General features: G+C 35.2%; 51 protein-coding genes and 2 pseudogenes (2 of these 53 running past the window's edge). 35 read left to right on the top strand and 18 right to left on the bottom strand.

Annotation, left to right across the window (positions count from 1 at the left end; translation table 11 throughout):
- Nucleotides 1-116 carry the 5' portion of a YfhD family protein gene (locus F8162_RS05600; RefSeq protein ID WP_151634269.1) on the bottom strand. 34 nt of this gene lie to the left of the window's left edge, so the window shows 116 of its 150 coding nt (coding positions 1-116); it begins with the start codon at nt 114-116; its stop codon lies beyond the left edge, outside the window.
- Between the two features lie 132 nt (nt 117-248).
- Between F8162_RS05600 and fabG the strand changes: the two genes are divergently transcribed.
- On the top strand, nt 249-989 hold the full coding sequence (gene fabG / locus F8162_RS05595; RefSeq protein WP_151634271.1) for a 3-oxoacyl-ACP reductase FabG: 741 nt from the start codon (nt 249-251) through the stop codon (nt 987-989).
- Nucleotides 990-1,039: 50 nt separating this feature from the next.
- Here the strand turns inward: fabG and dhaS are convergent, their stop codons facing one another.
- Entirely contained in the window at nt 1,040-2,524 is a 1,485-nt protein-coding gene (dhaS, locus tag F8162_RS05590) for an aldehyde dehydrogenase DhaS (protein WP_000080284.1), read from the bottom strand.
- Nucleotides 2,525-2,796: 272 nt separating this feature from the next.
- Here dhaS and F8162_RS05585 point away from each other — a divergent pair, with 272 nt between their 5' ends.
- The 5 genes from F8162_RS05585 to argH all read left to right on the top strand — a co-directional run bounded on the left by F8162_RS05585 (nt 2,797) and on the right by argH (nt 8,399).
- The gene (locus F8162_RS05585) at nt 2,797-3,075 is read left to right on the top strand and encodes a YhdT family protein (protein WP_151634273.1); all 279 of its coding nucleotides are present in this window, start codon (nt 2,797-2,799) and stop codon (nt 3,073-3,075) included.
- 3 nt (nt 3,076-3,078) lie between these two features.
- Nucleotides 3,079-4,518, top strand: a complete 1,440-nt coding sequence (gene panF / locus F8162_RS05580) for a sodium/pantothenate symporter (protein ID WP_151634275.1) — start codon at nt 3,079-3,081, stop codon at nt 4,516-4,518.
- A 117-nt stretch (nt 4,519-4,635) separates the two neighbouring features.
- Entirely contained in the window at nt 4,636-5,568 is a 933-nt protein-coding gene (locus tag F8162_RS05575; protein WP_151634277.1) for a nucleoside hydrolase, read from the top strand.
- Between the two features lie 117 nt (nt 5,569-5,685).
- Entirely contained in the window at nt 5,686-6,789 is a 1,104-nt protein-coding gene (locus F8162_RS05570) for a serine hydrolase (protein ID WP_151634279.1), read from the top strand.
- 101 nt (nt 6,790-6,890) lie between these two features.
- Nucleotides 6,891-8,399: an argininosuccinate lyase gene (argH, locus tag F8162_RS05565; protein ID WP_151634281.1), complete on the top strand. Its 1,509-nt coding sequence runs from the start codon at nt 6,891-6,893 to the stop codon at nt 8,397-8,399.
- 67 nt (nt 8,400-8,466) lie between these two features.
- Here the strand turns inward: argH and F8162_RS05560 are convergent, their stop codons facing one another.
- Nucleotides 8,467-9,216, bottom strand: a complete 750-nt coding sequence (locus F8162_RS05560; protein ID WP_151634283.1) for a (S)-benzoin forming benzil reductase — start codon at nt 9,214-9,216, stop codon at nt 8,467-8,469.
- A 116-nt stretch (nt 9,217-9,332) separates the two neighbouring features.
- Here F8162_RS05560 and F8162_RS05555 point away from each other — a divergent pair, with 116 nt between their 5' ends.
- A complete protein-coding gene (locus tag F8162_RS05555; protein ID WP_151634285.1) occupies nt 9,333-16,805 on the top strand; it encodes a DUF11 domain-containing protein in 7,473 nt (2,490 codons plus the stop codon).
- A gap of 48 nt (nt 16,806-16,853) precedes the next feature.
- Here F8162_RS05555 and F8162_RS05550 read toward each other — a convergent pair whose 3' ends face one another.
- A complete protein-coding gene (locus F8162_RS05550; protein WP_151634287.1) occupies nt 16,854-17,411 on the bottom strand; it encodes a CatB-related O-acetyltransferase in 558 nt (185 codons plus the stop codon).
- Nucleotides 17,412-17,550: 139 nt separating this feature from the next.
- Between F8162_RS05550 and F8162_RS05545 the strand changes: the two genes are divergently transcribed.
- The 13 genes from F8162_RS05545 (at nt 17,551) to F8162_RS05485 (ending at nt 28,471) form a co-directional block, all read left to right on the top strand.
- Nucleotides 17,551-17,892 carry an ASCH domain-containing protein gene (locus F8162_RS05545; protein WP_151634289.1) on the top strand — a complete coding sequence of 114 codons (342 nt, stop codon included), beginning with the start codon at nt 17,551-17,553 and terminating at the stop codon, nt 17,890-17,892.
- Complete coding sequence (locus F8162_RS05540; protein WP_151634291.1) at nt 17,889-18,284, top strand: NUDIX hydrolase; 396 nt, start codon at nt 17,889-17,891, stop codon at nt 18,282-18,284. Before F8162_RS05545 ends, F8162_RS05540 begins: the two co-directional genes overlap by 4 nt.
- Nucleotides 18,285-18,370: 86 nt before the next feature.
- Nucleotides 18,371-18,991 carry an acetate uptake transporter gene (locus F8162_RS05535; protein ID WP_000070936.1) on the top strand — a complete coding sequence of 207 codons (621 nt, stop codon included), beginning with the start codon at nt 18,371-18,373 and terminating at the stop codon, nt 18,989-18,991.
- A 141-nt stretch (nt 18,992-19,132) separates the two neighbouring features.
- Complete coding sequence (locus tag F8162_RS05530) at nt 19,133-19,576, top strand: flavodoxin (RefSeq protein ID WP_001062763.1); 444 nt, start codon at nt 19,133-19,135, stop codon at nt 19,574-19,576.
- Nucleotides 19,577-19,592: 16 nt separating this feature from the next.
- Nucleotides 19,593-20,492 carry a WD40/YVTN/BNR-like repeat-containing protein gene (locus F8162_RS05525; RefSeq protein WP_151634293.1) on the top strand — a complete coding sequence of 300 codons (900 nt, stop codon included), beginning with the start codon at nt 19,593-19,595 and terminating at the stop codon, nt 20,490-20,492.
- Nucleotides 20,493-20,707: 215 nt separating this feature from the next.
- Nucleotides 20,708-20,908, top strand: coding sequence for a cold shock-like protein CspB (gene cspB / locus F8162_RS05520; RefSeq protein ID WP_001179147.1), 201 nt, complete (start codon nt 20,708-20,710; stop codon nt 20,906-20,908).
- 188 nt (nt 20,909-21,096) lie between these two features.
- Nucleotides 21,097-21,939 (top strand): exonuclease, encoded by an 843-nt coding sequence (locus F8162_RS05515; protein ID WP_151634295.1) that lies wholly within the window; start codon nt 21,097-21,099, stop codon nt 21,937-21,939.
- 300 nt (nt 21,940-22,239) lie between these two features.
- Complete coding sequence (locus F8162_RS05510) at nt 22,240-22,788, top strand: AarF/UbiB family protein (RefSeq protein WP_151634297.1); 549 nt, start codon at nt 22,240-22,242, stop codon at nt 22,786-22,788.
- Between the two features lie 130 nt (nt 22,789-22,918).
- On the top strand, nt 22,919-23,575 hold the full coding sequence (locus F8162_RS05505; RefSeq protein ID WP_151634299.1) for a PIG-L deacetylase family protein: 657 nt from the start codon (nt 22,919-22,921) through the stop codon (nt 23,573-23,575).
- Nucleotides 23,572-24,903 carry a glycosyltransferase family 4 protein gene (locus F8162_RS05500; protein ID WP_151634301.1) on the top strand — a complete coding sequence of 444 codons (1,332 nt, stop codon included), beginning with the start codon at nt 23,572-23,574 and terminating at the stop codon, nt 24,901-24,903. The genes F8162_RS05505 and F8162_RS05500 overlap by 4 nt, the downstream gene beginning before the upstream one ends.
- Nucleotides 24,900-26,075, top strand: a complete 1,176-nt coding sequence (locus F8162_RS05495) for a carbamoyl-phosphate synthase (RefSeq protein ID WP_151634303.1) — start codon at nt 24,900-24,902, stop codon at nt 26,073-26,075. Before F8162_RS05500 ends, F8162_RS05495 begins: the two co-directional genes overlap by 4 nt.
- A 6-nt stretch (nt 26,076-26,081) precedes the next feature.
- Nucleotides 26,082-27,137: an oxidoreductase family protein gene (locus F8162_RS05490; RefSeq protein WP_151634305.1), complete on the top strand. Its 1,056-nt coding sequence runs from the start codon at nt 26,082-26,084 to the stop codon at nt 27,135-27,137.
- 86 nt (nt 27,138-27,223) lie between these two features.
- A complete protein-coding gene (locus tag F8162_RS05485; RefSeq protein ID WP_225990148.1) occupies nt 27,224-28,471 on the top strand; it encodes a glycosyltransferase family 4 protein in 1,248 nt (415 codons plus the stop codon).
- A gap of 231 nt (nt 28,472-28,702) precedes the next feature.
- On the opposite strand, the gene F8162_RS05480 is transcribed toward F8162_RS05485, so the two are convergent.
- Together F8162_RS05480 and F8162_RS05475 are read right to left on the bottom strand one after the other, a co-directional pair.
- Nucleotides 28,703-29,782, bottom strand: coding sequence for a DUF3900 domain-containing protein (locus F8162_RS05480; RefSeq protein WP_151634309.1), 1,080 nt, complete (start codon nt 29,780-29,782; stop codon nt 28,703-28,705).
- Nucleotides 29,783-29,897: 115 nt separating this feature from the next.
- On the bottom strand, nt 29,898-30,239 hold the full coding sequence (locus F8162_RS05475; protein WP_151634311.1) for a hypothetical protein: 342 nt from the start codon (nt 30,237-30,239) through the stop codon (nt 29,898-29,900).
- Nucleotides 30,240-30,601: 362 nt separating this feature from the next.
- Here F8162_RS05475 and F8162_RS05470 point away from each other — a divergent pair, with 362 nt between their 5' ends.
- Both F8162_RS05470 and F8162_RS05465 read left to right on the top strand, forming a co-directional pair.
- The gene (locus F8162_RS05470; protein ID WP_151634313.1) at nt 30,602-31,513 is read left to right on the top strand and encodes a VanW family protein; all 912 of its coding nucleotides are present in this window, start codon (nt 30,602-30,604) and stop codon (nt 31,511-31,513) included.
- Between the two features lie 174 nt (nt 31,514-31,687).
- A complete protein-coding gene (locus F8162_RS05465; RefSeq protein ID WP_151634315.1) occupies nt 31,688-32,596 on the top strand; it encodes a VOC family protein in 909 nt (302 codons plus the stop codon).
- A gap of 49 nt (nt 32,597-32,645) precedes the next feature.
- Here F8162_RS05465 and F8162_RS05460 read toward each other — a convergent pair whose 3' ends face one another.
- The gene (locus tag F8162_RS05460) at nt 32,646-33,164 is read right to left on the bottom strand and encodes a GNAT family N-acetyltransferase (protein WP_151634317.1); all 519 of its coding nucleotides are present in this window, start codon (nt 33,162-33,164) and stop codon (nt 32,646-32,648) included.
- A 572-nt stretch (nt 33,165-33,736) separates the two neighbouring features.
- On the opposite strand from F8162_RS05460, the gene colA reads away from it, so the two are divergent.
- On the top strand, nt 33,737-36,652 hold the full coding sequence (gene colA, locus F8162_RS05455) for a collagenase ColA (protein WP_151634319.1): 2,916 nt from the start codon (nt 33,737-33,739) through the stop codon (nt 36,650-36,652).
- Nucleotides 36,653-36,702: 50 nt separating this feature from the next.
- On the opposite strand, the gene F8162_RS05450 is transcribed toward colA, so the two are convergent.
- A complete protein-coding gene (locus tag F8162_RS05450; protein ID WP_151634321.1) occupies nt 36,703-36,909 on the bottom strand; it encodes a hypothetical protein in 207 nt (68 codons plus the stop codon).
- Between the two features lie 191 nt (nt 36,910-37,100).
- The gene (locus F8162_RS05445; protein ID WP_151634323.1) at nt 37,101-37,604 is read right to left on the bottom strand and encodes a GNAT family N-acetyltransferase; all 504 of its coding nucleotides are present in this window, start codon (nt 37,602-37,604) and stop codon (nt 37,101-37,103) included.
- Nucleotides 37,605-37,859: 255 nt separating this feature from the next.
- Between F8162_RS05445 and F8162_RS05440 the strand changes: the two genes are divergently transcribed.
- The 6 genes from F8162_RS05440 (at nt 37,860) to F8162_RS05415 (ending at nt 42,435) form a co-directional block, all read left to right on the top strand.
- Nucleotides 37,860-38,258 carry a DUF2871 family protein gene (locus tag F8162_RS05440; protein WP_151634325.1) on the top strand — a complete coding sequence of 133 codons (399 nt, stop codon included), beginning with the start codon at nt 37,860-37,862 and terminating at the stop codon, nt 38,256-38,258.
- Nucleotides 38,259-38,429: 171 nt separating this feature from the next.
- Nucleotides 38,430-39,821, top strand: coding sequence for an FAD-binding oxidoreductase (locus F8162_RS05435; protein WP_151634327.1), 1,392 nt, complete (start codon nt 38,430-38,432; stop codon nt 39,819-39,821).
- 4 nt (nt 39,822-39,825) lie between these two features.
- Nucleotides 39,826-40,794: a bile acid:sodium symporter family protein gene (locus F8162_RS05430; protein ID WP_151634330.1), complete on the top strand. Its 969-nt coding sequence runs from the start codon at nt 39,826-39,828 to the stop codon at nt 40,792-40,794.
- 12 nt (nt 40,795-40,806) lie between these two features.
- Nucleotides 40,807-41,154: a DUF4260 domain-containing protein gene (locus F8162_RS05425; protein WP_151634332.1), complete on the top strand. Its 348-nt coding sequence runs from the start codon at nt 40,807-40,809 to the stop codon at nt 41,152-41,154.
- 23 nt (nt 41,155-41,177) lie between these two features.
- Nucleotides 41,178-41,705: a GrpB family protein gene (locus tag F8162_RS05420; RefSeq protein ID WP_151634334.1), complete on the top strand. Its 528-nt coding sequence runs from the start codon at nt 41,178-41,180 to the stop codon at nt 41,703-41,705.
- Between the two features lie 130 nt (nt 41,706-41,835).
- The gene (locus tag F8162_RS05415; RefSeq protein ID WP_151634337.1) at nt 41,836-42,435 is read left to right on the top strand and encodes an FMN-binding negative transcriptional regulator; all 600 of its coding nucleotides are present in this window, start codon (nt 41,836-41,838) and stop codon (nt 42,433-42,435) included.
- 73 nt (nt 42,436-42,508) lie between these two features.
- Here F8162_RS05415 and F8162_RS05410 read toward each other — a convergent pair whose 3' ends face one another.
- The 5 genes and pseudogenes from F8162_RS05410 to F8162_RS05390 form a co-directional block, all read right to left on the bottom strand.
- Nucleotides 42,509-42,712 (bottom strand): Phr family secreted Rap phosphatase inhibitor, encoded by a 204-nt coding sequence (locus F8162_RS05410; protein ID WP_151634339.1) that lies wholly within the window; start codon nt 42,710-42,712, stop codon nt 42,509-42,511.
- Nucleotides 42,709-43,803, bottom strand: a complete 1,095-nt coding sequence (locus tag F8162_RS05405; protein WP_151634341.1) for a hypothetical protein — start codon at nt 43,801-43,803, stop codon at nt 42,709-42,711. The genes F8162_RS05410 and F8162_RS05405 overlap by 4 nt, the downstream gene beginning before the upstream one ends.
- Before the next feature lie 266 nt (nt 43,804-44,069).
- Nucleotides 44,070-45,536 (bottom strand): protein adenylyltransferase SelO, encoded by a 1,467-nt coding sequence (locus F8162_RS05400; protein WP_151634343.1) that lies wholly within the window; start codon nt 45,534-45,536, stop codon nt 44,070-44,072.
- Nucleotides 45,537-45,714: 178 nt separating this feature from the next.
- Nucleotides 45,715-46,713, bottom strand: a complete 999-nt coding sequence (locus tag F8162_RS05395; RefSeq protein WP_151634345.1) for an NADP-dependent oxidoreductase — start codon at nt 46,711-46,713, stop codon at nt 45,715-45,717.
- 172 nt (nt 46,714-46,885) lie between these two features.
- Nucleotides 46,886-47,227: pseudogene (locus F8162_RS05390) on the bottom strand (ArsR/SmtB family transcription factor); the annotation flags it as partial.
- Between the two features lie 389 nt (nt 47,228-47,616).
- On the opposite strand from F8162_RS05390, the gene F8162_RS05385 reads away from it, so the two are divergent.
- The 4 genes from F8162_RS05385 (at nt 47,617) to F8162_RS05370 (ending at nt 52,452) form a co-directional block, all read left to right on the top strand.
- Nucleotides 47,617-48,201 (top strand): TetR/AcrR family transcriptional regulator, encoded by a 585-nt coding sequence (locus F8162_RS05385; protein ID WP_151634347.1) that lies wholly within the window; start codon nt 47,617-47,619, stop codon nt 48,199-48,201.
- Between the two features lie 51 nt (nt 48,202-48,252).
- Nucleotides 48,253-50,559: an RNA polymerase recycling motor HelD gene (gene helD / locus F8162_RS05380; protein WP_151634349.1), complete on the top strand. Its 2,307-nt coding sequence runs from the start codon at nt 48,253-48,255 to the stop codon at nt 50,557-50,559.
- Nucleotides 50,560-51,156 (top strand): hypothetical protein, encoded by a 597-nt coding sequence (locus F8162_RS05375; protein WP_151634351.1) that lies wholly within the window; start codon nt 50,560-50,562, stop codon nt 51,154-51,156. It begins immediately after the preceding gene.
- 351 nt (nt 51,157-51,507) lie between these two features.
- Nucleotides 51,508-52,452 carry a glycerophosphodiester phosphodiesterase gene (locus tag F8162_RS05370; protein WP_151634353.1) on the top strand — a complete coding sequence of 315 codons (945 nt, stop codon included), beginning with the start codon at nt 51,508-51,510 and terminating at the stop codon, nt 52,450-52,452.
- 194 nt (nt 52,453-52,646) lie between these two features.
- Here the strand turns inward: F8162_RS05370 and F8162_RS05365 are convergent, their stop codons facing one another.
- From F8162_RS05365 to F8162_RS05355, 3 genes are all read right to left on the bottom strand, one after another.
- On the bottom strand, nt 52,647-53,324 hold the full coding sequence (locus tag F8162_RS05365; protein WP_151634355.1) for a YdcF family protein: 678 nt from the start codon (nt 53,322-53,324) through the stop codon (nt 52,647-52,649).
- 93 nt (nt 53,325-53,417) lie between these two features.
- Nucleotides 53,418-53,927, bottom strand: a complete 510-nt coding sequence (locus F8162_RS05360) for a DUF3916 domain-containing protein (protein ID WP_151634357.1) — start codon at nt 53,925-53,927, stop codon at nt 53,418-53,420.
- 2 nt (nt 53,928-53,929) lie between these two features.
- Nucleotides 53,930-54,772 carry a LysR family transcriptional regulator gene (locus F8162_RS05355; RefSeq protein ID WP_151634359.1) on the bottom strand — a complete coding sequence of 281 codons (843 nt, stop codon included), beginning with the start codon at nt 54,770-54,772 and terminating at the stop codon, nt 53,930-53,932.
- Nucleotides 54,773-54,857: 85 nt separating this feature from the next.
- Between F8162_RS05355 and F8162_RS05350 the strand changes: the two genes are divergently transcribed.
- Nucleotides 54,858-56,090 carry an MFS transporter gene (locus tag F8162_RS05350; protein ID WP_151634361.1) on the top strand — a complete coding sequence of 411 codons (1,233 nt, stop codon included), beginning with the start codon at nt 54,858-54,860 and terminating at the stop codon, nt 56,088-56,090.
- Nucleotides 56,091-56,200: 110 nt separating this feature from the next.
- Here F8162_RS05350 and F8162_RS05345 read toward each other — a convergent pair.
- Nucleotides 56,201-56,431 (bottom strand): annotated as a pseudogene (locus tag F8162_RS05345) (hypothetical protein).
- A gap of 263 nt (nt 56,432-56,694) precedes the next feature.
- Here F8162_RS05345 and F8162_RS05340 point away from each other — a divergent pair.
- On the top strand, nt 56,695-57,671 hold the 5' portion of the coding sequence (locus F8162_RS05340; RefSeq protein WP_151634363.1) for a serine hydrolase domain-containing protein. Its footprint extends 151 nt past the window's final position; 977 of the gene's 1,128 nt are visible here — the first part of the coding sequence; the start codon lies at nt 56,695-56,697; its stop codon lies off the right edge, out of view.

Below are 57,671 nucleotides of genomic sequence, written 5' to 3'. Positions count from 1 at the left end.
TCAGCGGCATTTGCACGTGCATTTGCTTCTAAGTCATTGTGGTCAGCGAGTTCACGAGAGAACTCAACATCAATGCCATCAGCAGCTTTGTTTTGCTTGGAATTTTCTTTGTTCATTCGACACAGTCTCCTTGTGTTTATGCGACGTTGCAAAGTTAGTTTGACACAAATAGACTTTTTTATACAAAGAGGAATTGGGAAGCAAAGAGCCGAAATATACAGTATAAGTAATAGAAATGGGGGATAGGGATGGAGTTTTTAAATGGGAAAACAGCTGTTGTAACAGGGGCTGCACAGGGAATTGGAAGAGAGATTGCAAGGGTTTATGCAAAACTAGGGGCGAAAGTATTAATTAGCGATGTGAATGAAGAGAAGCTACAAAAAACGACACGTGAATTATCAGATGAAGGATATGAAGTGAAGCAGTATCGTTGTGATGTGAGTAATCAAAATGATGCGAAGTCCTTAATTGAATACGCTGTCCAAACATTTGGTACACTGCACATTTTAGTAAATAATGCAGGAATTACGCGAGATGCTATGTTACATAAAATGGAGAAACCAGAATGGGAACAAGTACTGCAAGTAAATTTAACAGGTGTTTTTTATTGTATGCAACCAGCGCTTCTTTATATGAGACAACAAGGGTATGGACGTATTATTAATATATCTTCAATTAGTAGAGAAGGAAACATAGGTCAAGCAAATTATGCGGCTACAAAGGCAGGAGTTATAGGTTTAACGAAAACAGCAGCGAAAGAAGTTGGAAGTTTTGGTATTACGTGTAATGCGATTTGTCCAGGGTTTATGGATACAGATATGACAAAAACGATACCAGATAAAGTGAAAGAAAAGATGGTTAGTGCGATTCCAGTTGGTAGAATTGGAACGCCAGAAGATATTGCGAACGCAGCAGCCTTTTTAGCATCAGAATACGCTTCCTATATTACAGGAGAAGTATTAAATGTGAGCGGGGGACTGCAAGTTTAAGGGAATACATAATGAAAAGAACCTGACCGGATAGGCCAGGTTCTTTTTCGTTAGTTTAAGTTGAGCCAAACGCTCTTTACTTCTGTATAGTTATTTAATGCGTAAGATCCCATTTCACGACCAAGACCGGATTGTTTAAATCCACCGAATGGAGATGCTGCATCAAAGACGTTATAACAGTTTACCCATACTGTACCAGCGCGCACTTTACTTGCAACATAGTGTGCTGTTTTAACATTTTCTGTCCACACACCAGCCGCTAAGCCGAATTGTGATTTATTTGCACGTTCAATTACTTCATCAATATCATTAAAAGGTATTGCAGAAATAACTGGACCGAAAATTTCTTCTTTTGCGATCGTCATTTCGTCATTTACGTCAGCGAATACTGTAGGAGAAACGAAGTAGCCTTGATCGAACGGATTACTTCCTCCGCAAAGCACTTCAGCACCTTCTTCAATCCCTTTTTCGATGTAGCCCATTACACGTTTTTGTTGTTCTTCAGAAACGAGAGGACCGATTGTAGTTTCTGGACTTAGACCAGCGCCTTGATTTAATTTTTTAGAATAAAGGACGAGATCAGCCATGACATTATCATACATTTTCTTTGGAACAAATAAGCGTGATCCAGCAGAGCATACTTGTCCTTGGTTAAACATAACACCAGAAAGTGCACCAGGAATCGCGCGAGATAAGTCGGCGTCTGGTAAAATAATGTTCGGTGATTTACCGCCAAGCTCTAAAGTAACACGTTTCAATGATTCAGATGCTTGTCGCATAATTTGTTTACCGACTGGAGTAGAACCAGTAAATGCAATTTTATCAACGAGTGGATGATTAACAAGAGCTTGTCCAGCTGATTCACCGAATCCAGGAACGATATTAATAACACCTTTCGGGAATCCAGCTTCTTCAATTAATTCAGCTAAGTATAGAGCGGATAGTGGGGTTTGTTCTGCAGGTTTTAAAACGATTGTACATCCTGTAGCAAGCGCTGCCCCCATTTTCCACATTGCCATAAGAAGTGGGAAGTTCCAAGGAATAATTTGACCGACGACACCAACAGCTTCATGGCGTGTATAGTTAAAGTAATTACCAGAAACAGGGATTGTTTGACCAACGATTTTCGTCGCCCAGCCAGCATAATAGCGCATATGCTCAATTGCAAGTGGTATGTCTGCTGCCATTGTTTCACGGATTGGCTTTCCGTTATCTAACGTTTCAAGTTGTGCAAGCTCTTCTTTATGTTCTTCCATTAAATCAGCTAATTTGTACATAAGACGGCTTCGCTCAGCAGTGCTCATGCGAGACCAAGGACCTTCATCAAAGGCCATGCGAGCTGCAACGACAGCTTTATGAATATCTTCGCGACCAGCTTCAGAAACGACGGCAAGTGTTTCGCCGGTTGCTGGGTTAGGTGTTTTAAATGTTTTACCGGAAGCGCTTTCAATGAAAGATCCATTCACATATAACTTTTTTGTACCTTGAAGAAACTTTTCTACCTTTTCATGAAGATTTACAGCTAGTTGACTCATTGTATAACCCCCTTGAAAGTATAATGTAAACGCAGTACGAGACGGCGTTTATTCCGAAGTCAAGGATGTGGAAACTAGATGGAAAGCCTCTAATATAAATCATAATTAACAAATGCTGAAAATTCAAATTTCATTTGTGTTACAATTGTAAAAAATATGTAATGTAAGAGAATCTTCTATATGATTATAAAAAATCCTGCTTGTATTTGCTTTCTAGTAGGAAAAACTAGAAGAACAATGGTACAATAATACATCGTGAGAGGAGGGAGAAAATGAAGGATTATCATGATGATCGACGCTTTCGAATCGCCCATAGAGAAGCGTTAATTGGTCTTGGACTTGCTATTATCAATTTTATAATATGGTACGGATTTGCTTATGGGCTTGGTAGTAAAAATCCAAGTGAATATACATATGTATTCGGTTTTCCAGCATGGTTTTTTTATAGCTGTATCGTTGGATTTATCGTTATGGTTATTTTACTTAGTTTAGTTGTTCGTTTTGTATTTCAAGATATTTCACTCGATGAGGAAGAAAAAAGTGAGGAATAATAGATGAATTGGTATGTAATCATTCCAATGATAATTTCGTTTATCGTTGTATTTTTAATTGGTGTATATGCTTCAAGACGCGTGCAAGCAACTGCTAATAATGAATTTTTGCAAGAATATTTTCTTGGTGGGCGTGAGCTTGGCGGTTTATTATTAGCAATGACAATGATCGCTACGTACGGTAGTGCAAGTAGTTTTATTGGTGGTCCTGGTATTGCATACAATATGGGGCTTGGATGGGTATTACTATCTGCGATTCAAGTTGTAACAGGGTACATAGTTTTAACGGTTATCGGTAAAAAGTTTGCAATTATCGCTAGGAAGATGGAAGCCATTACTCTTATCGATTATTTAAAGGGAAGATACAATAATAAAGCAGTTGTTATACTTTCTGCGTTATGTATAATTATCTTCTTATTTTCAGCAACAGTAGCTCAGTGGGTTGGCGGTGGACGATTAATTGAATCGCTAACGGGTTTATCTTATACAACAGCACTATTTTTATTTACTTTTTCTGTACTTGTGTACGTATTAATTGGTGGATTTCGTGCAGTTGCTTTATCAGATACGTTATTAGGAATTATTATGTTAGTAGGAACGACAATCATTTTAATTGCTACTGTCATTGCTGGTGGTGGAATTGAAAAGATTATGCAGGAACTTATTCAAATCAATCCGAATTTAATTACACCATTCGGAGCGGATGGTAGTTTAACGAAATCATATGTGACATCATTTTGGATTTTAATTGGAATTGGTGTTGTTGGTTTACCGCAAATTAGCGTGCGTGCCATGTCTTATAAAAATTCAAAAGCAATGCATCAAGCGTTAATAATTGGAACGATTGTTGTAGGTACAATTATGATTGGTATGCATTTAACGGGTGTGTTTGCACGAGTTGTACTTCCAGGTATAACGGTACCGGATAAAGTAATGCCGCTACTCGCGATGGAAGTGTTGCCACCTTGGTTAGCTGGAGTTTTCTTAGCTGCACCAATGGCAGCAATTATGTCTACAGTAAACTCGTTATTGTTACTTGTAAGTTCATCAATTATTAAAGATATATACGTAAATTACATAAATAAAGATGCAGCGGATAGTACGATCAGAAAAGGAAGTTTGTGGATTACTGGTATCGTAGGACTGCTCGTTTATGCAGCAGCAATTAAACCACCAGATTTTTTAATATGGTTAAATTTATTTTCTTTCGGTGGATTAGAAGCAGCATTCATTTGGCCAATCGTATTAGGGCTATATTGGAGAAAAGGAAATGCAACAGGAGCGCTTGCTTCTATTTTAGTTGGGGTAGGTTCATATATGTGCATTCATCTTTTCTATCCAAATCCGTTCGGTATACATACAGTTGTCTTCCCGATTTGTTTAGCGTTTATCGCTTACATCATAGGAAGTATGAGTGCTGTGAAGAAAAATAGTATAGGTTAGATGAAGAACGTAGTCCTTTTAGGGCTACGTTTTTTCGTATAAATTTGTTCTTTTTTATTCTGTATACCTATTGCTATTCATAAATTAATAACAATTGAGGGGATGGAGTTGAGGTCGATGAAAAAAGTGTTATTTTTGGGAGACCCAGGAATTGATGACTCTTTAGCAATTATGTATGGATTGTTGCATCCTGATATTGATATTGTCGGTGTTGTAACTGGGTACGGGAATGTCACGCAAGAAAAGGCAACGAGTAATGCGGCGTATTTATTGCAAATGGCGGGACGGGAAGATATACCTGTTATAAATGGTGCGAAAATTCCTTTATCCGGTGATTTTGTGACGTTTTATCCGGAGATTCATGGTGCAGATGGCTTAGGACCTATTAAGCCCCCAAAAGCTTTTTCACCGAATATAAAACCTTTTTGTGCATTTTTTGATATTCTTGAAAAGTATAAAGGAGAATTAATTATTGTTGATGCTGGTAGGTCAACGACACTAGCGACAGCATTTATTTTAGAAAAGCCGATGATGAAGTATGTGAAAGAATATTATATAATGGGTGGTGCTTTTTTAATGCCTGGCAATGTGACACCAGTCGCAGAGGCGAATTTTCATGGTGATCCGATTGCATCACAATTAGTTATGCAAAATGCCAGGAATGTGACATTAGTGCCACTTAACGTAACATCTGAAGCAATTATTACGCCAGAAATGGTGAAACATATTACGAAACACTCTAAAACGAATTTTAATAAATTAATTGAACCGATATTTACGTATTATTATAAAGCGTATAAAAAGTTAAACCCAAAAATAACAGGTAGCCCAGTACACGACGTTGTTACAATGATGGTTGCGGCGAATCCGTCTATTTTGGATTATGTATACCGTCGTGTCGATGTAGATACAGTAGGGATTGCAAAGGGAGAAAGTATTGCTGATTTCCGTCCACAACCTGATGCGAAATCCTTAAAGAATTGGGTGCGAATCGGTTGGTCATTACATTATAAAAAATTTCTCGAAGACTTCGTGAAAATTATGACGTAGACATAATAGGAGAATACAAGTTAAAATAATGGAGATGATTACTAAAATAATCATCTCCATTATTTTGTTTGTAAGAGGTAGATAGAGAAGAGTTATACAATAGGAGAGGAATTTTACTTGAAAAAAACTATAGTATGCGCAGTGATTGTGGGTATTTTCGTTTTGCTAATATCGGGTAATTTTTTAGTGAAAAAAGTGTGGAGTTCAAATAATGAGGATGCACAGTATATCGCATCCTTTATTGAAGAACATAAAGATGAAAAAAATAGTGCGCTTCTAGTAAAGAGAAATGATAAAGTTGTTTATTCTGTAAATCCAAATGTTGTATTGCCGGTTGCTAGTACGATGAAGTTAATTGTGGCGCTTGAATATACGAAACAAGTTACGGAAGGGAAAATTGATCCGTCTAGTTTCGTTTCCATTAATGATATAAATCGTTATTATGTGCCGAATACAGATGGCGGTGCACAAGATAGATGGCAAAGGTACTTACAAAAGACAGACAAGACAACAGAAGGTGCAGTTTCTTTAGAAGAAGTGGCAAAAGGAATGGTTAAGTTTAGTTCGAATGCGAATGCTGAATATTTGATGGAAGTATTAGGATTAGATAATATTAATCGTAACTTACAAAGTTTATCGCTTCCAGCACATCAGCCGCTATTTCCGATTGTTTCATCTTTATACATCCCTGGATATTTGCATAAAGAACTACATGTTCCGAAATATAAAATAGAGAAAAAGTTAAAAGAAATGTCTCAAGAGCAATATCGTGAATATGCGATGATTATTCATGAACGCTTAAAAAAGAAGGGGCCATTATTACAGAAGGAAATACCTCTTTATTTAGAGGAACGTTACGATAAAATTTGGTCAGATCGATTACCAGCAGCTTCTGCAAACGATTATATGGTACTGCTTCAAAAGGCAAATCATAACCTAACAGAAGCTGAAGAAAAAGTGTGGGCGAATATCGTTGAAACAGATATGAGTGCTAAGAAATATCGTAAAACATTTAGACATGCAGGGCAAAAGAATGGTTATACGCCATGGACAGTTACAAAAGCAGTTTATGCGATGGATAAACGTGGGAACTGTACAGAAATAGTGTTCTTAGCAAATAATTTAAATGAGGACGATAGTGCAGAAATACGAAAACATTTAGCAAACTTACATTTCCAAGTGTTGCAAAGTGATAAGTATGATGCGACTTTTATTAAGTAAACTCGGTGCAGAGAGCACCGAGTTTATTTTTATGTACAAGCACTTTTTCACCATCACTGGGTATGATGGGTAGTAATAATTAGGTGAGAGGGGAAAAGGTGATGAAACAGAGTAAAGAAGAGTTTATAAAGACTGAAGGTGCTAATTTCCCTGGGAAAACATACGTAGATTGCGTATTACAACATGTATTTCATTTTCAGCGAAATTACTTATTGAAAGATATGTTTCAAGTGCATAAAGCGCATATTGTGATGCTGACTGAAGAAAATTTAATGAAAAGGGAAGAAACTAAAGTTATATTGCATGCGCTAAAAAAGATAGAGGGAATTCCAAAAGATCAATTACTATATACAGAGCAGCATGAAGATCTCTTTTTTTTAGTGGAACATTTAATTTCTCAAGAAGCGAAATGCGATTTTGTAAGTAATATGCATATTGGTAGAAGTAGAAATGATATGGGTGTAACGATGTATCGCATGAGTTTAAGGCGGTATGTACTCCGATTAATGGAACATCATTTGTTGTTGCAAGAAAGTATACTACAACTTGCTGCCGATCATAAGGAAACGATTATGCCAGCTTATACACATACACAACCAGCACAGCCAACAACATTTGGTCATTATACGTTAGCGATTTATGATACGATGCAGAGAGATTTAGAGCGAATGAAACGAACGTACAACCTGTTAAATCAGTCTCCAATGGGAGCCGCTGCTCTTTCCACAACAAGTTTCCCAATTAAACGAGAAAGAGTTGCCAATTTACTTGGGTTTACAAATGTAATTGAGAACTCATATGATGCTGTTGCTGGAGCGGATTATTTATTAGAAGTTAGCTCGTTACTTATGGTAATTATGACGAATACGAGTAGATGGATTCATGACTTTTTATTATTAGCGACGAAAGAATATGATGGTATTACTGTTGCAAAGCCATATGTACAAATAAGTAGCATTATGCCGCAAAAGCGAAATCCAGTTTCCATTGAACATGCCCGTGCGATTACGAGTAGCGCTTTAGGAGAAGCATTTACAGTATTTCAAATGATTCATAATACACCATTTGGTGATATTGTCGATACAGAAGATGATTTGCAGCCGTATTTATATAAAGGAATTGAAAAGACCATTCGTGTTTTTTGTATTATGAATGCAGTCATTCGAACGATGAAAGTAGAAGAAGAAACGTTGAAAAGTCGTTCTTATAAACATGCAATTACGATAACTGATTTCGCAGATATTTTAACAAAAAATTATGACATTCCATTTCGGCATGCGCATCATGCAGCAAGTGTTATTGCAAATATGTCATTGGAGCAACAAAAGGAGCTACATGAATTACATTTAAAAGATGTAAATATATACTTACAAGAAAAATTTGAAATACATTTATTAGAAAAAGAGTGGGAAGAAATAATATCGCCAGAAGCATTTATTCAAAAAAGAAATGTATACGGTGGACCGAGTAAAAAAGAAATGGAGCGCATGATTAAAAATCGAACAGAGTCATTTCAGAAAGAAGAAGAGGTATTTGAAAAGGAAAAACAGAGAATTTTACAAGCGGAAAATGATTTGAATACGTTAGCTTCGAATATTATTGAATCGTAAAAGAGGGATTTAATGAATTAATCGCCAATACTTAATAAAAAGGCACGCTATTAGAGCGTGCCTTTTATTATTCATCAATTCGAATGACTTCACCTTGCGGGAAATTCTCAGTTTCTAGTAAGTTACGAATTGCTTTTGCAACGTATTCGGGTGACAGTAGTTTTCCTTCTTCTTTTAGTGCGATGAAGCGGTCTAAATTTATGAAGTCTTCTTTATTTGTTTCACGAATTTGTACTTGCATACTTGTGTCAACAACACCAGGTGCAAAAGAGACGATTTTTACTGGATATTCTTTTTCTGCTTCTTCGGTTGCTACGCACTGTGTAAACATATTTACACCAGCTTTCGTTGTACAATAAGCGCCCCAGCCGAAATAAGGATTTTTCCCTGCACCAGATGAAATGTTTATAACACGTTTATCTACTTTCCAGTCTTTCGTATGTTTCATGAAAGTGGAGGTAAGAATCATCGGTGCAAGTAAGTTAATTTGAACGTTCGTAATGAATTGTTCGCTTTCGGCTTTTTCAATTGGTTTCATCGGTGCAAGTGTACCTGCATTATTAATTAAATGAATAGATGATACAGTATCTTCTTGAATAGATGAAAGGATTTTGTTAAAGTTCGTTTCTAAATTATGTACATCTTGAAGATCTAAGGAGTGGAAAACACAATTGCTGTTATATTGTTCTGCGAGTTTCGTAAGCTCTTTATTTTCTCTTCTAGAAATAGAGATGATACTCGTGTTTTCTTCTAACAATTGCGCGGCGATTGCCTCACCTAAACCTTGTGAAGTTCCTGTTACGATAACATAGCGCATAGTGTAGTAAGCTCCTCTCGTATGTGCGGAATTTTGTTGGACAAAGTACATTGCATAGTTTGTCTACATTTTATAGTATAGAGCACTTTTTACTATAATTGAAATGAGATGATTGTGTGCCTTTTATAAATCGTTTTACGACAACAGTACCTGGTGCCGTCACGTTCACTGGGAATACGCTGGGACTTAGCCCTACATCACCTGCACCAGGTAATATTTTTGGTACACTTGCAGTGTTTACGACAGTAAATACAACGTTGCAAGTACCAGGATTCCCAGCAGGGACAACAGATGAGTGGCAATTGAATTCTTCAAGTGCAATTTTAAATCTTCCAGCGGGAAGCAGTGTGTTATATGCAGAATTAGTTTGGGCTGGTACTTTCCGGACTGATACGGAAGATGTGTTACCATTTTTAAATGATAACATTACATTTACAACGCCAGCAGGGACGTTTTCTGTTACGCCAGATCCTGCTACCGCGCAACAAGGTTCAGTAGGAAATCAGTTTTATTATGCTCGCTCTGCCAATGTAACGAATCTTGTTAGTGCAGGTGGGGCAGGCGCATATACAACGGGTGCTGTGCCAGCTGCAAGAACTTCATCTGATCCAACTATCAGTCGTTCGGCTGGTTGGACGCTTGAGGTTGTTTATCAAAATGCCAGTTTGCCACTTCGGAATTTATCAGTTTATGCAGGTCAAGAAATTATCGATGCTTCATCACCACCAGTTGATGCTACTATTTCAGGATTTGCTACTCCAGCTACAGGAGCTGTAACAGGACGAGTGCTCGTAACTGCTCAAGAAGGTGATTCTAACATCGTTGGAGACCAACTTCGCTTCGGACCGAATGCAAATGCTACAGTTGCATTATCAGGCCCGAGAAACCCTGCAAATAATTTCTTTCAATCACAAATTTGTAACGATATTGGAGAGTTAGATACAACTGGAACGTTTGGAGATTTGAATCAGCCGTTAGGGATAGCTTTGGCTGTCCGAAGACAAGGGTGGGATATTACAAATGTAAATGCCTCTGCATCATTAGTAAATAATCAAACGTCAGCAACGGTTCGATTCGTTACTAATGGAGATGGATATGCTGCAGCTGGTTTTGGGGTCCAAATTGATGCAACGGGTCCAATTATTAATCCTGTTAAATCGGTCAATAGAACAGTTGCAGGAGTTGGAGATATTCTTACCTACACAATTACAGTTCCTAATACAGGTACAGGAAGTGCAGAAAATGTTATATTACAAGACAGTATTCCGAACGGAACGACGTTTGTTACAGGTAGTGTAACAGTGGGTGGAGTAACACAGCCGAATGCGAACCCTGCTAATGGAATTAATTTAGGCACAATCCCAAATAACACGCAAAGAATTGTTACATTTCAAGTGCGAATAACATCGTTTCCGAACCCAAATCCTATTCCAAATCGCGCAATGGTGTCATATCAATTCCGTCCTTTCGTCGGTAGTCCACCAATTGCAAGTATGTCTTCTTCAAATACAGTACAAACGACAGTGAATCAAGCAACTATAAGTATGCAAAAATCTGTAGATTTACAGACGGCAACACTTAATGATGTATTAACGTACACGGTTAATGTGACGAATAATGGAAATGTCACTGCAAACAATGTGATTTTTGTTGATAGTATACCTGCTGGAACAACATTTGTTCCAAATAGTGTTACGGTAAATGGGGTAGCACGTCCAGGAGCAAATCCAGCAAGTAGTATTAATCTAGGAAGTATTAATGCTTCGCAAACGACTGTAGTGCGTTTTCAAGTTCGAGTAACATCTAATCCTCTTGTCAATCCAATTCCGAACCGTGCGAGTGCAACATTTAACTTTACTCCAGTACCTGGTCAACAACCGGTTTCAGGGCAAACGACAAGTAATACTGTAGTTACTACTATTAATATAGCTGATATAAGAACGAGAAAAACAGTGGATAGAGCTTTTGCTACAGTGAATGACGTTCTTACGTACACTGTTACAATTGAAAATACAGGAAATGTACTTGCGACGAATGTTATTTTTCAAGATCCAATCCCAATTGGAACGACTTTTATAGCGAATAGTGTAACTGTAGATGGGGTTTCACAACCAGGAGCAAATCCTTCGACTGGGTTTACGGTAGCAAATATTTCTTCAGGTGGAAGTAGGACAGTGCGTTTTCAAGTCCGAGTGACATCTACGCCATCAGGAGGTACGATTGCGAATCGCGGAAATGTATCTGCTAATTTCGTCGTTATTCCGAATCAACCACCAGTGACGATTAATAGACAAACGAATACAGTTGTGACACAAGTGAATACAGGTGGTTTAAATGTAATAAAAGAAGTGAATACAACACAAGCGGCAGTAGGGGACACTTTAACATATACCATTGCCGTTCAAAATACAGGAAACGTGCCGTTAACAAACGTGTTTTTCCAAGACACCATTTCTTCAGCGGTTTCTTTCGTTGCAAATTCTGTAACAATTAATGGCATATCGCAAAATGGACTAAATCCGAACTCAGGATTTTCTCTTCCGAATATTCCTGCGGCTCAAACAGTTGTAGTCACATTTGACGTATTAATTGTACAGGATCCAGAAAATGAAGATATTTTAAATCAAGCAAATGTAACAGCAAATTTTCAAGTGAATCCGAGTGAACCACCAGTAACAATCAATGTTCCGAGTAACATTGTGAATACAACTGTACAATCAGGGAACTTTGAAGTTGTGAAATCAGTGAATACGGATGTTGCAACTGTAGGGGATGTTTTAGTATATACAATTGAAATCATAAATGCAGGTAGTGTACCAGCTACAAATGTATTTTTCCAAGATTCAATTCCACAAGGGACATTATTTATTGAAAACAGTGTATTTGTTAATGGTGTTTTACAAGAAGGTGCAAATCCAGAACTTGGATTCCCATTAAATAATTTGCCTACTGGCGCGAGTGCAATTGTTACGTTTGAAGTGTTAATTGATGAAATTCCTCAAGGAAATAATGTTATAAATAACGCGAATGTTACTGGTGATTTTCTTGTAAATCCAACAGAGCCACCAATTACTGTAACGGTGCCAAGTAATACTGTTATGACAGTGGTGAATTCTTCAGGGTTAAATGTAAGGAAGAGTGTAAGCGCTACTGAAGCAGGAGTAGGAGATACGTTAACGTATACAGTTCGTATACAAAATAGTGGAACAGTAGCAGCAACAAATGTATCATTCCTTGATCCAATTCCATCGGGAACGACGTTTGTAGCAAATAGTGTAACAATAAATGGAACGCCACAACCAGGTTTAAACCCAACAACTGGATTTCCGCTTGCTAATATTCCAGTAGGAGGGATGGTAACAGTTATTTTTCAAGTAACAATTACAAGTGTACCATCAAATAGAGTTCTTCCGAATAATGCGAATGTAACTGCTGATTTCCAAGTAAGTCCTCTCCAGCCGCCAATTACAATTGTAACGATTAGTAATATTGTTGTGACGCGAGTGAATGTAGGATCACTTAATGTAATGAAGAGTGTAAATACAACGCAAGCAGGAGTAGGAGATACGTTAACGTATACGATTCTTATTCAAAATACAGGAACTGTTCCTGCAACGAATATTATTTTTCAAGATCCAATTCCGTCTGGTACTGCGTTTGTAGCAAATAGTGTGACAATAAACGGAGTCGTACAGCAAGGCGCGGATCCTATGGCAGGTTTCCCAGTACCAAATATTCCGGTCGGGCAAACGGCTACGATTACGTTTCAAGTTACAGTGACGAGTGTTCCGAGCGGTGGAAATGTTAGAAACCAATCGAACGTTACTGCAAGTTTTCTTATAAATCCAGCAAACCCTCCAATAACGACTGTAACAAATAGTAATTTTGTAGTGACGCAAGTAAACACAGCACAGCTAAATATACAAAAAACTTCATCTGTACAACAAGCAGCACTTGGAGAAACTTACACGTATTCTGTTGTCATTCGAAATAACGGCACAGTAACAGCAACGAATGTTTCTTTCATTGACCCAATTGCTCCAGAAACAACATTTGTCGCAAATAGTGTAACGATAAATGGAGCGTCTCAACCTGGATTTGATCCAAATATAGGTTTTACGCTTCCTAATATCGCTGCTGGAACATCATTGACTGTAACGTTCCAAGTAACAGTAGTTGCACCATCCACGCGCGGAGCCGTACTAAACACGGCATCTGCTACAGCCACTTTTTTATTAAATCCTTTACAGCCCCCTGTAACAACGACCAATTCAAGTAATACGACAGTAGTGACGATACCGTTACCTCCTCCTGGTGAAGTAACAGCAATCAAAACAGTAGATGTTGCTACTGGAGCGGTTGGGGATGTATTAACGTATACTGTGCTAATTTCAAACGTAGGAATTATACCTGTTACAGATGTATTTTTCCAAGATGTCATACCAGAAGGAACAACATTTGAAGAAGATAGTGTAACGATAGGGGGGGTACAGCAACTCGGTTTAAATCCAGAAATAGGATTTACAGTTACTCCATTATTAATGGATGGTGGAAGTATTGAGGTAACGTTCCGAGTGATGATTACAGAAATTCCAGATAATGAAGTCATATTAAATGATGCAGACGTTACATTTACTTCACAACCAAATCCGCAGGAACCACCAATTACGGAAACGATATTAACGAATTTAGTCGTTACGACAATTAATATAGCTTCGATTTTTCCATTAAAACTAGTAGATAAAGAAGTAGCGACTGTAGGAGAAATATTAACGTATGATGTATTAATCTTTAATTTCGGTACAGTGCCAGCAACGAATGTTGAATTTATAGATACAACTTCCGTCGGTGTAGCATTTGTACCGGGAAGTGTGAGCATAAACGGGGTACCGGCACCAGGATTAGATCCTTTCATTGGTTTTACAGTTCCAGACATACCTGTAGATGATTTTGTACTTGTCACATATCAGGAAGTGGTTACAAGCATACCAGAAGGTGGTACAGTTGTTAACTTTGTAGACGTTACAGCTACATTTCCTGTAAGTGAAACAGAGCCGCCTATTACAGAAACAACGACAAGTAATACGACATTAACAAAAATCAATGAACCTGGTTTGAATGTTTTAAAATCAGTAAGTCAGCCGGTTGTTGCAGTAGGCGATACAATCACATATACAACAGTAGTTCAAAATACAGGGACAGTGGTAGCGACGAATGTTCAATATAGTGATGTATTACCATCCTCAATAACATTTGTACCGGACAGTGTAACGATAGATAGTGTGCTACAACCTGGATTCAATCCTAATAATGGATTCCCGCTTCCAGATATAAACCCAGGTGAAAGTGTAGAAGTTACATTCCAAGTAACAGTTGTTAGTGTTCCGTCAAATGGAACAATTGCCAATACGGCAAATGTAACAGGAAGCTTTGTATTAATACCGGGAGAACCACCAGTTATAGTAAACCAGCCGAGCAATACAACCCTTACAACTGTAAATAGAGGACAATTTAATGTAATTAAACAAGTAAATAGGGTTGCTACTCTCGTTGGAGATGTATTAACGTATACGGTTCAAATAACGAATACAGGAACAGTAACAGCAAATGATGTTCAGTTTATTGATACCATTTCAGCAGGAGCGTCATTTATATCGAATAGTGTAACGATAAATGGAGCCCTGCAACCAAACTTAAATCCGATTACTGGCTTTGGAGTTGGAGATATACCAGTTGGCGAAACAGTTATAGTGACGTTTCAAGCGACAGTTATAAACATCCCGTCATCAGGAACCATTACGAACGTTGCAAATATAACAGGAAGCTTTGTATTAGTACCAGGAGAGCCACCGGTTGTGGTAACAGAGCCGAGTAATACGACGATAACAAGGATAAATAGAGGACGGTTCAGTGTTATAAAATCTGTAAATAAAGCAGCGACACGTTTAGGAGATACGTTAACGTATAGTGTGCAAGTTACAAATACGGGAACGGTAACAGCGACGAATGTTCAGTTTATCGATGTTCCGTCACCTAGTTTAGAATTCGTTCCTGGAAGTGTACAAATAAATGGGATTCCGCAAGTAGGTTTAGATCCTTTTGTAGGATTTTCATTACCGGATCTTGCAGTAGGGGATAGTATATTAATTACATTTGAAGTAAATGTAATCGCAATTCCGCCTTCTAGTAGCATTATGAATACAGCGAGAGTAACTGGTGATTTCGAATTGATTCCAGGAGAACCACCGTTTACAATTACGAACTCAAGTAATACGACAGTCACACCAGTAAATCGAGGTAGTTTAGATATGCTGAAAGAAGTAGATCATCCAATTGTTGGAGTGGGAGAAACGGTAACGTATACTGTTCGTATATTAAATACTGGTACGGCTGATGCGATGAATGTTCAGTTTATAGATGTGTTATCTCAGGAAGCTGAATTTGTTCCAAATAGTGTAACGATAAATGGAGTTCCGCAGCCAGGGTTAAATCCGCAGGCTGGATTTACGATACCAAACATCCCAGTCGGTGAGACGGCACTTGTAACATATGAATCTACGATTACAAGTTTTCCAGATGGTGGTACAGTAATGAATGTTGCTGGGGCGCTAGCAGAGTATATTTTAGTACCAGGAGAGCCACCGGTTACAGTAATGGACACGAGCAATACAGTTATAGTGACGGTAAATACAGCAATCTTATTTGTTGCAAAAGGAGCAAACTTTGAAGTAGCAATGGTAGGAGATGTTATCACTTACGGAATTGCTGTTATAAATGATAGTACAGTTCCTGTGACCAACATTGTGTTAACAGATATCATTGATCCAAATACGCTATTTATAAATGGAACGGTAACGGTAAATGATGTACCTTTTCCGTTTGCTAATCCGAATACCGGTATTTCGTTAGGTGATTTTCAGCCAAATGATGCAGCAATTATTAATTTCCAAGTTGTAATAACAGGAGGGCAAATAAATAATTTAGTTACAAATACAGCGACAGCGAGTGGGTTTGCAACTGTGAATCCAAATGAACCGCCTGTAGTAGTTGAAGGCGATAGCAATACAGTTGTTATCCCGTTTATTCCTCAAAATGTCTCAACGACAGTCGTAAAAACAGCGGATCATCAAACAGCAACAATTGGAGATGTCATTACGTTTACGACAGTTATTACGAATACGGGGGATACTGTCCTACAAAATATTCGTTTTCAAGATATGTTAGATAGTAGTGTTCAATTTGTCCTTGGAAGTGTAACGGTTGATAATACGCTAGTGTCAAATGTAAATCCAGTATCAGGATTTCTTATAGAAAGTTTAAATCCAGGTGAAGCACGCACAGTCTCGTTCCAAGTAGTAGTTCAGAGCGCGCCAAGTGGTTCAGGAAATTATATAAATCAAGCGAGTATTCGCTTCGAACATCAAGTAGGTACAGTGTTGCCACCTGTTACACAAATAATAGAAAGTAATATTGTGGTCATACCGTTCGTCCCAACTATCGAACAAATTTGTGAAACAAACTTTAATTGCTTAGATAAAATTCCATTTCCATGTTCTCCGTGTAATCATTTGCACGAACATAAAAAATAATACAAAAAAGAGCATCCTGAAAGAATAGGATGCTCTTTTTTGTATTAATCACATAGATTCATTTTCGGGCGAGGTAAAAAACTCGTTGATTTTGTTGGAAAGTAGAAATGGAATGGCTCCTTTTATAACAGAAATATCCCAATCCCACCATGCGAGACTTTCTAGTTTTTCAATCGTTTCTTGCGGGAAACGATATCGAACAAATTTTGCAGGATTACCAGCTACAATCGCATATGGAGGTACGTCTTTCGTAACAACACTCTTTGCCCCGATAATGGCTCCGTTACCAATTTTAACACCAGATAAAATGCAGGATTGATAACCAATCCATACATCGTTGCCGACTACGATATCACCTTTTGAAGAAGGATGACCAGTAATATGTGCTCCTTCATTAAAAAATGCATTAAATGGGTAAGTCGTTATCCAGTCTGCACGATGTTCACCGCCAAGTATAAAAACGACTTCTTCTCCTAATGAACAAAACTTACCTATTTTTAATTTTGTTTCATCGTTCCAAGAAAAAATGGTTGGACCTACTTTACTATAAGTATAATCACCAATATCATATTTATTATATTCAGGTTTTTGATTTAAACATAACATAACGAATTTAGCATCCTCTCTAAGTCAAGTAATGGATATGGAACATTATATGCAACTTGGAATAAGTCAAACTGTGTTGTATGAATTGGTAATGCACAAATAAAATAGTAGGCGCAACGAATAAAAAGGAGTGGAATGAATGATATACGAAATGGGATTATATAATAAACCTTTTCAATCAATTCAATCAGGAAAAAAAGTATATGAAGTACGTTTATACGATACAAAACGTCAACTTATAAAACAAGGCGATCATATTGTATTTACGAACCTTACGACAGCAGCAACGATGACTGTAAAAGTAACGGAAATAAAACGATACGCAAGCTTTAAAGCAATGTACGAACAAATTAATCACAAATTATTGGATTGTGAAAATGATAGTTTAGAGGAAATGCTAGAAAGTACATACAAAATATATACGAAAGAACAAGAAAAAAAGTGGGGAACAGTTGCGATTCGTATTGAGGTAATAAAATGATAAGAAATCGCGGCAGGGCTATCATTGTGCAGGAAGGGAAAATTGCTCTTATAAAACGTATTCGAGAAGGGGAAACATATTATGTTTTTCCAGGCGGAGGAATTGAAGAAGGAGAAACAGCTGAAGAAGCAACGAAGCGAGAAATTTATGAAGAATTAGGGGTACATATAAAATTGGAGCATCTGATTGCAAAGGTGGAGTATCAGGGTACGGAGTATTATTATAATGCCCATATTATAGGTGGAGTTTTTGGAAGTGGTAAAGCTGAAGAATTCGAACTGAAAGATAGAGGGATTTATATTCCGTTATGGTTGCCGATACACGAGTTGGAAAAAGTGAATATAAAACCGTATGAAGTGGTCGGAAGTATATTCAACCATTATAAAAAATAAGGTCTGACAACATACAAAAAAAACCATTGACATAGCCTTCTGATTTAAGTATTGTATTCGAGTATGTTTATAATCAGGAGGTTTATATGAGCAATCAAACAACTACACATCATGTGAAAATGACAACAGCGGATCCATCTGGAATTGGTCTATTTGGATTAGCGATGGTAACACTTGTAGCATCATCTCAAAAGTTAGGCTTAACAGATGGCGTTTCACTTGTATTACCGTGGGCAATCTTTTTAGGAGGATTTGCACAAATCTTTGCGTGCATTCACGATGCAAAGCATAACAATACGTTCGGTACAACAGCATTCGGTGCATACGGCCTATTTTGGTTAGGTGTTGGAATGACTTGGTTAATTCAACTTGGAGTATTTGGCGAAAAATTAGCACAAGCTGCAGATTCAAAACAGCTGGGTGTAGCCTTTATTGGATATTTGATTTTCACAATCTTTATGACAATTGGTGCAATGGAAACACATAAAGTATTATTTATGATTTTCGTCCTTATTGATTTCTTATTTATTGGTCTTTCATTAAGTACTTTAGGTGTTATGCCGCATGCAATGCATAATTTAGCAGCGTATTCTGAACTATGTATTTCATTATTATCTTTCTATGGTTCAGCAGCAGCAGTGTTAAATACACACTTCGGTAAAGTTGTATTACCAGTTGGGAAGCCGTTTGGTATTTTTAAAAAGTAATAAAAAAGCACAGGTGATTGTATAGTCATCTGTGCTTTTTTTTGTATGGAATAAATAAAAACGAAAAATATAATTGAAATTGATTCTCATTATTAATATAATGAGAATGAGAATCATTTATTGTAAGAGGGGGATGCCGAAGTGGCAAAAATTTTAATAGCTTATGCAAGTATGTCAGGAAATACAGAGAGTATTGCTGATTTAATAAAAGTTAGTTTAGATGCTTTTGATCATGAAGTAGTATTGCAAGAAATGGAAGGCATGGATGCTGAAGAATTATTAGCCTATGATGGAATCATTTTAGGATCTTATACGTGGGGCGATGGTGAATTACCGTTTGAGGCGGAAGATTTCCATGAGGACTTAGAAAATATAGATTTATCAGGGAAGAAAGTAGCGGTATTCGGATCAGGTGATACGGCGTATGAACTATTTTGTGAAGCGGTAACGATATTTGAAGAAAGACTTGTAGAACGCGGTGCAGAGCTTGTGCAAGAAGGATTGAAAATCGAACTAGCTCCAGAAGATGAAGAGGATGTTGAAAAATGCAGTAATTTTGCAATTGCATTTGCTGAGAAGTTCTAAGAATGGGAGTGTCAACGTGGAGACAATGTTAAGTGCGACCGCTATTACAAAGTTAAGAGATGGAAAACTTATGTTAGCTACTACATATAATGGCTTATTTATTGAACGAGATGGAGAATGGAAACAAATATTAAATGGTTTTCAAAAACGAATTAGGGATTTACATAGCGAAGATAATGTAGTGTATGGTGTAGGTGACGAAGGGATTTTTATTCGTAGTATGAATGGTGGAGAGAACTGGACGGTCCAGCGTTTTCCAACAAAAGCAACGAGTTGGAATGTTTGTAGTAATGTACAAGGAACAGTCATTGCTCATGGAGATAAAACGTTGTATCATTCTAATGATTTTGGTTCGACATGGGAAACCATTCATCCATTTCTTGAGTATGGTGGCGGGGCACCATCTATTCGATCGTTATTTTTATATAAACATTACTTATTTATCGGTACGAAAATACATGCTAAATATGGTGGTGTTTGGCTCTTTAATTTGGAGACACGTAAATTAAAGAGGATTAAAATCGTGATGAATCAGATGATCTCAGCGTTGACTGTACACAATTCTTATTTAGTAGCAGCGAGTGGATCATGCAAGGGGATTAGCGGGAATATTTCTTTTTGTAAAATAGATGAAAGTATTGAGAGTGAAAAAACATATTGGCACACATGTCAAAGTGAGCAGAAAGCAAGTAGCTATTTAGCCTTGAGTGTAGATCAACATGCGCTATATACAACGTCAACACAAAATAAGGCGGGGATTAGTACGGTTTGTCGTGTACTTCTAGAAGAAGGACTTGTTACAGTATGTGACTCAGTTAAAGGGCATGGCTGGCGCATCGTTAACCAAAAAGAGGGTTATGTTGTAGCTGGATCAGGTGAATCAAAAGCGATGCAGTGGAAGAAAAAAATTATATAGCAAAAAAACTTTACTTTTATTATATTGATATGATATAGTTACTTTAAACCATTTTACTTTTAATAATATAGAGATTTAAATGAGCTGTAACTTCCGAGGAGGATAGCAATGTTAAATCTCCTCTGGGGTTGCAGTTTTTTAATGTTTGAAGTATTATTGTAAAGTGGTTGAAAATGAATATGTACATATAGGTACATTGTAGGAGGATTTTTTAAATGCAAAACGGTAAAGTAAAATGGTTTAACGCAGAAAAAGGTTTCGGTTTCATCGAAGTTGAAGGCGGAGAAGACGTATTCGTTCATTTCTCAGCTATCCAAGGCGACGGCTTCAAATCTTTAGAAGAAGGTCAAGAAGTTACTTTCGAAGTAGAACAAGGTAACCGTGGACCTCAAGCTACAAACGTTAACAAGAAGTAATTATGGAAAAAAGAAGGGCTTGCCCTTCTTTTTTTTGCATTTTTATTGAATAACCTCCTATGTACATATAATGATGAGATTAAATTTTCGTTTTTTAGACGAAATATTTCATGCATAAAGTGCATGAATGAATAAATACTAAAAATAGAGTATGTGTGTGAAATGGAATTTAGAAAGAGGTAAAAAAATTGGAAAACGCTACACATTTTATTGTGTTCGATATAGAGAGAAATTTCAGGCCGTATAAATCAGAAGATCCGTCAGAGATAGTTGATATCGGAGCTGTAAAAATAGAAGCAAGTACAATGAAGGTAATTGGAGAATTTTCGGAGTTAGTAAAACCGAGTGCACGACTCACTCGTCATACGACGAAATTAACGGGAATTACAAAGAATGATTTAATTGGTGTGGAGAAATTCCCGCAAATTATAGAGAAATTTATTCAGTTTATCGGAGAAAATTCTATATTTGTTTCATGGGGAAGAGAAGATTACCGCTTTCTATCTCATGATTGTACGTTGCACGGTGTAGAATGCCCATGTACGGAAAAAGGGAGCAAATTTGATTTGCAGAAATTTGTTTTCCAAGCGTATGAAGAATTATTTGAGCATACACCAAGTTTACAGTTTGCAGTAGAGCAGCTCGGTTTAACTTGGGAAGGGAAACAGCATCGGGCTTTAGCAGATGCTGAGAATACAGCAAATATACTTCTTAAAGTATATAGCGAGAGAGATATTCATAAACGGTACAAAAGACACGGTGAGCTTGAACTTGTAGAGAACGGAAAACTAACAGAAAAAGCGAAAAAAAAGATGCGAAAATGGGTATTTAAAGAAATGAGAAAAAATACAGAGCGTCCTTTCGTTTGGAGTACATTTGAAAGTAGTGACACGTGGGAAAGTATAACGGAAAGATACTATATAAGTGAATCTACAATAGAATTATTGAAAAAGCATTTTCGAACGGCGGTAAGAAAGGCAGAACGGCAATTGAAGTATTTGGAGGAAAGAGAGGTAATTAAAAACTGCTAGATTTATATATAAAAGCAAAAACCTATTATATCAGGTAATCACCTAAATAATAGGTTTTTTTTAATGCATGGATGAAGTAAGAAGTTATATGAGAATTATTACTTGTTTTAAAAGTTTTGTTGTTTTGAATGGGGGAATTTTAATGTATATAAAAAATTGAAATAAGAGCACATTTTTAGAGTTTTTATCGTGAATATATGGAAAATGTGCTGATATGGATTAACATTTATGGAGGCTAATCCATAAAATAAAAATTAATACTAGTTTTAAAAGTAATGAAAATGAGTGAGGAGGAGTGAAATGAAAAAATATTTTTATGGGAAAAAAATAGGTAGAAAAGAAGTAATGGGAAATGAATTAATTGGTGATGGTAAAGATGGAGAAGTGTATCAATTAAGTGAAGAGAAATGCGTGAAAATATTTTTCAATGAAGAAACACAACAAAGAGAGTTAGAGGCTTTAATGGCAGGGCAATCTTCACCGGTTATTCCGACTGTATATGAACATGGAGAAAACTACATTGTTATGGAATATGTACAAGGAGTCTCGCTTGCACGCTATTTAAAAAGAGAAAAGGAACTTTCAGAGCAATTAGCTATTAAAATATTAGCGATGTTAGATGAATTAGAAAAGATACAATTCAAAAGGTTAGACACTGAAGTTAGACATATATTGATAAACGAGGAAGGAAAATTAAAGGTAATCGATCATAAAAGAGCGTTTACATCAGATAGCAGAGTACCAAAGAAATTGTTGAAGGGTTTAGAGAAACTAGGACAATCCCAAGTATTTTTAAATCATGTAAAGAATTTGCGGTTAGATAGTTATCGTATGTGGATTAAGGAATAGGTTTATTAAATATATTTTTATTAAAAAGATGATTTAGTTTCATATAATTATCTGAGGTATCCGCTAATGACAGTTTATTTTGAAGATAGGTATTCATATATTATAAATGATATAGGGAGTGGAAGTAATAATGGTTGAGTGTGTATTAGTTATTGGTGCTCATCCGGATGATGAGTTATTAGGACCTGGAGGTACTTTAAAAAAATTAATTGATAAAGGAGTTAGAGTAGTATCAGTTATAACTGCTTTGGGAAGAAAAGAAGAAGCACATCATATGGAACAAATAAGTATAGCTGCAAATGAGGCGCTTGGTATTAAAGAAGTTATCTTCTTAAAGCATAATAATTTAGAATTAGAGTTACTTCCGTTGCATCGATTAACAAAAGAAATTGAAAATTTAATAAAAATTTATAAGCCAAGTAAAATTTTCACACATCATTATGGTGATGTTAATAGGGACCATCTAATTACATTTAGGGCGGTTTTGACAGCAACTCGACCTTTGCCAAATCAAAGACCAATTGAGTTAATTACATTTGAAACGGTTTCTTCTAGCGAATGGAATGTTCATTCAAATGATAAAATTTTCAAGCCTAATTATTTTGTAGATATTACAGATCAAATGGATACGAAAATTGCCGCATTAAAACATTATGAGGTAGAAATGAGGGACTTTCCACACCCTCGTTCATATAAAGGTATAGAATATTTAGGGAGAATGAGGGGCATGTCTATTGGTGTATCTTATGCTGAAGCATTTGAGATAATTAGGAGGATATGGCGATGAGAAGACAAGAAGAAGGTCCCTATCCATATATAGTTAAAGCTCTGGATGAGTATTTTGGTGTGAATTCTTTTGTGAATAACAAAAAGGAAATAGTAAAACTAAAACAAAAATCTAAAAATATAAGACAAAGAAAAATAAAATCTAGAAAATCAAAAGAAAAGAAGTTATCTATATTAATTGCGACGTTTTGGGACTATCCTCATGTCGGAGGTCTATCTAATTATATTAAAACTTTAAGTGACGGTTTAAAACGGCTTGGGCATGATGTAGATATCATTTCTCCTAATCAATTTTCCATGAATCAAGTTGAAATGATTCGTGGTGAAATTGTTCCGGCGTTGAAAAGATTTTTTAATACGCGTTATGGAAATGTTAGTAATATGATTTTAAAAAATAATAGAAATATGTATGTCTATGAAAAAATGTTATTAGAAAATACAAATTTAAAAAAGTATGATATTTTTCATGTGCAAGATTTATTTACAGCGAATATATTAGGGAAAATAAATGAACGGTATGGAAAACCAATCGTGTTTACTCCTCATGGAATGTACACCTTCAATAGACTGAAGTTTGGTATTATTGAAAAAGGTTCTGTAGAGGAAGTTTATTATAAAGAGCTAGAAAAAAAAGCTATTGAATACTCACATCAACTTATTATTTTAAGTGATTCGTTTCGTAAACCATTATCTCAAATGGGGGCGTTAAAAGAAAATATCGAGAAAGTTCTTACTGGTATTGATTATCCTACTGTAAGCCGTCAAAAAGATAATGAAAAGCTTGTTATATCTTGTGTGTCTAGATTAGGTCCAAGAAAGGGACATGATATATTATTTAATGCACTTTCTTATATCGGAAATGAATATACAGATAAGCTTAAAGTACTAATTGTTGGTGATGGTGAAATGAGGGAGGAGCGTGAAAGGCAAGCTGTGGATTTAGGGCTTTCTATGGTTGAGTTTTTAGGGAAAAGAGATGATATACCAAATATATTAGCTAAAACTGACGTTTTTGTCCTTCCAACTATTAATGATAGTTTACCAATCTCTATTATTGAAGCAATGCATTATGGGATTTGTGTAATTTCTACAAAATCAGGAGGAATCCCAGAACTAGTAGCTAATGAAAAAGATGGCATTCTTGTAGATGTAGGAGATACAAATCAATTGGCAAATGCCATTAAACGGGTTATAGATAATAAAGAAGAACGTGAGATGTTAGGGAGAAATGCAAAAGAATTCGCAAAAACAAATTTAACACAAGAGTCAATGGCAATGAAAGTGGAAGAAGTTTATAAAAATATATGTGGGCGAGGAAAAATTACATGAATCATGAACATGTAGCAGTTGTGTTAGATTTAAGTGCTAATGGAATTGGAATCATTCGGGGGTTAGCAAGAAAAGGAATTAAGGTTTATGCGTATGACAATGAAAAGGCATATAAAATAGGTAAATCACGTCTTGCTTCATGTGGAGTCTGTCCAAGTCCGTTATATAAAGAAAAAGAGTTATTAGTATTTTTAGTTGATTTGGCTAAAAACTTTAAAGAAAAACCAGTTCTATATACTGGTGCGGATGATTACTTGGTATTTATTTCGAAATATCAAAAAGAACTTTCTGAATACTATTTGTTTTTTATACCTGAACAATCACTTGTTGAGCAAATAGTAGATAAAGAAAAAATGTATGAATTAGCAAAGAAACATAATATCCCTTGTCCTAAGACGTATATGATTGAACGGGATGAAGAATTTGAATTAGTGATAGAAGACCTTACTTTTCCATGTATTTTAAAGCCGGTGATGGGACATGAATTTCGGAAGAAAGTTAATCAAAAAGCAATTTTAGTACAAGATGCAGATCAACTAAGAAGTCAGTATCAACTATTTCAACAACATGGAAAACTTTTGATTCAAGAAATTATTCCAGGGGATAATCAATGTTTCTATAAAGTGGCAACATTTTATGATGATAACATGGAATTGTTAGCTTTATTTTCTTTACAAAAAAATCACCAATTTCCAGCTGAATTTGGAACGGGTGCACATATTGTTAGTAAACAAGTACCAGAATTAGTAGAGATGTGTTTGCCATTTTTTCAAGAGTTAAAACTAAAAGGTATAGGTATGATAGAATTTAAAAAAGATCCTAGGGATGGGGTATATAAATTTATCGAGATAAATCCTCGCTTTTGGCTAACGCATAGTTTAACAAGAAGAGCCGGTATTGATTTTGTATACATGTACTATTTATATGTAACGAATCAGGAGGTGATACCACAATTACAACAGAATGATGGTGTTAAATGGATTTACCTTGTACGATATTATTTAACATTTCGTCATAAAAAACAAAAGGGAGAAATGACATGGAAAGAATTTTATAAAGGGCTAAAAGGTCAAAAAGAATTTGCTCTGTTTGCGTGGGATGACCCAATGCCGTTTATTCGAAGTGCATATTCACATTTAATAAATGCTTGGAAAAGAAAAAGAAAGGAATGAGCAGTTTTGTACGAGCCGAACATATTATTAAGCTTGTTTCAAAAGCTAGAAATTGAAAAAAAACTTTCGAATGCATTAAGAGATAAAATTACGATTGAGGAATCTAAAATTACATGTTTAAAAGCCAGTAATAAAATGAGTGTTTATCAAATAAATATTCAAACAAAGATGAAGTACTTTCCTATTATTTTAAAAATATATAACGGTACACATCGTAAAAATGAAGTGGAAATTAAAATGTATGAAAATCCCTCTCGTAAATTAAAAGAATTTCTTCCTCGAATATATCATATTGAAAGAACAAATGATGAAACATGGATATTTATGGAGTTTGTTCAACAAATTCGAGGGCAAGTTACTTTTACTCCAGATCATTTTAATTCTATTATCCCCACTCTTGCTAAACTTCACGCTAATACTTTCGAAAAAAAACTTCGTAAAAATGAAAATACTTGGTCAGAATGGTTACCAGTCTATGGGTCCGATAAAATGAGAAAAGATCGAGAGAAATATATAAACCGAACAATAGTTTTTTTAAACGCTGCAATGGATGATGAAGACCTGGAAGATATTATTAAACCTTATTATAAATCATTAATGAAAATATATGAAAAAGGTCCGGACTTTTTCCCGAAATTACTGGAGAGTGGCTCTGCAATAACGCATGGTGATCTGCATATGCAAAATATATGCAGTAATAACGTAAGTTCTGGTAGTCAATGGAATATTCAATTCATTGATTGGGAAGCTGCTAAATATGCACCAGTGTGGTTGGATATGGTAGTTTTAGTTGAAGTATTAATAGGATTTAGAAAAGATTGGCAAGGGAATGCAGATGAAATACGTTTGAACTGCGTAAATGTGTATACAAAGGAAATGAAGAAATATGGAATTCACTTTAAAGAAAATCCTATGGATCTATACAAAATGGCATATTTACAACGAACGTTAGAAAAAGGTTTGCATACACAGTTGAGAAGGATATTTGACAATCGTGGAGGCGAATTGCTAGCGTACCACCTTGAAAAAATTGCAACTTGGGGTAAGGAACTTGGGTTATAAATTATAAAATGGTTGCTAGCTTGGTTAGGGAGGATAAATTGAAATCACAAATTAAAAATCTTTTATTTGAAAGATTATTGAAGATTATGGATAAGTATTATAAAGTGGAAAATCAGCTCGAGTTTGTAGATTTACCAATAGTATCTTTCAAGGATAATGGAGAATGTCTAAATAAGAAAGTTGAAAATATGAAAATTTTGTATGTAACATTCTTCAAATATCCTAATGTCGGAGGGTTGGCTAATTATATCTCCACGTTAAAAGAAGGATTTGAAAAATTGGGACATAAAGTAGATGTTATTTCTCCCCTCCAGATGCCAGTTGAATATTTAGAGAAGCGGATTCCTGAAGAAGCGAAAAAAATAAGTGTTTTTTTTAGAGAAAGATATGGAGTTATAAATGAAAAAATTATTAAAAACGTGAGTTTCCTAAGTGTATTTACAAGTTTTTTAGAGGAGAAAAATTTAAAGGGGTATGATGTATTTCATGCCCAAGACTTATTTTCTTTATTTATATTAAGGCAATTCAATTTAAGATATAGAAAGCCTCTTTTTTTTACACCACACGGACATTTTACTCAAAGTAGGATAAAATTTAATAAAATAAAAAAAGATTCTATTGAGGAATTGTACTTTAGTGAAATCGAGAAACAAGGAATAGAGACAGCTGATAAAATTATAACTATTAGTGATTCTTTTCATTCGGCGTTAAAAAAATATGGGGCGAAATCTAAACAACTTGTGACTGTTTATACGGGTATAAACTTTAAAGAGAAAATAATAGAAAAAGAAACAGACAAAATAATTGTTACTTGTATTGCGCGGCTTTCTCCTAGAAAAGGGCATACGAACCTTTTAAGTGCACTTTCACAAATGAAGGGAAGTCTTCCTCATATCGAAGTATGGATTGTTGGAGGCGGAGTTATGAGGGAGGATTTGGAACAGCAAGTAAAGTTCTATAATTTAAAAAATGTGAAATTTTTAGGGAATCGAAAAGATATTGCAGAAATATTGGCAGCTTCTGATGTTTATATTTTACCTACTATAAATGATAATTTTCCACTTTCAATTATAGAAGCTATGTTTGCAGGGAAAGCAATTATTTCCACAAATTGTGGAGGTATCGTAGAAATGATCCAAGATGGTAAGACAGGACTTTTATGTGAACCTGGAAATGTGCAACAAATTGTTGATTCATTAACTTTATTGATACGAAATTCACAGTTAAGATTATCTTTAGGGAAAAATGCAAAGGAATATGCACGGAAGTATTTAACACAAGAGAGAATGGTTTCTGAAATAGAAGAAATCTATTATAGTTTGCTTGAGGGTTAATAAATAAAATGGGGTTATTTCTCATTCTTTTTTAAGAAAAATGGTTGTCCTATAAGTTAAATCTTTTAACTAAGTGCTCTTTTTATGTAGCCGTATAGAAAATTATAAGAATGATATCGATTTGCTAATAAAGATAATAACAATGAATGTACAAGGAAAGAAGCTGTTTCAAAAGATAGTTTGGAACAGCTTCTTTCCTTGTTTTTTGTAATTTCGGTTGCTTTTTGATATTTAATATTGCGGTATATGAGAGGCTTTCTGCTCAATCCGCTCAATCACATCTTGCAATTCGTCTGGCTTCAGAAACTCAATAGGAGAGAAGCCTTTCTCAAACGTAAGTGTATCAGCCTCAATCATTAATACGTAACGGTCATTTACCTTTGCGATATGTATTTGATCCCCGAAATCAGCAAGTAGAGCCTTCACAGAGATATGATCTGCTTTTAGCTTTAATTCCACTTCAGGAGCATGCTCGACGATTTGAGCGGTAGCTTCCATTACTTCTTCGGTTGAAAATTGTTCCATAATTTCGCGTTTCGGACTGGCAGCCCATACTTCCATTGCTTGGTCGAATTGTTCGCGTTCTTCCGTACCTTCTTCAAATACATCTTCAATTTGGTCGTATACCATGTCCATTATTTGTGTTTTCATAATTTCAGGCATAGAGCGTTCGTACTCGACGAATTTTAAGAAGTCTTCAAAGTAACGGGCGTGTGATGCTTGGTGAATTTTTAGTTCGCCTACTTCAACCATACCTTCTTCAGGCATGTACGGATATTGGATAGATTTCATGTTTTTTGTTGTGATTGCCATTTCAACGTTACGAATTAGTGTGGATTCATCTGAAATAGAAGCAACTTTCGGTTCAAAGTCACATTTCATAACGAAAACGAATGGATCATCAAAGTATTTACGTAGTTTTGCTTGCGCAATTAAAAATACACCACCGCGTACAGCACTTGTGTCAAGATATGTATAAACGAGTGGTTCACTCATATCTTTGAAGTTTTCCTTAGTCTCCGCGAAGCGAATGCGATTAAATAGGTTGTAATGAGGGTTTGAATCAAGTTCGTGCCCTTCTTCTACAATGAAGCGACCGATTTTTGTCGGAGCTTGTTCTGTTTTTGCATGACGTTCTACTTTTCGCTTTGAAATTTTTAATAATTCACCATTCAAAAATTCTTTTAAGGAGCTATCTTCATACTCTTCAGCGTCTAATGTTTGAAAATGTTTGTAGCGTTTATCAACAGCTTCACCTTTTCCTTCTACTTGTACAACATAAAAGGAAAGATAATTTATTTCAAAATCCATATTTATCACCTTGTTTCATTTCATTAACTCTTACCAGTATAGAGATGGAAAAAACTTTCGTCAATTTATATAAGGAAGGGGAGCCCCTTCCTTTATATATTTTTTATTTTCAAAATTAAAATCCGTCTTCTAATGCTGAAAATGGAATGTTTAGTCTGTTTTCTATAGTACGTAAACGTTGGTTTAAGCGGTTTAATCTACGTGTATGACGCTCAACCGTGTTTTCTAATTGACGTACTCTTTGTTCAAGCTCATTTACTCGTCTTTCTAGTTGACGGTTTCCAGTACCAGGAAAAGAGATTGGAAGTTGGAATTGTCGAGTTTGATCATATGGATTAACTTGTTCTGCTGGATCTATATATTGTTGGTATTGTGCTTGTAAATCATATTGAGGCTGATAACCATTTTGGTTATATGGATCGTATGGATTGTAGGGGTACATAAAAACATCCTCCATTTCTTTAAAATAGGTTAATTCACCATAATGTATGTGTAAAAGCGGAGTGTGGCACGGCAAATACCTATTTATGTTTACAGGATCTTCCTTTATAAATAAGAATATGGAGTTTTTACATTTGTATTTCGTTCGTTTAATGGTATATACTGGATAATGGGGTGGGTTACATAAAGGTTACATTTCTATCAAACTCAAACTTTTATGTAAATATGTATAGACATTTGGAAAAGAAAAGAGTAATTTATATAGAGTAAAAAATAACTTGTAACAATTTATAAATATATTGTAAAATGATTGTAACAAAACATACATAAAAATGAAATAATACATAAAAGTAATATTGGGAAAAAGGGGAGAGTATATTGTTCCGTAAAATAAAGGGTATATTAGTTGGGGTGTTATGTGTAGCTGTAGTGAGTGGCTGTGGCGCAAAAGTAAGTGATGTTGCATTAGTAAGTGATATTGGTGGCCACACGGTAGAGGCTAAAGCAGAAGTGCAGGATTCTATTAGTTTAGTAGATGGTCGTACAGGTACGGAAGTGAAAAAGCTAGATTTATCAAGTCTAAGTTATTTTGAAGACGAAGCAAAATTTAAAAAATCAGTGACGAAGGTTGCTAGCGAGGTTGGGAAAAGCGTTGACAAAAAGATGGTTCCTTCACGCGTAGCACCTGATGGAAGTTGGCAAGAAGGAAAACCTGCTTATGAGTTAATGGAAAAAGAATTAGTAGATAAATTATTAAACGTTGGTATGTGGGATTCTTCATATCAATTACCTATTGTTGAGAAAAAGCCTACTGCAACATTAAGTGATGCGCAAGGAAGTGGCACGGTAATTGGTAGATATGAAACGAATTTAGGTGGCTCAGCAGGTGGCCGTATTGAGAATATTCGTTTGTCAGCAGCGAGCATAAATGGAGTTGTATTAGCGAAAGGAGACCGTTTCTCTTTCAATGCATTAATAGGTGATACAACGCCAGATAAAGGATACCAATTAGGAAAAGAAATTGTAGATGGTAAATTAGTAGATGGATACGGCGGTGGTGTTTGTCAAACATCATCAACTTTATACAATGCAGCAGATCAAGCTGGTTTGAAAATGGTAGAGAGAACAACGCATTCTAAAACGGTAGGATACGTTCCACAAGGAAGAGATGCTACAATTGCATATCCATACTTAGACTTAGTGTTTGAAAACACGAATGATGCACCTGTGAAACTTTATATGGGCATTCAGGGCGGAAAGTTAGTTGCTGAAGTACATAAAATGAGATAAGAGTTATAAAGTCACCTTTTCTAAAAACTAGAAGTGGTGGCTTTTTTATTACGAAAATAAAAATGTGTATAAATTCTGACTTTTCATATTTACATAGGGTGATTTTAGTTGTATCCTTCATAGTAACGGTTATATGAAATAGGAAAATATCGGGATAAGGAGATGGAGTTATTCATGGTACAAATTCATCCGAAAACACGTATTGGTCATGTTGAATTTAAAGTGATAGATTTAGAGCGCCAAATTGCTTTTTATGAGAATGTAGTAGGCTTAGAAGTAATGAAACAAGAGGCGAATAAAGCATATTTATCAGGAAAAGGTGGCAAGAACACGTTACTTGTTCTTGAAAAGCTAGAGGACGGGGTGCTGCAAGAACCACGAACGACTGGTATGTATCATATTGCCTTTTTAGTTCCGACTCGTGAGGCGTTTGCTTCGGCATTATTTGGTGTGATCCGTAATAAGGATGTAATTGATAGTCCGGCTGAGCAAGAAGGACGTTATACATATTCAAATGAAATTTTACCTATTTCAAGGTTTAATAGTGCAAGTGATCATACGTATAGCGAAGCGTTTTATTTACAAGATTTAGAGGGAAATGGTATTGAAATTTATGCAGACCGTCCGCGTGATCAATGGGGAGAAGGGCCAGGAGGAAGTACGCCGCTTGATTTAAAAGAACTGGCAACGCTCGTTGATTATGAGGTTGATGGATTACCTGCTAATACTATCGTTGGGCACGTACATTTACGAATAGCTGATGTAGAGAAATCACACGAGTTTTATGTAGAGACAGTAGGGTTTGAAGTGCAACAACGCGAAGATGACTGCTTATTCATTTCTGCAGGAGGATATCATCACCATGTAGGTGCAAATACGTGGAACGGAGTAAATAACCCACACCCACCAGTACATGCAACTGGACTTAAAGTGTATACAATTGTATTACCGCATAAAGAAGCGTTAGATGAAGTGAAAGAAAGATTAATAGAAAAACAACATAAAGTAAACGAAAGTACAAACGGATTTACTGTAGTAGACCCAAGCGGTATTACAGTGCAGTTTGAAATAGAAGCATTATAAAAAAGCCAGAAAGTGTATAATCACTTTCTGGCTTCTTTTTGATACTTCTTCATAGCTCAATCCAAAATCTTCTTACTACATTCCCATCTTCCTCAGTGAAATCATCATCACGAAGTCCACCGTTATGTAAAATTGTTTTTTCAGAAGCTGTATTCACTTCGTCACAAACGACAAGTGCTTTCGTAATGTTTAATTCCTTCGTTTTTTCTAGCGATAACTCTAATAACTTCGTAGCATAACCTTTTCTTCTTTCTGAAGGGCGAATGCCATAACCAATATGGCCTCCAGCATTAAATAAATGTTCGGTTAAACTATGACGTATATTAACAGCTCCTACAATTTTATTTTCATCTGTAACGAGCCAATACGTAGAGTCTGGTACCCAAGATTCAGGAAGGTTTACTCCGTTATGCGCATCGTGAAGTTCTTGAATCATTGCCGTGAAATTAGAAGGATCTTTTGAGATAACCCATGGAATCATCGTTTCACCGCTATCTTTCCATTCTTTATAAAAATCTAAGTATTCTTCTTGTAAATCGGTAGTGGGTGTTAGTAAAGAGACGTTCATTGTTGGTAATCTCCTTTATTTATGTAGTATTTTCAAAAAATTACGATGCAAAATGAAAGCGCTTTCTAAACTTTCTCAACCTCATTTCATGTAATCCACCTTTGTTTTTTAAGAAAATTAGTGGAGTTTTAAAATTAGAAGTTATTTATTTTATGTTAATATTTAAAATATTAACATAAAATGATCGGAGTATTAAGTGTGTTTTAGTAATATTCATTCATATCGATAAACGGATATATGTAATGATTTTTGTTTTATCTATCTATGATGAACGAAAGAGGGAAGGGCTCGTAAGTGTAAATATTGATTTCATTATACGAATCGGTGTTGCGGGTTTGTTAGGAGCAATAATTGGTATTGAAAGGGAAATTCGATCAAAAGAGGATAGATGTAGCAGGAAATTCGCTATTATCTATCTTTTTTGATATAAAATGCACATAAAGTCAAGTGTTAATTTTGCTGGGCATGGATACATGTGTGAACGTTCCCTTATTTTTTCTCAATACAGAATAAAAAGTAAGAATAGTAAAATAATGGTGTGGGACACTAAAAAATGTAAGGTAGGGGAGAGCATGAAAGGCTATTCAAAAAAATTGTTAGTAGGGGTAAGTTTTGCTAGTTTAATGTTAGGGAGTTTCCAAGGGAGCACATTGGCAGAAAGTACAAAGGGAGAGCAAGTTTCTTATCGGAATGTGCTCAAAATGGAGCCAGTTGGTGTACAATTACCAGTGCAAGAATTAGCTCATTCATCAAAAGTGCTTGAAAATAAGTCTTTTGAGAAAAGGTTACAGTTTGCTGATTTGTCGCAAAGACCGCCTGAAGTAAAAAAAGAAAGTAAGCAATTAGCTGCAGCGAAAACTTACACAATTGCTGAATTAAATCAATTGAGCAATCAGCAGTTAGTAGATTTACTTGTAACAATTGATTGGGAGCAAATTACTGGGCTATTTCAGTTTAATAAGGATAGCCTTGCATTCTATCAAAACGATAGTAGGATGCAGGCAATTATTGATAAATTGAAGCAGCAAGGACAAGCTTATACGAAAGATGATTCCAAAGGGATTGAGACTTTAGTAGAGGTATTACGATCAGGATTTTATTTAGGGTTTTATCATACAGAATTAAATAAACTAAATGAGCGGAGCTATCATGATAAATGCTTACCTGCATTAAAAACGATTGCGAATAACCCGAATTTCAAACTCGGCACGTTGGAACAAAATAGAGTTGTATCATCATACGGGAAATTAATAGGAAATGCTTCGAGTGATGTGGAAACGATAACATCAGCTGCAAAGATTTTTAAACAATATAACGATAATTTTTCTACATTGGTAGACAATCTATCAGCTGGAAATGCAATTTACGATATTATGCAAGGTGTTGATTACGACATTCAATCGTATTTGTACGATACGAGAAAATCTCCGAAAGATACAGTATGGTACCAAAAAATTGATAGCTATATTAATGAATTAAGTCGTTTTGCCTTAATTGGAACGGTGACAGCGAAGAATGGTTGGTTAATTAATAATGGTATTTATTATACAGGTAGACTTGGTACGTTCCATAGTACAGGAACGAAAGGATTGCAAGTTGTAACAGACGCGATGAAAATGTATCCGTATTTAGGGGAGCAATATTTCGTAGCTGCTGAGCAAATTACGACGAATTATGGTGGGAAAGATGCAAATGGAAACGTTGTTGATTTAGATCAAATACGAGAAGATGGAAAGAAAAAGTATTTGCCAAAAACGTATACGTTTGATGATGGGGCAATTGTTTTAAAAGCTGGAGATAAAGTGACAGAAGAAAAAGTAAAACGTCTATATTGGGCGGCAAAAGAAGTGAAGGCACAATTCCATCGTACGGTTGAAAGTGATCAACCTTTAGAAAAAGGAAACCCTGATGATGTATTAACGATGGTTATTTATAACAGTCCAGCTGAGTATCAATTTAACCGTCAATTGTACGGGTATGAAACGAATAACGGAGGTCTTTATATAGAAGGAACAGGTACGTTCTTTACTTATGAACGTACGCCAGAAGAAAGCATTTATAGTTTAGAAGAATTGTTCCGACACGAGTTCACGCATTACTTACAAGGTAGATATGAAGTGCCAGGACTGTGGGGACAAGGTAAGATTTATGAGAATGAGAGATTATCTTGGTTTGAAGAAGGGAATGCAGAGTTTTTTGCAGGTGCAACGAGAACAGATAATGTTGTACCGAGAAAGAGCATTATAGGAGGGATATCTTCAAATCCAGCAGTACGTTATACAGCAGAGAGAACGTTAAACGCAAAGTATGGAACGTGGGATTTCTATAATTATTCCTTCGCTTTACAATCGTACATGTACACGAAAAGATATGATATGTTTGACAAAATTCATGATCTTATTAGAAAAAATGATGTAACAGCATATGATGCATACCGCTCTGCATTAAGTAAAGATGCGAATTTAAATAAAGAGTATCAAGATTATATGCAAATGTTAGTCGATAACCGTGAGAAATATAATGTTCCGTTAGTATCAGATGATTATTTAGCAACGCACGCACCGAAACCAGTTTCAGATATTGCAGCAGAAATTACAGCAGAAGCAAAATTAAGTAATGTATCAGTTAAGAAAAATAAATCACAGTTCTTTAATACATTTACACTGCAAGGAACGTATACAGGTACGACTGCAAAAGGGGAATATGAAGACTGGAAAACAATTACACAAAATGTGAATGATACGTTAAAACGTTTAAGTGCAAAAGAATGGACAGGCTACAAAACAGTAACAGCTTACTTTGTGAATTACCGTGTGAATGCATCAGGACAATTTGAATACGATGTTGTATTCCATGGTATTAATACAGAAGAAGGTGCTGTGAATAAAGCACCAGTTGCGGTTATAAACGGTCCATATAGCGGAAATGTAAATGAAGCAATTTCATTTAAAAGCGATGGATCAAAAGATGAAGATGGGAAAATTGTTTCTTATAAATGGGAGTTTGGTGACGGTACTGTAAGTAATGAACAAAATCCAACTCACGTGTATACAAAAGAAGGAACATATACAGCGAAATTAACAGTAACAGATGATAAAGGATTAACGAATACTGTTACAACGAATGTAACGGTTCAAAAGAAAGAAGATAACAGCGTAGAAAAAGAGCCAAATAATTCATTCCAAACAGCAAATAAACTACAATTAAATCAAGTTTTACGCGCAAGCTTAGGAAATGGTGATACGAGTGACTTCTTTGAAATAAATGTGGAAACGGCGAAAAACCTTCAAATTAATGTAACGAAGGAAAATAATATCGGAGTAAACTGGGTTCTTTATTCTGAAGCAGATTTAAATAATTATGTTACGTATGCACAGCAAGAAGGGAATAAGTTAGTAGGAAGTTACTACACGTATCCAGGAAAATATTATTTACATGTGTATCAGTATGGCGGGGGAACAGGGAATTATACGGTAGAAGTGAAATAGTAAAAAGGTCGCCGTGAGTGGCGACCTTTTTGTTACGCATTATAGAAAAATTAAATGAAATTTATAAAAGTTTGATAGGCAACACCAAGGGAAAGTACGGTAGCTACCATATGCGCAGTCCATTTAGGCATATTTAAATTCAATACGGTATTATACAAGATTCCATATAAGATACAAATGATTAATATAAATGCAATGAATTGAAGAACTAGAAAAAATAGTGGTTGTTCTAAAGGATTAATATCATGTTGTTCCATTTATTATCACTTCCTATATTTATTATATTAATATAATTTGTTTATAAGTGAAAGAATTATTTCTATAAAGTACCGAAAATTTGATATTAAAGGTATATTGGTAATTACAAGAATTGATGCAAACTATAATGTAACTCAAGATATTATTCCTAAATCAGTAAAAAAGGTCGCCATGAATGGCGACCTTTTTTCTACGCATTATACCCGAATAATTTTAAATCTTCTCCTGAGTCTGAAATTATCTTTTCAAACTGCAATCCTACTTTTTCTAAAAGCTTTCCTGAATTGATGTTATCGATAGTAGTCATTGCTACAATTCGTTTCAGACCAAGCTTTTGTACACCGTAGTCTATTACAGCAGAAGCTGATTCAAAGCCATACCCCTTTGAACGGAATTTCTCTAAAAAGGCAAAACCGATATCAACATCTTCTAATGAATCTCTTTTTATAAGCCCGCACATACCAAGTGGCGTGAGATCTTCTTTACGTTCAACTAAGTAAAGACCAAAGCCCATTTTATTATACATATCAACGGGTCCGTTTAAGATGTATTTTTTTGCATCTTCTAAGTTTTTAATCCTTTTATCACCAATAAACTGAATCCATGCAGGATCGTTTACTAATTCAAGAATAAATGGAGCGTCTTTTATATCAAACCAGCGAAGAACGAGTCGTTCAGTTTCAAGAACTATCAATCTATTGCACCACCTTTAATAGTTATAACAATTAGTATGGGTTGCGAAATACAAAAGTGCAACATATTTTCATTATGCTCTACTTGTTCACATAAAGTTCGTTTGTTTTGTATAAAGGGATATTTTATAATTAGGATTGATTGTAAAGAGTGAGATACTTATACAATGACTCCTAGGTAACTAGGAGTTTTTACTATATAACTATCATTATTACTAAATATGACACACTACACATTCTACTCAAGGAGGTACATAATGAAAAAATTATATAATGCATCGTTTACGTATTTGATTATCGGTTTATTATCAGGAATTTTCGCTAGGGAGTATGGAAAGTATAAGGGGATTGTAGGATCTACTTTGTTAAATCTTTTGCATACACATACACTTGTACTCGGCTTTTTCTTCTTTTTAATTGCCTTAGGATTAGCAAAAGTATTCGCGTTTCATGAAGCGAAAAGTTTTAATAAGTGGTTTGTTTTACATAACATTGCATTAACTTTAATGCTAGGCTCATTGGCAGCAAGAGGGCTTCTTCAGCTAAATGGAGCGGATTTTAAAGGGTTAACTTATATTGTAGGGTTTTCCCATTCGTTAATGGCAGTTACTTTAGTTTGGTTTATGCTGTTAATAAAGAAGTCATCTAAAATATAGTTTTATAGAAAAGAACTTGCGATAGGTATTGCAAGTTCTTTTTGTTTATTCGACAGTAGGAAACGAATTTCATATGTATAAAGCTTGAATTATTTAATTTTTCGGATTATTATGTATAAAATAGTTAACATATTTTGTAATTCGAATTTATAGAAAGTAGGAGGGTGTACGATGGAAATAACGGTAGAGCGTTTAGTAAATGAATTAAAGGGTGTACTTCCCGAAGATCGAGTAGTTGTAAATACGACAGTAAGAGAGTTACATAGTAAAGATGAATCTTATCATACTAGTAGTTTACCTGATGTAGTTGTTTTTCCGAAAACGACCGAAGAGGTTAGTAGAATAATGGAAGTAGCAAGTGAGCATAAAAAACCTGTTGTTCCTTTTGGGGTAGGATCTAGTTTAGAAGGACATGTTATTCCATATGAAAAAGGAATTACAGTGGATTTTTCACTTATGAATAAAATATTCGAAGTAAGAGAGAAAGATTTTCTTGTGAGAGTACAGCCAGGAGTGACTCGTTCTCAGCTTAATAAAGAATTAAAGAAATACGGTTTGTTTTTTAGTGTAGATCCAGGTGCAGATGCAACGTTGGGTGGAATGGCTGCTACAAATGCGAGCGGAACGACAGCAGTTAAGTATGGTGTAATGCGTGATCAAGTACGTGATTTAGAAGTCGTGCTTGCTGATGGGGAAGTAATACATACTGGAAATTTAGCAGCGAAGTCATCATCAGGTTATCATTTAAATGGTGTTTTCGTAGGATCAGAAGGTACGCTTGGATGCTTTACAGAGTTAACACTAAAAGTATACGGCATACCGGAACATGTAATGGCTGCGAGAGCATCGTTTCCAACTATAAATGATGCAGTAGAAGCTGTTATTAATATACTACAAGCGGGTATTCCAATTGCGAGAATTGAACTTGTAGATGAATTATCTATGAAACAAGTAAATCATTATAATGAAACAAGTTACAGAGAAGAGCCTACGCTGTTTTTAGAGTTTCACGGTAATGAAGCTGGGCTAAAGCAAGATATTGAATTTACGAAGGAAATTGTTTTTGATCATAAATGTAAAGAAGTTGCTTTTGAAACGGAAACTGCGGCGAGAAATAAATTATGGGATGCACGGCATAATCTAGCATACTCTTACGTTCATAGCTATCCTGGTAAAAAGCTTATGAGTACAGACGTATGTGTACCAATTTCAGAGTTAGCTGGCGCAATCCAACATGCGAAAGAGACATTAGATAAAGTAGGTCTTGTTGGTGGTATTCTTGGCCATGTAGGAGACGGGAATTTTCACGTGCTCTTAATGATTGATCCGAACGATAAAGAAGAAGTGGAAAAGGGCGACGAAATAAATGAAAGTATCGTTTTATATGCTCTTAAACGAGGTGGGACGTGTACGGGAGAACATGGCGTTGGGATTGGGAAACGGAAGTATCAAGAAGAAGAACATGGGGCGGCATTACTCGTAATGGAAAAAATAAAGAAAGCTCTTGACCCGCAAAATATTTTGAATCCGAATAAAGTTTTTCAATTGAAGGATAGGGGATGATGGGGTGAAAGTACTAGAAGCGATAAGTAATATAGCTGGAAAATATTTCGCATTTTGGGTTATTTGTATTGCTGCTATCGCATATTTCATTCCTGGACCATTTATCGGGTTAACTAGTTACATAACAATATTACTTGGCGTTGTTATGTTTGGGATGGGATTAACATTAAAGGCAGTTGATTTTAAAATTATCGCTACAAAACCATTGCCAGTTATTATCGGTGTATGTGCTCAGTTTATTATTATGCCACTTGTCGCATACGTACTAGCCTACGTTATGAAGTTGCCAGCGGAATTAGCAGCTGGATTAGTGTTACTCGGTTCAGTACCGGGTGGCACTGCATCAAATGTTATGGTTTATTTAGCAAAAGGGAACTTAGCGTTGTCTATTGCAATGACATCATTATCAACGTTACTAGCACCAATTGCTACACCTCTTATTTTATTATTACTTGCAGGACAATGGATGCCAGTGAATGCTATGTCTATGTTTCTTTCTATCGTACAAGTCATTATCTTACCTATTATTTTAGGATTAGTAGTGAAGAAGTTTTTCCCTACAACTGTTACGAAAGGAATGACTGTTATTCCTTTAATATCAGTTGTAGCAATTATCATTATAGTTTCAGCGGTGGTTTCAGCGAATGTAAGTAGCATTACTTCTTCAGGCCTGCTTATCTTTATTGCAGTTATGCTCCATAATGCATTTGGCTTTTTACTCGGATATGTAACAGCGTTCGTACTGAGACTAGACGAAGGGACAAGAAGAGCTATTTCAATAGAAGTAGGAATGCAAAATTCAGGCTTAGGTGTTGCGCTGGCAACAGCACATTTTGGACCAGCGGCTGCACTTCCAAGTGTATTAGCAGCAGTATGGCATAACATTGCAGGGCCGATTTTAGCAACCATCTGGTCAAAAAATGCAAAGAATACTTTCAGTGATGAAAATGTATCGGTAAATATAGAAAAATAGGGATGGTGAATAATGCAAAAACGTATTGTACATATTGAAGGGCTAGTTGTTTTCCTAGCCACGATTTATGCGTATTCAATATATGAATTTAGTTGGATTATATTTTTAGTATTTCTTTTAGCACCGGATTTATCAATGTTAGCGTATGGGATAAATAATCATGTAGGTGCTAAAGTTTATAATATTTTTCACACATATATTATATCGATATTAATTGTTATGATAGGTTTCTTTTTTAAGATAGACACAGTTATTATGATAGGATTAATATGGACAGCGCATATTGGGATGGATCGAATGTTTGGATATGGATTGAAATATGAGACGGATTTTAAGGATACTCATATTCAAAGGTTATAATTGCTTTTGAGGAGAGGGATACGTTGAAACAGAGAATTACTATCGAAGAATATAACATCAAATGGGAAAGTGAATTTTATAAACTACAATCGCTCATTAACAATGTAATAAATGAACTTGTTTTGTCCATTGAGCATGTTGGGAGCACATCTGTTACAGGACTTGCAGCAAAACCAATATTAGATATTGATATAGTAATAGAAGAGTACGAAATTTTTCCTGAAGTAGTAAAAACGCTTGAAAAGATAGGGTATTACCATCAAGCTGACTGGAGCTTCAAAGGAAGAGAGGCGTTTGGCAGAAAGGACGCTTTCGTTCCGTGGGACGGAGAAAGTACAGTTTGGATGGAACATCATTTATATGTGTGTGACAAAAATAGCGAAGAGTTAAGAAGACATATAGCGTTTCGGGATTACCTTCGTGAACATGAAGACGTTGCTGTTGAATATGGTCGTTTAAAGGAAGGGTTAGCAAGAGAATCAAAAAATCGATCCAGTTATAGTGAAGGTAAGACGGCATTTATTACAAATATATTGGAAAAAATAAACTAAGGTCGCATTGAGTACATGCGACCTATTCTTTTTTTAGTTGAAAGCTGCCACTATAAAATAATGACAAACTGGCACTGTTGATTGATACGATTACTAAATAAAATAGAAAAGAGCGGAAAAGAGGGAGCTTATGTACATACCAAAATATTTCGCAATAGAAGATGAAAAGATGAAGTATGAGATAATGGAACAAAATAGCTTTGCTACATTATTTTCTCAACATAACGGGGAACCATATGCAACACATTTGCCGTTGTTATTAAGTAGGGAGACTCTAACTTTACATGGCCATTTCGCACGTCCGAATGAACAGTGGAAAGATAGTGAGAATCAAGAAGTGTTAGCTATATTCCAAGGACCACATAGCTACATATCTCCATCATGGTATGAAACAAACAACGCAGTATCAACATGGAATTACGTTGCAGTGCATGTATATGGGGAATTAGAAATTGTTGAAGATGAACAGGAATTAAGAGATTCTCTTCAAGAGTTAGTACATAAATATGAAAATCCACAGAGTACGTATTCACTTAATGATGTAGACTCGAATTATATGGCAGGATTAAGTAAAGGGATAGTTGGTTTTAAAATTAAGATTAGTAAAATAGAAGGAAAAGCGAAGTTAAGTCAAAATCATTCTGTGGCAAGAAGAAAATTAGTTGTGGAGGAACTTGAGAAAGTTGGTAGTGGGGGGAGTAGGGGGATTGCGGAGTTGATGAGAAAATAAAGTCTACATCAAAGGGAGATATTCTAAATAAGCGTATTTAAAAAGACCTTCTTAATTGAAGGTCTTCCGTTTTTTAAAGTGCTTTTTCAGTTGTTGTTGTTGTTGTTGTTGTTGAGTTGTAGTCTTTACTTACGTCAACGGATTGAACAAGGTCAGGTCTTTGTGGTGCAGGAAGATCAGCATGACCCGCTTGGTATGTAAATGAACTATGAATACCAGTAGCCAAAATACCGAAAACAGATAGTCCTAAAAAAACAGAGCTAATTTTTTTAATCATTTCAATGCCCCTTTCTCAAACGTTTTTTCTTTTGCTTGTAACGCTTTATGAAAATATTCACTTGCCTTAATGTGGTTATTTTCACTATAAAATTTAACAGCTAATTTTTCTGAGTATTCTTGAGTGTAGTTATATAATAATTCTTTGTCGAAAAACGTAATTCCTTCAAGAATAATTGTTTCTAATTCTTCAGAAGCAACATTATTATTTAGTTCGTTTAGAATTTTAAAATGATATATATATTCTTCATTATTTAATTCAGTACAAATTTTTAACCCTTTTTGGATTAACCCTTCAGCAATACTAGTTTCATCTAGTTTAGAGTGTTCTCTTGCTTGCAAGAAGAGAGCTTTGAAATGTGTAGGTTTCTTTTCAGTTACTTCTGATAGGTGACGGATTGCGAGTGTGGAGAGGTTTTGACTCGCATATAACCAACCCAAATTATTACGTACACTTAAAATTAATTCTTTTTCATTAGATTTTTGTAAAAGGTGTATTGCTGAATTATATTGTTCTTCCGCTTGTTCATATTGTTTTAAATATACAAATGAGGCACCTAATGTATTTTTGCATAATCCAACTTTAACTTCGTAGCCAGTATGTTTATCGAAAATCTCTTTAGCCTTAGTTGCATATTCAATGGATTCAATTGGTTGATAAAAGTGATAATGGAAAATCGCCATTCGATAATAAAATTCAGCATGCTCTAGATTATCAGTGTTATTTACTAGTAATAACTTAGCTTGTTCATAATGTTCGCTAGCTAAGTTATAGTCTGTGGTTAAAGTTGCATAAATGCCTTTAAAGAAGTGATAGTAGTAAGCCAGTGGATGGTTGGATGAGATTAAGTAAGAATCTATTTTATCAAAACAATCTTTTGAAATACTTAAACTATCTACTAAAACTTTATATCGAAAGTCTAGTAAGGAATGATATAATGCTAAGTTTTCATCTTCTTCAAAGTTTAGTTCCTTTTCCTCAATTTCATGCTTTAAGTTTGTCGCCTGGGACACATCTTGTTTAAGCATAGCTAAATACCAATCATTAAATAATTTCGTCATTTGTTCATTACCTTGTAGTTGAACGTTCATGAAATCCCCTCGCTTTTTGAATATTCTTATAAAATATATTATCAAATATATTATCAAAAATAACAATATTTAGAAATGTAATTTTTATTTCTCAATATTTGTTTAACGAGCTTATGAGTAAGTCTATTGGAATAGTTTAATTTTTGTTTTGGAGTAAAGAAAAGGAATCGGGAAAGGTGCATTTTAAAGTTCTAGTTGAGAGGGGAGAATATAAAAAAGTGTGTTCACACAATCTGTATGAACACACCTTTTTACATATTAAACAATCAAGTCCCACAAAAAGTACGATAAGGACGATTCGTCGGTGCAGGTGGAACGCAGTATTCTTCTTGTTCTGTCACATACGCATAAGGATTTGATAGAGCTTCAAGAAGTTTTTCCATTACGCTATAGTCGCCATTTGCCACAGCTGCTTCTAGTGCTTCTTCTACGCGGTGGTTCCTTGGAATGATGGATGGATTATTATTTTGCATCATTTCGTAGGCATTTTCTTTCGATTCTTCTTGTCGTTCTAATCGAGATTGCCACAGTTCGTACCATTCTTTAAATTCAGGGCTTTCAAATAGAGCTGTATTTTCGATAGTATCAAGAGTTAATGAACGGAATGTATTTGTGTAATCTGCTTTATATTTCTCCATCATTTTTAAAAGTTGCTCAATAAGTGATTGATCTTGCTCCTCGTTGTTAAATAGTCCTAATTTCTTTTTCATTCCAAGGAACCAATTGTTTTCATATTGTACGCTAAATTTTGAAATTTCGTCTTGAGCAATCTTGAGTGCTTCTTCTTCATCTTCATGTAAGATCGGTATTAAAGATTCTGCTAATCGTGCTAGGTCCCATGCGGCCATATATGGCTGATTCCCATATGCGTAGCGACCTTGTGTATCGATAGAGCTAAATACAGTTCCTTGGTCGTAATTGTCCATAAAAGCACAAGGGCCGTAATCGATCGTTTCTCCGCTAATTGTGATATTGTCAGTGTTCATTACGCCGTGAATAAATCCAACAAGTTGCCATTTAGCGATGAGACTTGCTTGTTTTTTTATGACTTCTTGTAGTAGTGCAGTATATCGGTTTTCATGAGTCTCAATTTCTGGATAATGCCTTTGTATTGTATAGTCAGCTAGTGATTGAAGATCCTCGATAGAACCACGAGCTGCAGCATATTGAAATGTGCCGACGCGTAGATGGCTACTTGCTACTCTAGTTAAAATGGCTCCAGGTAACTTTGTTTCACGATATGTTGGCTCGCCAGTTGTGACAACTGCTAAACTGCGGGTAGTTGGAATATCAAGTGCATACATTGCTTCACTAATAATATACTCACGTAGCATCGGACCGAGTGCAGCGCGACCATCACCGCGGCGTGAATACGGAGTAGGGCCAGAACCTTTCAGCTGAATGTCAAAACGATTACCTGAAGGAGTAATTTGTTCACCAATTAAAAGCACACGACCGTCGCCTAACATATTGAAATGTCCAAATTGATGACCGGCATACGCTTGTGCTAATGGATGAGCTCCTTCTGGGAGTCCATTGCCAGCAAAAATAGCAATTTCAATTTCTTTTTTCAATTCTTCAGGATTAAAGCCAAGAGATATTGCTAGTGAATGATTTAGTTTAACTAGCTCCGGTGAACTTACGGGAGTAGGGGGGATTTCTGTATAAAATGATTGCGGCAGAGTCGTATAACTATTATCTAAATTCCAACCAGCTTCATTATTTTTAGTCATTTTATCTCCTCCTTGTTTATTTTTTTATTATGTATTTGTACGTATGTATTCTTTGTAAAATTAGCTAAAAGTATAATATGATATTTCCCCTTGCAATCTATTGTAAGGACTTCACTGCACGATGTCTATTTAACAGTAAATATAAAGACCCCATTTTAAGAAAATGGAGTCTTTGTTATTATTTTATTTTTACGATTATTTTTCCTTTTGCTCTTCCAGCTTCTGAATATTCCATTGCTCTTTGCGCATCTTCAAAAGGGAAAACTCGATCGATTACCGGTTTGATTTCACCATCTTCAATATAATTTGCGATAGTACGTAATTGATCTCCGCTTGGCTTCATAAATAAAAATGAATATTGCGCATTATGCTTTTTTTCAAGTGCAGTAAGTTTTCTACTTGCTAATGAAAATAAGAGTGTTTTGAAAAATCCTGAACCAAATTCTTTACCGAATCGAGCATTCGGCATTCCAGAAACGGAAACAATGTTGCCGCCGTTTTTTATAGTATGGAATGATTTTTCAAGTGTTGTACCACCGATTGTATCAAATACTGCATCATAATCTTTTAGTATTTCTTCAAATTTTTCTGTTTTGTAATTAATAATTTCATCTGCGCCAAGAGACTTTACTAAATCGGCACCAGCTTCACTAGCAGTCGTTGTAACGGTAGCGCCCATTATTTTTGCTAACTGAATTGCGAAAGTACCAACACCACCAGATCCAGCGTGAATTAATATCTTTTGTCCTTTTTCTAGTTGCATGATGTCATGTAGTGCTTGATAGGATGTTAAGCCAACGAGTGGAATCGACGCCGCTTCCTCAAAACTTAAATTTTTTGGTTTTAAAGCTATATCATCCTCATGAATGGCTATATATTCCGCGAAAGTACCGATTTTATTTTTTCTTGGACGTGCATATATTTCATCGCCAACTTTAAAACGAGTCACTTTTGATCCAACCTGCACGATGACACCGGAAAAGTCATTACCAAGAATTAAGGGCATTTCATATTTAAGTAGCATCTTTACTTTTCCATCGCGTATTTTAAAGTCAATTGGGTTAATACTAGCCGCATGAATTTCTGCGAGCACTTCATACTCATGCATTTCAGGAGTAGGTACCTCTGCCATACGCATTGGAACTTTCCCGTACTTATCAATTATCATTGCTTTCATTTCTTATCCCTCCAAATTTCAATAAAGTGAAACTTTAATCAGTGGGGGGGTTCTTCATCCCACACTGATTATTAGTTGAACCAATCGGACTTTTATGGGCAGTTGATCCCCATCTAAATTCTTTGCTTTCGCTGAATTTTGAGTTGGGGGTCTTACTGCCCGTTAAAGTGGGATAAAAGTTGTGCAATAGCTTTTCAATATCTAATACAAGATTTTTTAATACACCTAATTTTGTACGTATATCAATATAATAAAAGTTTTTTGTACCTTCTTTTCGCATTAAAATAATACCGGCTTCTCGTAAAATTCTAAGGTGATGCGATACCGCTGGTCGAGAAAGGTGTGTTTGCTTCGTAATTTCTCCTACACGTAATCCGGTTTGACATTCCGTTTCCATGAGAACTAACAAAATAGCTTGACGTGTTTCATCGCCAATTGCTAATAATACTTTTTGAGAATCTATAAAATCTTTTTTTATAACATTTAATTGTTCTTGTTTATTCATTTCAATCACTTTACCTCCTGGTAATTAGTCGAAAGGTTTAAGATGATGAACCATTATATCGATACGGTAATGCTACATGATTGTTGTATGAGCTGCAATATTGGGAAAGAAAATCGAGACGAATGAATTATTACAAGTTAAAAAGTATTGCCTTGTAAAAGAAAAAATGCCAAGTTACGGTATATTAGCTTTTGGATTATGTTTAAAAATCAAATGAATTTGTTTTATGTAAGACAACGCCGCCTTTTATGATGTTTTCAACTTACAAAATAAAAATATTGTAAGTTGAAAAAGGATATGTTAATCTTATAACCTAATTGAAATCGTATTTTTTGTACTCAACTTACAAATGATAAAAAATGTAAGTTGTTATATAAATAAAATGGACGGTGAGAAAAATGACAGATAAGGCGTTAACGAAAAATGTTGTTTTAGATGCAGCGGAAAAAGAGTTAATGAAATATGGATGGGGTAGGACGACACTTGTTAGTATTGCGAAGTCACTTGATGTTAGTCATGCGGCTTTATATTCTTATTTTCGGAGTAAGGCTGCACTACGCGATGCTATTTTAGAAAGATGGCTGCTTAAGTACTCAGATCAGCTTGAGCAAATTGCTGGAAAAGATGGAGAGACAGAAATCATTTTAAAAGAGTGGTTCTTTCGTTTATTTCAGCTTAAAAAGCAAGAGTTACTTGAGAATGAAGAGTTATTTACATTGAATAGTTCGTTAGTGCAGCAAAAGAATAAGGTGATTCAAAAGCACGAAGAAAGATTAGTTGGACAACTGGAGAACGTGATAAATCGTGGAATAGAGCGCAATGAGATTGAAAAACAAGATAGTTTGTTTTTAGCGCATACGTTATTTGGTTTACTTTCATCGTTCTATCACCCTGCTTTTTCTGAGAAGTGGAAAGAAGAGAGGATAAACGAAGAGTTTCAAAAGTCGTGGGAGATTGTTGCTTGTGGCATTTTTCAAAAGTAAAAAGTTACGTATCATATAAGGCTTTCAAATAGTAGGAGAAGGGGAGATTATATGAGTCATTATAAAGAAGAGCAACAACGTGTAGATGTAGTTATTGAAAAAGTAGACGAGGAACTGAAAGAGCTGGATAATCGAGTTGGCTCAGTGAAGTCTGAAATTGTAAGTATTAGAAAAAACTTTTGGGAAGATGTAAAAGTAAATATAGATAATATTAAAGAAGCGGTTGAAACGGCGGCGAGTATTAGGCAAGAGGCAGAGCTTCTTGCTGAAAGAGAACATACACATCGTCATACGAAAAATGAATATAACCTTTTAACGAAAATAAAAGAAACGCCGTATTTTGGGCGGATTGATTTTAAAGAAGATGCTGAAGCGGATACTGATGAAATATATATCGGTATCGGCTCTTTTTATGATAAAGAAAATGATGAGTTTTTAGTATACGATTGGCGGGCACCTATTTCGAGCCTTTATTATGATTACACTTTAGGGAGAGCAGAGTATAAAGCGCCCATAGGTACGATTTCAGGCGATTTGCTTTTAAAACGTCAATATATGATTCGAAATGGGACGATTCAAAGTATGTTTGATACAGGTGTGACGATAGGTGATGAATTATTACAAGAAGCACTTGGACGAAATGCAAGTGAACAAATGAAAAGTATTGTAGCGACAATACAGAGGGAACAAAATCAAATTATTCGAAACGATAAAAGTGATGTGTTAATTGTGCAAGGGACTGCTGGGAGCGGAAAAACTTCAGCAGCACTGCAACGTGTTGCTTATTTACTGTATCGTTACCGCGGCACGGTTCACGCGGATCAAATGTTACTGTTTTCTCCGAATGAGTTGTTCAATAGTTATATTGCGAACGTTTTGCCAGAGCTTGGGGAAGAAAATATGCAACAAACGACTTTTCAAGCGTATGTGGAACATATGATTGGAAAAAGCTTTACTGTAGAAGATTCATTTGCACAGTTAGAATACGTGTTAACGAAGAAGAATGAAAGTACGTATGAAACTAGAGTGAAAGGTATTCAATATAAATCTTCGGTTGAATTTATGGGACTACTTGAGAAATACGCGCGAAGCTTAAGTGAAAAAGGTTTACAATTTCATGATGTTACATGTAAAGGTGAAGTGCTCATAGAGGCAAAATCAATATGTGCTTATTTTTATAGCCTAGACATGATGATTGCTATACCGAATCGAATGCAACTTACAATGGAATGGATTCTTCGGAAGTTACATGAATTTGAAAAGATAGAAGCGAAAAAAGATTGGGTGGAACGAGAAGTTCAGTATTTAAATAAAGAAGATTACAATCGCATATATGAAAAATTAGAGAAGGATAATCAATTTGATTATTATGAGAAGGAACATGAGTTATTAACGAAATATGTAGTGAAGAAACATTTTCGTTCGTTACGTAGAAGGGTGAAAAAGTTCGCTTTTGTAAATCATCCGGCGATTTTTCAGCAGTTATTTGAAAGTAAGCAGAAAGATATTTTTGTACCAGATTGCTGGGGAGATATATGTAAGCAGACAGTGAAGCGTTTAAAGAATAAACAGCTAGCAAATGAAGATGCAGCGCCGTATTTGTTTTTAAAAGAGTTACTTGAAGGATTTAAGACGAATCACCTTGTAAAGTTTGTATTTATTGACGAAGTGCAAGATTATACAGCATTTCAATTAGCGTTTCTAAAACGACTATTTCCGAAGGCGAAATGGACGTTACTTGGTGATCGTAATCAAAATATTTTCTCGCATGATCAAAATAGAGAGAACAATATTATCGCCACATTATTTACGGATCATAAAGTAGAAACAGTCCAGCTTAACCGTAGTTATCGATCGACAAAACCGATCATTGAATTTACAAAGTGTATGATTCCAAATGGAAATGAGATTCAAGCTTTTAACAGGGATGGTAAGAAGCCTGTTTGTATAAAAGTAAGTGATGAACGAGAGCATGTAGAGAATATGGTGCTTAAGGTGAAAGAGTTAAAAGAAAAAGGTTATAAAACAGTTGCGATAATTTGTAAAACAAATGAAGAATGTATGAAAGTAATGGAGTTAATAAGAGATACATTATATGTGCATCTTGTGCAAAAAGAAAATACAACTTACGAGAAAGGCGTTATTGTTATTCCTGCTTATTTGGCGAAAGGGATAGAATTTGACGTGGTTATTATATTTGATGCATCCAATGACATCTATTATAGAGAGTCTGAACGTAATTTATTTTACACAGCATGCACGAGGGCGATGCATGAATTATATGTATATTATGCCGGGGAGCTAACGAAATTTCTTACACATGTTCCAGAAGAATTATATATAAGGGAGAGATGTTAAATGGCGAATCAATATAATACTTTTCAAAATTGTAGTAAAGAAGTTTCAATGTTATTACCACTTCCGAAGTATGTAAAGATAGTACGGGAGCATGAAGAATTACGTGACAGTGTACAAGTTTCCATCAAGCGCTATCAGGTAGAAGGGCCGCTAAATTACGGTGGTGCTCATATTACAACCATTACTACTCAAAATGATAAGTGCTTATTAAGTTATACGAATATGATGCCAGTACACTCAGACAAACTGCCTCATAAAGATGATGCTGAACAAATAGCAATGGATGTAATGGCAAAGGTTGATCAACAATATGCAAGTGGTTTAACTTTACTGCGTATAGAAAAACAAACGAGGCAGTATAAAGATGAAGGGGAAACTGTTACTTTCCCTGTTTTTTGGGTGAAAATGATGCATACTAACGGGAGTTTTAACTGGGTGACAATTGGAGGAGACGGACAAATCATTGAATTTGAGCGTGAAGTACGCTGGGATTATATGATGAGTCGTCGTCAAACGGAAATGTGGTATTACGATGACTGGGTGTTGGCACGTATGGGAAAAGGTCCGCAATTAATGCCGCCAGCTGCTTTAGCATAGAAACTATCTATTTAAAAAATATTCACAAATATTAATAGGTTTGGTATGATTAATTTCGACAAGTTAATCGAGGCCGGAGATATTTGAGATAAGCCATAAATTTATTTAGGGATACAGGAGTGTCCTCTAAATAATTTATGGCTTTTTTTTATTGATGAACTGTAATCAATAAGGAGTTACATGTGAATAGGAGGGATATGGAAAATAAATAGTATAGTAAAAATATAAGGGAATTGTATTTGTAAGATTGGAATTTTAATATAAGCTTATAAAAATGATGAAAGTATATCTTCTATTTCGTGTAAATCTCATTAACTTGTTGAAATTTGCAACGTAGGAAGGGTTAGAAGGATGAGAAAAATTATTAGCGTGTTAGTTATTTTCTTTATGACGGGAAGTATCTTTGCTGGGGGAGCAGTTCATGCGAAAGTAGAAGGGAAGCATGAATGGAATACGAATAAGTTTTTAAATATTGCACATCGCGGAGCAAGTGGACATGCACCTGAGCATACTTTTGCTTCTTATGATCTTGTGAAAAAAATGAAAGCGGATTATTTGGAGTTAGATATTCAGTTAACTAAGGACGGCCAGTTGATTGCAATGCATGATACAGCAGTTGACCGCACTACAAATGGTACAGGGGAAGTACGAGATAAAACATTAAGTGAAATAAAGAGCTTAGATGCAGGATCTTGGTTCAATAAAGCTTATCCAGAAAAGGCTAAGAGAGAGTATGTTGGTCAAAAAGTTCCGACTCTTGAAGAAATCTTCCAAAAGTACGGAAGAAGCATGAAGTATTACATTGAAACAAAATCACCAGATGTGTATCCAGGAATGGAAGAGAAATTGTTAGCATTGTTAAATAAATATAATTTAGTAGGTCAAAACATGTCATCTAGTCGTGTTATGATTCAATCATTTAGTAAAGATAGTTTAACAAAGATTCATAGTATGAATAGAAATATTCCGTTAGTTCAACTGCTTTGGTATTATCCAAATGAAAATAATGAGATTGTTGAATGGTCTGGTATTACACATGAACCGAAAAGTGTAACGAATGAAGAGTTTCAAGAAATTAAAAAGTATGCAGTTGGTATTGGGCCAAACTTACGTAATGATAACGGAGATTTAATTATGAATGAGTCATATATGAAGATGGCTAGGAAAAATGGACTGTTAATACATCCTTATACAATTAATGAGAAACCAGATATGAGATTGTTAATTAAATGGGGTGCTACAGGAATGTTTACAAATTACCCAGATCGATTACATAGTGTGTTAAAAGAAAAATAAAGTGAAACTTTAATCAGTGGGGGTTTTCTTCATCCCACACTGATTATTAGTTGAACCAATCGGACTTTAATGGGCAGTTAATCCCCCAGCAAACTTCTTTGCTTTCGCTGAATTTTGAGGTGGGGGTCTTACTGCCCATTAAAGCGGGATAAATAGGAGAAAGGTATACCGACGTTTTGGTATACCTTTTTCTATTATGCTAGATTATAGTAGTAGGATACATATTCTTCTAAGCCTTGAACTTCTTTTTCAGGTGGCTCGATACCGCCTTTTCTACCGTAGCAAATATTTCTCAAGTATTCTCCAAAAATCATAGAGCGACTCTTTTCATTTTCCATCCAATTATATTTATTCATTATAAACTCACCATCGAAACTTGTATCAAATGTAAATGGAATACAAGTAACAGTATTAGGTAGATGTTTTTTTAATACTTTATATTGCCGACCAGCTCCTAAACTTTTACATACAAAGAGTAATCGATTAATCTTTGTGAAATCAAAAATCTTTTTCGCTTCAATTACATTAGCGATAGAATGAAGGGAGTCTGTCTCGAATATGATAGCTTCTTTTGGTACGCCATGTTCAATTAATTTATGTACAATTACTTCTGCTTCTGACAAATCCCCGTAATTCCAGCTCGGATGTTTCATGCCATGCAAACTAGTACCGCCTGTAACGATAATTTGGTTTCCTAAACCTTGTTGATAAGCTTTTAGAGGAGCTTGCCAATTGCCAGGATGAGAACCGCCGAAAACGAAAATTGCATCACATTTTTGTGGTGTTATTTCTTTTAGAAAAGTGATTTCTGTAATTTGATCGATTTGTTTTTTCGTCAGAGTAGGGACATCAGGATATTTAGGGATTACCATTTGAAAACCTCCTATATAGTAAAATGATAAATTCATTATATAGCGATTTTATTAAGTGGAAAAAAGGAAGCTTTTAATTTGAAAGTACCCCTTTTAAGATAACTCTCCAACAAACCAAATCTCTTTTTCATAGCATTCATCCTCATCATGCACGATTTCTTGGAAGTGCAACCTTTGAAAAGTAGGACAAATTGAAATTCCCCATGTCTTCCAAAAATCAGACTCATTTGCAAGAGGAATCCATTTTTGAAATTCACTATTTCTATTAAAGAAATCATGAAAGTAGTCTTCATTTTTAAATATAATGATTTGTGAATGCCACAACCTTTCTATAGAAATCAAAACAACAACTCGATATGTATGTGTATCGATCGGTTTTATTTTTATTAAATGGCTTGCTTGATTTAATAGGGTTTGTATACATAATCGTTTTACTTTTCTAGGTGTTTTACACGAATTGATAAAAGCTTGGGAAACTGGTAATGGCATATACCAATATTCATCGTAATAGAAAGCAGAAGGGAACGTTTTTGTATGTTCTTCAATTCGCTGTATCATAGTGTTTGTTTTACGCTTCATCCCACGTATTTTCTTTTCACGCATTGTTAAATCATCTCCATAAATTTTTGTAATGCAGCTGAGTGATATATATCTTTTCTAGTAATAAAAGTAGTAGGAACTTTTTTGAATCTATTAGGTAAAGGATTAAATGATACGTTATGTGCATGACCATTTAATATAGATTTCATCATAATTGCTACGCCCATATTTGATTTTACACAGGCGAGTATTGCTTCAATTGTTCCAAACTCTAATACTCGTTTAGGCGAGATGCCTTCTTCTTGAAGCCAGTCTTCTAATAAACTTCTATAATAGCAACCGTGACTAAAAGCGAGTAAATTCATATCTTCTATATTTTTAAGAGAGGATAAAGGTTTTTTACTAATGAGAACTAATTCTTCTTCACGAAATACATTTGTATGAAGTTCAGTATGCTGAGTAGGTCCTGCTATAAACGCTCCGTCTAGTTTTCGTTCTAACACAAGCCTAATTAGTTGTTCGGTCGTATTTGTTTCTAAAATCAATTCGACTTCTCGGTATTTCTCATAATAGGCCGTTAATATAGATGGCAGCCTTACCGCGGTTGTAGATTCTGTACACCCGATTTTCAAAGGGCCTTTAGGATCAGTTCCATTACTTTGAACCGCTTTTATAGATTGATCCATTAAGTGGATAATTTGTTTGGCGTATGTTAATAAAATCTCACCGTTAGAAGTTAAAGTTACCCCTTTTCCGTTACGGTAAAATAAAGGCACACCTAATTCATTTTCTAGATGTTTCATACGCATTGTTACGCCTGATTGTACATAGTTCAAATTTTTCGCAGCGTGAGAAATATTACTTTCCTTAGCAACTTCGTAAAATACAGTTAAATCTTTTATGTCCACGTATCATCCCTCCAAAAAGATATCAATTTTTTTGATGGATTATATGATGAATCTTTATTTTATATGATATCAGAACTTTCATACAATGGAAGAGGATGGAGGGATTATTGTGTTAATGGAAGAAAGGATGAACAGTACTTATAAGTGGGTGATGTTAATTGTTGCGACGATTGCTCAAACAACAGCGACACTTATAACATATGGTGTCGGGGTTTTCGCTTTATTTTGGAAAGAAGAATATGCGCTTACGAATATGGAGAGTGGATTGTTAGTAAGTGTTGTAAATGTTGGACCGTTATTTTGTATGCTTTTTGTCGGTCGGTTACTGGATCGATATAATGAAAAATTATTAATTTCTATCAGTTCATTTTTGCTAGGAGGTTCGTTTTTACTAACTAATATAGTAAATGGATTTAATGGTCTGTTATTTGTACTTTTATTAGTAGGAATGTTTTATAGTGTTTCCCAGCCAGGGGGAAGTAAAGTAATTTTAAAATGGTTCCCAAAAGAAAATCGTGGATTAGCGATGGGAATAAGGCAAGCTGGTATACCAATTGGTGGTGCATTAGCGGGAGTGCTAATCCCATTTTTTACAATACAATATAATGTGGCTTACGCGATAAATAGTATGGCATGCATTTGTATAAGTGGAGGGTTATTATTTTTTATTTATTATAAAGAGCCATATGTTCAAGAGGATGCAAAGAAAGAACATATTAAAATTTCTTTTTGGACGGAGTTAAAAGTAGTGATATGTAAAAAAGAGTTGTATCCAATATATATAACGGGTATTTGCATGATTTCATTGCAAATGGTGTTAGTTGGGCACTTCATGAAATTTTTAGTAAAGGAACAATCTATCACATCTATTGTAGCTGGAACAGTATTTTCAGTGATGTTCTTTTCTGGAATGATAGGCCGTGTTATATTAGCAGCTAGTAGTGATTTGTTTTATAAGGGGAATCGGCGCACGCCATTATTTATAGCTGTCTGTGCTTCTATCGGTTTGATTCTATTGTTAGTCATGGGCATACATACAGTAACGAGTGGAGTATTGTATGGTGTAAGTGCATTGTTAGGGTTCTTTTCAATTGGATGGTTTAGTCTTTTTATAGCCGAAGTTGCTGAATTGGCAAGTGAAGAATCTGTTGGAATAACAGTTAGTTTGGCACTTACATTCAATCAAATTGCGATTATTGTTGCACCTGTTTTATTTGGTTATATTGTCGATGAGAAAGGGTATACGTATGCGTGGTTGTGTATAGTAATATTATTAAGTATCTCAGCAGTGAGTTTTTATAGTAAAAACAAAAAATAAAAGAAAGTTAGCAATGTAAATTTTTTATGAAGAAAGTCTAAAGAAATGCCGAATGAGCGACATTTCTTTTTTTATATGTTGTATAATCAAAATATAAATGAGATTCGTTTTCATTGACGTTCATTGCCTCTTTTGAAATTACCTGTAACTTTAGCCATAATGAGTTGTTTTTCTGTATCGTTATGTGCACGATTTATTTTGTTTAAAAATTTTTCAGCATCAGTTCCTTTTAATATCGTAATTTATTTTCCGTAATATTCAATTAAAACTATGTTATTTTTTGTTACCCTGTAATGAAACATCATATCATCTAAACGATTGCGTTTATCAGTATTTTTCATGTTTATAACTCCTTTTTGATAATGATAATGTGTAACAAATGTTACATAAGATGTTGAAATTATAGTAGGGTGTATCCGATTGTAAGGTGGAAATTTTGCAAGAAAGAAATACAATAGAGAGTAGCCGAAAACTGCATATGAGAAAAAGGAATCTAGTTCATTTAGGTGAATAATAGGTAGTATTATAAAATATTTGAAAATTAAAAGATATAGAACAGAATGGATGTACGTTAAGTGAAACTAGATAAAAGAGGGTTCCTATTATGTTAAAGAAATGGTTAATCGTTTTCTTTATTTTTGCTATTTTTTGTGGGAGTGTCGTTGCGCTAATACATGCAAATAAAGGTAAGAAATATGATATAAAGGCATTTTCTAATGTAAATAGTAAGAAAAAGGGCGATATTCAAGAAGTTGATGCGAATGAGAAAAAGCGCTATGAAGTTGTAGCCGGAAAACTAGATCAATATTTAAAAGATAAAGGATTTAATGGGAGTGTACTTGTAGCTAGTAAAGATCATGTGATTTTACGAAAAGGTTATGGGTATGCGAATGTGAAAGATAAAGTAGTCACGACGCCAAGAACGAAATATCGTATTGGTTCTATTACGAAAACAGTAGTTGCAATATCTATTATGCAACTAAAAGAAAAAGGGAAATTAAACATTGAAGACAATGTAAATAAGTATATTTCTTCATTTCCGGCAGATAAAAATATTACGTTACGAAATTTGTTAACACATACGTCTGGGCTGCCAGATCAGGGACAAGGTAGGGTTGATGTGGCGTCACGATTAAAGTTAGTAACGTGGATTGGTGCACAAAAATTGCAATTTCCTGCAGGGACTGGTTGGAAATATACAGATTATAATTATATGGTGCTTGCGTATATTGTAGAAAAAATATCGAATAAACCGCTCGCTGAATATGTGAAAGAAAATATTTTTACGCCTGTTGAAATGTATGAATCTGGAATGGGTGCAACTCTCCCTGAAGATATTTTCTTAGCAGAAGGTTATACGAAAAAAGATAACGAGTTAATAGCTGCACCCCGCTTAAAAATGAACTGGTTGTATGGGTGCGGTGAAATGTATACGACTGTTGAAGATATGAAAAGATTAGATGAGGCTATTATGGATGGAAAACTGCTATCTAAACAAAGTGTATCAGATATGTTTACTGCATCACCTGTAAGAAAATATGGATTTAGTTTCTATACTAATCTAGATTATTATCATAATCA

The sequence above is a fragment of the Bacillus sp. CH140a_4T genome, assembly GCF_008923725.1.
In the GTDB taxonomy this organism is placed as follows: domain Bacteria; phylum Bacillota; class Bacilli; order Bacillales; family Bacillaceae_G; genus Bacillus_A.
Note: the sequence above shows the minus strand (reverse complement) of the source record. Positions and strands in the feature narration are given on the sequence as shown.

Coding starts and splice junctions, on each gene's coding strand:
- F8162_RS05550 (WP_151634287.1), bottom strand. CDS start 17,411: ATGTTATGTTTAAATCAAAAACCTGAATATAATAAATATGATATTGGT.
- F8162_RS05505 (WP_151634299.1), top strand. CDS start 22,919: ATGGTTGAGTGTGTATTAGTTATTGGTGCTCATCCGGATGATGAGTTA.
- F8162_RS05440 (WP_151634325.1), top strand. CDS start 37,860: ATGAAAAAATTATATAATGCATCGTTTACGTATTTGATTATCGGTTTA.
- F8162_RS05395 (WP_151634345.1), bottom strand. CDS start 46,713: ATGAAAGCAATGATAATTGATAAGTACGGGAAAGTTCCAATGCGTATG.
- dhaS (WP_000080284.1), bottom strand. CDS start 2,524: ATGAGTCAACTAGCTGTAAATCTTCATGAAAAGGTAGAAAAGTTTCTT.
- helD (WP_151634349.1), top strand. CDS start 48,253: ATGAGTCATTATAAAGAAGAGCAACAACGTGTAGATGTAGTTATTGAA.
- F8162_RS05575 (WP_151634277.1), top strand. CDS start 4,636: ATGAAAAAAGTGTTATTTTTGGGAGACCCAGGAATTGATGACTCTTTA.
- F8162_RS05375 (WP_151634351.1), top strand. CDS start 50,560: ATGGCGAATCAATATAATACTTTTCAAAATTGTAGTAAAGAAGTTTCA.
- F8162_RS05450 (WP_151634321.1), bottom strand. CDS start 36,909: ATGGAACAACATGATATTAATCCTTTAGAACAACCACTATTTTTTCTA.
- F8162_RS05585 (WP_151634273.1), top strand. CDS start 2,797: ATGAAGGATTATCATGATGATCGACGCTTTCGAATCGCCCATAGAGAA.
- F8162_RS05460 (WP_151634317.1), bottom strand. CDS start 33,164: ATGAACGTCTCTTTACTAACACCCACTACCGATTTACAAGAAGAATAC.
- F8162_RS05500 (WP_151634301.1), top strand. CDS start 23,572: ATGAGAAGACAAGAAGAAGGTCCCTATCCATATATAGTTAAAGCTCTG.
- F8162_RS05480 (WP_151634309.1), bottom strand. CDS start 29,782: ATGGATTTTGAAATAAATTATCTTTCCTTTTATGTTGTACAAGTAGAA.
- F8162_RS05495 (WP_151634303.1), top strand. CDS start 24,900: ATGAATCATGAACATGTAGCAGTTGTGTTAGATTTAAGTGCTAATGGA.
- F8162_RS05405 (WP_151634341.1), bottom strand. CDS start 43,803: ATGAACGTTCAACTACAAGGTAATGAACAAATGACGAAATTATTTAAT.
- F8162_RS05545 (WP_151634289.1), top strand. CDS start 17,551: ATGATATACGAAATGGGATTATATAATAAACCTTTTCAATCAATTCAA.
- F8162_RS05385 (WP_151634347.1), top strand. CDS start 47,617: ATGACAGATAAGGCGTTAACGAAAAATGTTGTTTTAGATGCAGCGGAA.
- F8162_RS05365 (WP_151634355.1), bottom strand. CDS start 53,324: ATGGTAATCCCTAAATATCCTGATGTCCCTACTCTGACGAAAAAACAA.
- F8162_RS05415 (WP_151634337.1), top strand. CDS start 41,836: ATGTACATACCAAAATATTTCGCAATAGAAGATGAAAAGATGAAGTAT.
- F8162_RS05465 (WP_151634315.1), top strand. CDS start 31,688: ATGGTACAAATTCATCCGAAAACACGTATTGGTCATGTTGAATTTAAA.
- fabG (WP_151634271.1), top strand. CDS start 249: ATGGAGTTTTTAAATGGGAAAACAGCTGTTGTAACAGGGGCTGCACAG.
- argH (WP_151634281.1), top strand. CDS start 6,891: ATGAAACAGAGTAAAGAAGAGTTTATAAAGACTGAAGGTGCTAATTTC.
- F8162_RS05360 (WP_151634357.1), bottom strand. CDS start 53,927: ATGCGTGAAAAGAAAATACGTGGGATGAAGCGTAAAACAAACACTATG.
- F8162_RS05560 (WP_151634283.1), bottom strand. CDS start 9,216: ATGCGCTATGTTATCGTAACAGGAACTTCACAAGGTTTAGGTGAGGCA.
- F8162_RS05410 (WP_151634339.1), bottom strand. CDS start 42,712: ATGATTAAAAAAATTAGCTCTGTTTTTTTAGGACTATCTGTTTTCGGT.
- F8162_RS05425 (WP_151634332.1), top strand. CDS start 40,807: ATGCAAAAACGTATTGTACATATTGAAGGGCTAGTTGTTTTCCTAGCC.
- F8162_RS05485 (WP_225990148.1), top strand. CDS start 27,224: ATGGATAAGTATTATAAAGTGGAAAATCAGCTCGAGTTTGTAGATTTA.
- F8162_RS05475 (WP_151634311.1), bottom strand. CDS start 30,239: ATGGAGGATGTTTTTATGTACCCCTACAATCCATACGATCCATATAAC.
- F8162_RS05535 (WP_000070936.1), top strand. CDS start 18,371: ATGAGCAATCAAACAACTACACATCATGTGAAAATGACAACAGCGGAT.
- panF (WP_151634275.1), top strand. CDS start 3,079: ATGAATTGGTATGTAATCATTCCAATGATAATTTCGTTTATCGTTGTA.
- F8162_RS05540 (WP_151634291.1), top strand. CDS start 17,889: ATGATAAGAAATCGCGGCAGGGCTATCATTGTGCAGGAAGGGAAAATT.
- F8162_RS05350 (WP_151634361.1), top strand. CDS start 54,858: ATGGAAGAGGATGGAGGGATTATTGTGTTAATGGAAGAAAGGATGAAC.
- F8162_RS05435 (WP_151634327.1), top strand. CDS start 38,430: ATGGAAATAACGGTAGAGCGTTTAGTAAATGAATTAAAGGGTGTACTT.
- F8162_RS05400 (WP_151634343.1), bottom strand. CDS start 45,536: ATGACTAAAAATAATGAAGCTGGTTGGAATTTAGATAATAGTTATACG.
- F8162_RS05510 (WP_151634297.1), top strand. CDS start 22,240: ATGAAAAAATATTTTTATGGGAAAAAAATAGGTAGAAAAGAAGTAATG.
- F8162_RS05370 (WP_151634353.1), top strand. CDS start 51,508: ATGAGAAAAATTATTAGCGTGTTAGTTATTTTCTTTATGACGGGAAGT.
- colA (WP_151634319.1), top strand. CDS start 33,737: ATGAAAGGCTATTCAAAAAAATTGTTAGTAGGGGTAAGTTTTGCTAGT.
- cspB (WP_001179147.1), top strand. CDS start 20,708: ATGCAAAACGGTAAAGTAAAATGGTTTAACGCAGAAAAAGGTTTCGGT.